Here is a 43,910-nt window from a genome sequence, read left to right as displayed (position 1 = left end):
CCGCACAATTAGCTCCATCAAGCGTCACATGGGTTCCAATCATAAGGAGAAGATTGAAGACAAAGAGTATTCTCCACAAGAAATCTCCGCAATGATTCTGCAAAAGCTGAAGGCTGATGCGGAAGCATATTTGGGTCAGACAGTAACCCAAGCTGTTATCACTGTACCAGCTTATTTCAATGACAGTTTCCCGGCCACCGCCTTCGCGTCGCGGCCCGCGCCGCGGGTCAGTCGCCCGTGTGGCGGTACCGGGCCCAGAGCGGCAGCCCGTACCAGCAGACCAGGTACCAGACCAGGACGGCGAGGACGAGCCACGGCACATAGGCGTCGTGGGTGGCGGCGCGCAGCACCAGCAGCAGGGCCGAGGTCATCGTCGCCAGCAGCAGCACGAGCCCGACGAAGGTGAGCCGGGAGGCCCAGCGCACGGCCTGCGGCTTGATGCGGCGGCCCGAGACGATCCGGTGGAAGGAGACCGGGCCGATCAGCGCCCCGGTCGCGCAGGCGCCGAGCACCACCGTGACGATGTAGATCGTGTGGTCGGTCGTCCCGAGCCGCTGGTAGTGCGGGGTGAAGACGACGGTCAGCAGGAAGCCGAAGAGGATCTGCACGCCCGTCTGGGCGACCCGCACCTCCTGGATGAGCTCGCCCCACTTCCGGTCGGCGCGCTCGTCCTCGGTCTCGTCGCGCCCGTCCGCCGGGCCGGTCCGTCCGTCCGCGTCGTCACTGGACACGGCACCCTCCCACTGCTCGATCGTGCACCTCATGGCTGACTTACCATCGGCCGCCCCGTCGCGCGCGGCGTGCCCCCGGCACGACGAGGACGGCGACCGGCACGGTCGCCGTCCCGCACGCGGTCCGGCCGTCCCCGAACAGGGGCGGCCGGACCGGGGTGCTCACCGCCGCGACCGGCTCCGCGACAGCAGGCTCACTCCGACGGCCGCGAGGCCGATCTGTATCAGCCACTCGATCCAGTCGACGCCGTCGGTGTCGGCGACGCCGAACCCCTGGGCGATCGCGCTGCCGATGAAGGCCGCCACGATGCCGACGACGATCGTCCACAGCACCCCGATCGGCTGCCGACCCGGCGCCACCAGACGCCCCAGCACACCGATGATCAGACCGATCACGATGGCACTGATGATGCTCGAGATCTCCATCTCCACCTCAACCCCAACCTCGTCCGGCCGCCCGGCCGGAAGTGTGTTCGCACCACGCGGATACCCCCGGCCGGGGACTCCACGCAGCCGCGTGCCGCCGTGCGCCGGGTGTGTTCCGGCCGCGACGGGGCACCCGGGGGACCGGAAGGCAATCGGGGCAGGGAGGCAGGAGTGGGGACGAGGGTGGATACGGGCGCGGTACGGCCCGGGACGCAGGGGAGAAAGGCGATCCGCGCCGGGGCGCGGGCGGGTCTGGCGGCACGTGGGGTCATCTACGCCCTGCTCGGGGTGCTCGCGCTGCAGGTCGCCTTCGACGGGTCCTCGGAACAGGCCGACCGGGGCGGCGCGGTCGCCCGGCTCGCGGCGCAGCCCTTCGGCGGGTTCCTGGTCTGGGCCCTGGCGGTGGGGTTCGCCGGGATGACGCTGTGGCGGTTGTCGGAGGCGGCGTTCGGTGCGGCGGGACCGGACGGGGACAAGGCCGGCAAGCGCCTGATGTCCGCGGCTCGGGCGGTGTTCTACGCCTTCGTGACGTACTCCGTGGTGACCTTCGCGGTGGACGGCTCGTCCGCGGGCGGTTCGAGCGACAAGGCATCCAAGGACGTCACCGCGCGCGCCCTGGACTGGCCCATGGGCCGCTGGCTGGTGGGCGCGGCGGGGCTGGCGCTCGCGGGAGCCGGGGTGTGGATCGCGGTGCGGGCCCTGCTGCGCCGCTTCCGCAAGCACCTGCGGACCGGCGCGATGTCGGCGCGGACCCGCCGGGTGGTCGACTTCCTCGGGGTGGCCGGAGGGGCCAGCCGGGGCGTGGTGTTCGCCGCCGCGGGCTGCTTCGTCGTCGTCGCGGCGGTGCGTTTCGACCCGGACCGGGCGAAGGGACTGGACGACACGCTGCGGACGTTCCAGGACACCCCCGCCGGGCCGTGGCTGCTGGCGGTGATCGCGGCGGGACTGGCCCTGTTCGGGGTGTTCTCCTGGGCGATGGCCCGTTGGCGGAGGGTCTGAGCCGCGCCGGGCGCCCGGATCAGCGGCCCGGCAGCTTCACCACCGTCACGAAGAAGTCGTCGATCTGCCGGACCACGTCGATGAAGCGGTCGAAGTCGACCGGCTTGGTCACGTACGCGTTGGCGTGCAGCTTGTAGCTGCGCAGGATGTCCTCCTCCGCCTCCGAGGTGGTGAGGACGACGACCGGGATGGTGCACAGGTCGGCGTCGGCCTTGATCGCGGCGAGCACCTGACGGCCGTCGAAGCGCGGCAGGTTGAGGTCGAGGAGGATCAGCCCGGGGCGCGGTGCGCCGGCGTGGTCCCCACGCCGGTGGAGGAAGTCGAGGGCCTCCTCGCCGTCCCGTACGACGTGCAGGACGTTGCGGACCTTGTTCTCCTGGAACGCCTCGCGGGTCATCAGCTCGTCGCCGGGGTCGTCCTCGACGAGCAGCACGATGATCGGTTCCGGTTCCTGCAGGTTCACTCGGACCCTTCCTCCGGTGCGGGTTCCCGCACGGCGGCCGCCGGCAGGGTGAAGCTGATGCGGGTGCCCTCGGGCCGCCCGGGGTCGAGCCGGATCCGGCCGCCGTGGTACTCGACGATCTTCTTGCACAGCGCGAGCCCGATGCCCGTGCCGCCGTAGCTGTCCCGGCTGTGCAGGCGCTGGAAGATGACGAAGATCTTGTCGGCGAACTCCGCGGGCACGCCGATTCCGTTGTCGGTGACCGAGAAGCGCAGCATGCCGTCGCCGTCCGAGCGCCCGGGCCCGTCCGGCGCCACCGGCCCGTCCAGGGTGATGGTCACCCGCGGCGGACGGTGCTCCGCGCGGAACTTGACCGCGTTGCCGACCAGGTTCTGCCAGAGCATGGTCAGCAGGGTCGGGTCGCCCACGGTGGCGGGCAGCACGGGCGGGCGCTCGACCACGGCGCCCGACTCCTCGATCGCGACGGACAGGTTGCCCAGTGCGCGGTCCAGCGGCTCGTCGAGCGCGACCGGGACGCTGGCGTCACCCAGCCGCCCGACCCGGGAGAAGGTCAGCAGGTCGTTGATGAGCACCTGCATGCGCTTGGCGCCGTCGACGGCGAAGGCGATGTACTGGGTGCCGCGTTCGTCGAGGCTGCCGCCGTAGCGCTTCTCCAGCAGCTGGCAGAAGGACGCGACCTTGCGCAGCGGTTCCTGCAGGTCGTGGGAGGCGACGTAGGCGAACTGCTCCAGCTCCGCGTTGGAGCGGCGCAGTTCCTCGGCCTGCAGCTCGCGCAGCTCCCCCTCGTGGCGCAGCTGTTCCTCCTTGCGCCGCGACTCCCCCAGTTCGGTGACGATGCGCAGCCGCATCCCCTCCACCGCGGCGCCCACGGCGTGCAGGTCCGCGGGGCCGTGGGACGGGATGCGGCGGTCGTACTCGCCGCCCGACACGTCCTGCACGGCTTCGCGGAGCCGGTTCAGCGGGCGGACGACCATCAGCCGCACCAGGACGGCGAGCGCGACCGCGGTGAGGAAGAAGGCCACCACCATGAACCCGAAGACCCGGTCGCGCAGGGTACGGGCGTCCGCCAGCTGCCGCGTGCCCGCCGCGCGTTCGGCGTCCAGCCGGCGGGCCTGCGTCCCGGACAGGGCCCGGACCCGGTCGAAGGCCTCCTTGCCCCGGCGGGTGGTGGCCGCGTCGGGGGTGGCGGCGCCGAGGGCCTCGGTGCGGTCGACGACCTGCCGGGCGTACCGCCGCCGCCAGTCGGCGGCGGCCTGCCGCAGCGCCTCCAGGTCGCGTACGAGCTCGGGGTGGCCGTCCAGCAGGGTGCGCATGCGGCGCGCGGCGTCCTCCTCGACGGCCCGGCCGCGGGTGTAGGGCGCCAGGAAGTCCGGGTCCCCGGTGATGGCGTAGCCGCGGACCCCGGTCTCCTGGTCCACCAGGGCGGTCTGCAACCGGTAGGCCTCCACCCGCGCGGGCGAGACCCGGTCGATGAGGTGGTCCGAGACCTGCGCCGTGCGCCGCAGCTGGGTGAGGCCGACGCCCGCGGCCACGGTCATGAACACCCCCAGAGCGGCGAGGACCAGCACGATCCAGCCCTGGACGGTCAGCCGTGCGCGGGCGCCCGTCACGGCGAGGCGCTCCAGGTGAGGTGGACCACGGCCAGGTCGTCGTCCAGGCCGCCGTGGTCGGCGGCCAGCGCCTCGGCGCGCGCGATCAGGGTGTCGACGAACTCCGAGGCGGGCAGCGTGGCGTGCTGCCTGGCCAGGGCGAGCAGGCCCTCCTCACCGAGCCGTCCCTGGTCGGTGCGGCCCTCGAACAGGCCGTCCGTGAAGAGCATCAGCGACTGGCCGGGGCGCAGTTCGAGCCGGCCCTCGGGCCACTCCCCCGCGCCGGGCACCACGCCCAGGGCGGGCCCGCGGGGCGGCTCGGTGTACTCGACGGTGCCGTCCGGGGTCAGGTTGAGCAGTCCGTGGTGGCCCGCGCGCCACACGCGTGCGGTACGGCGGTCGGGGGCGAGGGTGAGGATGGTGGCGGTGGCGAAGATCTCGGGGGCGGCGCGTTCGGCCACCAGCACCTGCTCCAGCAGGGCGAGTTGCCGGGCGCCCTCGACTCCGGTCAGCACCAGGGTGCGCCAGGCGATGCGCAGTCCGACGCCGAGCGCGGCCTCGTCGGGCCCGTGCCCGGACACGTCCCCGATGAGGGTGTGGACGACGCCCTCATCGGTCTCCACGACGTCGTAGAAGTCGCCGCCGAGCAGGGAGTCGGCCCGGCCGGGTCGGTAACGGGGCGTGACGGTGACGTCCTTGGTGCGCAGCATGGGCAGCGGGAGCAGTCCGCGCTCCAGGCGCGCGTTCTCCTGGGCCCGCATCTGGCTGGCCCGCAGGGCGACGGCCGCGCGTTCGGCCTGCTTGCGTTCGACCGCGTAGCGCAGCGCGCGGCCGAGGAGTTCGCCCTCGACGCGTCCCTTGACCAGGTAGTCCTGGGCACCGGCGGAGAGCGCGGCCAGGCCGGTCCGTTCCTCGGCGAGACCGGTGAGCACGACGACGGCGGCGCGGTCGGTGAGCGACAGGGCGTGACCGAGGACGTCGAGGCCCTGGCCGTCGGGCAGGTGCAGGTCCAGCAGGACGCAGTCGGCGGGGCGCGCGGCCAGTTCGGTGCCGGCCTCGGCCAGCGTGCGCACCCAGCGCAGTTCGACGGGCACCCCGCTGTCGGCGACCAGTTCCTCCACGAGCAGCGCGTCCCCCGCGTCGTCCTCGACGAGGAGGACCGAGAGCCGGCCGCGCCGGCCGTCGCCCTGTCTGGGGATGACACCCTCGGGGGGCGTCAGCGTGTTGCCTTCCACATCGTCTCCCCACACCTGCGGTGCCCCGGGTGGGGCGATGGGATCGTACGCGAACGGCACCCTGGCCGGGTGCCCTTTGGGACAGTGCCGATCATCCTTGATCATTGCCGTTTGGCAACAGTAGTCGAACGCAACAATTGCACGAACGGCGACCCGTCGGCCAACCGCCCCCCGGCGCCGGATGCGCGCCGGCGAGCACGGCCGGACGGCTACGCGGTGTTACTGCGGTCCCCCGGGAGCGGCCGTACGGCACCGAGCCCCGTCGTCTCGGCGGCGGAACGGAACGCGGTCAGCCCCTCCAGCAACGCGCGCCGGGCCCGTTCGGGCATCGCCGCCACGACCGTCGCCAGTTCCTGCTCGCGGCGTTCCCGCAGCTGGGCGAGGAAGGCGGCACCGCGCGGCGTGAGCCACAGGCACACCTCCCGGCGCGAGGTGGGGCTGGTGTCCCGGGTCAGGTACCCCACCGCCTGCAGCCGGTCGCAGAGCCGGCTCACCGCGGGCGGCCCGGCGCCCAGGGCGTCGCACAGCGTCCGCAGGTTGATCCCCTCGTTGCCCTCCAGCGCGAACAGCACGCGCAGCTGCGAGGGCGGCACGGGAGGGTCGCCCGCGTCACGGCCGCGGCCCCACAGCACCTCGAGCGCCTCGACCACGGACGACGCCGCGGCCACGGCGGCGTCCCGCTGCGATCCGGCGGTTGCGGGCAAGTGAACCTCCTCACGGCGTGCCGCCGGCGGGACACCGCCGGCGAGCGGGTAGACGAAGACAGGACAGGGCGCGCCACACGACGCGCCACCACGCTAACCGACCCGCCCACGCACCCAGAAGGACCGTCGCACCCCGGTGAACCGACACGCCCCGCTCGCCGCCGAACGCGCCCTGCGCGCGGCACCCCCGCACGCCCTGCCCGCCATCCTCGAGGACGTCCTGCGCACCCACTGCGCGGCCCGCTCCGTGGAGATCCTGCTCGCCGACTACGGCCTGGCGGTGCTCCAGCCGGTCTCCGCACCCGAGCCCGCGGAGGCCGCCGTACCCCTCGCGGGAACACCCGAGGGCCGGGCCTTCGGCGCCCAGGAACCGTTCACCGAGCCGGCGGGGGACGGCGGCGTGCGCGTCCACCTGCCGGTGAGCGTGCGCGGCGACCGGATCGGCGTGCTCAGCGTGGCCCTCCCCGGTGAACCCGCCGCGGAGGAGGTGCGCGAGCTCGCGGAGGTCGCCGAGATCCTCGGCCACCACCTCCTCGTCGCCGACCGGGACACCGACCGCTACCTGCGCGCCCGCCGCCGGGACCGGCTCACCCTCGCCGCGGAGGTGCAGTGGGAGCTGCTGCCCGGACGGGCCTGCGCCCGCCCCGAGTACGCGCTCGGAGCCCAGCTGGAGCCCGCCTACGACATCCACGGCGACAACTTCGACTGGTCGGCCTCCGAGCGGGACCTCACGCTGAGCGTCACCAACGGCATGGGCCAGGGCATCGAGGCGGCCCTGCTGACCAGCCTCACCGTGAACGCGCTGCGCAACGCCCGGCGGGCCGGCGTCCCCCTCGCCGACCAGGCGATGCTCGCGGACCAGGCCGTCTACGCCCGGCACCGCGGCGATCGGTACGTCTCGGTCCTGCTGATGCGCTTCGACCTCGTGACCGGTGCGGCCGAGGTGGTCGAGGCCGGATCGCCGCGCGTGTACCGGCTGCGCGGCTCGGCGGTGGACAGGATCGAATTCGAGGCACAGTCGCCCCTGGGCATGTTCGAGGACACCCCCTACGTGCCGCAGCCCTTCGAGGTGCGTTCCGGAGACCGGCTCCTGGTGGTCAGCGACGGCGTGTACGCGACCGCCGCACCCGGCGGTGAGACCTACGGCGAACGGGCGCTGGCCCGCGCGGCCCTGGCCACCCGGCTGCTCCCGGCCGCGGACGTCCCGCGGGCGATCCTGGGCGAACTGCCGGGTCACCGCGTCCTGCCGGAGGCCGAGGACGACGCGCTGGTGGTGTGCCTCGACTGGCAGTGAACCGCTGGGAGGAGCTTGCCTGGTGACGGGCGATGGGGAAGACTCTTGCCGAAGGGCAACTGTTTGCCCAGCCAACCTTCGTCCAGGTACGAGAGGGTGACCGGAGCGAGCCCGACGGTCCCACACGGCCCCGGCCTTGCTCCTACCGCATTGTGACGTCTCTCCCGCCTCCGCGCTCATCTGTGGCTCGCGAGCAGGGGTCAGGCACCTCCGCTCGGATCGGGCAACGGGTGCTGCGCGCGCTGATCGAGTCCCTGACCGAGACCGCCGTCGTGGTGTGCGACCGCGCCGGGGTGATACGTGCCGTGAACGCCGTGATCACCTCCTGGGCGCCGCAGGTGGTGGCCGGCCGGCCGCTCGCCGGGACCGCTCCCTCGTGGCTGACGGCCGCGGACGCCTCCGGTGCGCCCGCCGCCCACGGCTGCGTGGGGAGCCGGCAGGTGACGGCACGCCGCGCCGACCTCCCGGGCGGCCACCACGCCTGGTATCTCACCGACGTGACGGACGCCCGCAGCACCGACCGCGAACTGCGGCTGGCCCACGGGCGAACGGAGTTCCTGGCCGAGGCGTCCGCCCGCCTGCTCTCCTCGCTCAACCCGCGCAAGTGCGTGGCCGCCACGGCCGAACTGGCCGCCTCCCGGCTCGCCGACGCCGCGGTGGTCATCACCCCGCCCGACCGGCGGCGGCTGCGGCTGACCCGGGCCGTCGCGGGGCGCCCCGGCGTGGAGGAGTCCTCCCTGGCCGCCGACCCCGCCGAGGTGCCGGGGCTGGCGGAGGCGCTGGCCGGGTTCCCCCCGGTGCCGTCCCGCTGGATCGATCCCGCGCGGGCGCCGCAGTGGCTGCTCCCGGAGGACTTCGGCGTCCCGGTGTCGCTGCTGGTGACCCCGCTCCCGGGCAACGGGGTCCCGGCGGGCGCGCTCGTCCTGATGCGCCGTCTCGGCGGGCCGTTCACGACCGAGGAGGAGACCTTCGCCCGGATCTTCGCCGCCCGGGCCGGCGCCGCGATCTCCGCCTCCGTCCTCTACACCGAACAGGCGCGCAGCGCCGCCGTGCTCCAGGAGGACCTGCTGCCGCCGCGGCTCAAGCCCATCAGGGGCACCGAGGTCGCGGGCTCCTACCGGCCGTCCCGCGAGACGCTGCGCATCGGCGGGGACTTCTACGACGCCTACCCGGCGGAGGAGTCCGACGGCGAGAGCACGGTGGTGCTGGGGGACGTGTGCGGCAAGGGCCTGGAGGCCGCCGTCCTCACCGGCAAGATCCGCAACACGCTCAGCGCCCTGCGGCTGGTCGAGACCGACCATGTCCGACTGCTGACGCTGCTCAACCACGCGCTGCTCAACACCGCCCACGCGCGCTTCGCCACGATGGTGCTGGCGGGCGTGACCCCGCTCGGCCACGGCCAGGTGCGGCTGCGGCTGACCGCGGGCGGGCATCCGGCGCCGCTCATCCTGCGGGCCTCCGGGGAGGTGGAGGAGGCCGACACCACCGGCACGCTGATCGGGGCCGTGCCCGACGTACGGGCCACGACCTTCACCACGGTGCTGCAGCCCGGGGAGAGCTGCCTGCTCTACTCGGACGGCGTCACCGAGGCCCGCGGCGGGGTGACGGGCCGTGAGTTCTTCGGCTCGGAGCGGCTGAAGACGACCGTGGCCGGCTGCGTCGGCATGCCGGTGGAGGCCCTCGTCGAGCACGTGGAGATGCGCACCACCGAGTGGCTCGCCGACCGTCCCCACGACGACATCGCGCTGGTCGGCGTGGCCGCCCCGCGCGGCACCCATTTGAGTGCGGTGAACGGCCACGGACCGGGCAGGTTCACTGGATGAGCACCGTGAGCACCCGGGCGGCGGCCCCCGGTCCGGCGGAGGACCGGGCCGACGCCCTGTTCGCCGCCATCGCGGGCGGGGACGAGTACGCGGCCGTGGCCGTGGTGGAGGCCGCCGTCGGCGACGGCCTGCGGCCGGAGCGGATCCTGCACGAGGTCATCGCACCCGCGCAGCGGCGGATCGGCAGGGAGTGGGCGGCCGGCCGGATCACCGTCGGCCAGGAGCACGCGGCGACCGCGATCAGCGAGCGCGCCGTCGCCGCCCTGACCGGAGCCCCGCCGGACCGGCGGGGCTCTCCCCCGGTGGGCCGCGTGGTGGTCGCCTGCGTGGACGGCGAGTGGCACACCATGCCCGCGCGGCTGGTCGCCGAGACGCTGCGGCTGCGCGGCTGGCACGTCGACTTCCTGGGCGCCCACGTCCCGGCCCAGCACCTGGTGGCGCACCTGCACACGACCGGCCCCGACGCCGTGGCGCTGAGCTCGTCGCTCACCGTACGGCTGCCCAAGGCGCACGCCACGATCACCGCGTGCCAGGCGGCGGGCGTGGCGGTGCTCGCGGGCGGCCGCGGCTTCGGGCGCGACGGCCGCTACGCGCTCCAACTCGGCGCGGACGCCTGGGCGGCGTCGGCCCCGGACGCCGCCGACCGGCTGGCCCGGGCCTGGCCGCCGCGGGTGCGGCGGCCGCACGAGACCCTCACCCACCTCGCCGACGACGAGTACACCCTGGTGGCGCGGGCCAGATCCCGGCTCGTCGCCGAGACCTTGGAGGCGCTCCCCGGGGTCCTCCCGGCGAGCCGCTCGTACACCCGGCGCCAACTCGACCACACCGCCGAGGACCTGGGCCACATCGCCGACCACCTGGCGGCGGCCCTGTACGTCGACGACGCCGAACTCTTCGGCGACTTCCTCGTCTGGACCGCGCGGATCCTCGCGGCCCGCGGCGTTCCCGCGACCGCGCTGACCGTGAGCCTGCGGCTCATGGCCACGACCCTGCGCGACTTCCCCCGGGCGCTCGCGCTCCTCGAGTCGGGCGTCTCCACGATCCGGCGAACGGAGGGGACGACCGCACCGGAGCGGCCGGCGAAGACCGCATGACGCACCCGCATCTGCCACCCCTGCACATGACGACCGACCGCTCCCGCACGGGCAGCGTCGTCCTCCACCTCTCCGGGGACCTCGACCACGAGACCGCGCCGGACCTGCTGGACGCCGTGACGGACGAACTCTCCCCCGGCGGCCCGCCCGCGGAACTGGTCCTCGACCTGTCCGGGGTCGCCGTGTGCGACTCCTCGGGCCTGTCCGCACTGATCGTCGTCCTGCGCAGGACGACGGCCGCGGGCACGGCCCTGCGGCTGACCTCGCTGCCGCCCCAGTTGCTGCGGGTCATCAAGGTCACGGGCCTCGCGCAGCACTTCGCGGGCGCGCTCGACACCGGCCCCGGCTCCCGCCGCCCCGCGGAATCCTGAGGCCCGCGGCCAACGCCCCGGCGTACGGAGGTCGAGCGCGGGTGCCGCAGCGACCTTCACGCGCCGTCGAGCACGGCGCGCGGCACGAGTTCAACGGCCTCCCGGGATCACCCCGGCAATCCGCCCGTGGATCGTGCCGACGACACGCGGGCGGAGAAGGCACCGGTCGCCCGGGCCGCGTGAGCGGCCCCCGGCTGCGCACCGTGACCGGTCATACTGGTGGCATGACCAGCGCGGCGAGGCAGAGAGCGAGATCCGGCGCATGACGCAGTCCCCCGCCCGGCAGACCGCGCCGGGGGCCGAGGAGCCGCGCCTGACGGTGGACGAGCTCGCGGCACGGTCCGGTACGACGGTCCGCACGATCCGCTTCTACAGTGCCAAGGGCCTGCTGCCGCCGCCGGAACTGGGCACCCGCCGCGTCGGTCTGTACGGGCCGGACCACCTGGCCCGGCTGGCGCTGATCGAGGAGCTGCAGCGGCAGGGGCTCACGCTGGCCGCGATCGGCCGCTACCTGGACCAGCTGCCCGCCGACATCACCCCCGAGGACCTCGCACTGCACCGGGCGCTGGTGGCGACGTGGATGCCGGACGCCGCGGAGGAACTGCCCCGGGACCGGCTCGAGCAGCGCGCGGGCCGACCGCTGAGCGGCCCCGACCTGGACCGGCTGGCGGCCATGGGCGTCCTGCACCCCACAGCGGATCCCGGTGTGCTGCTGGTGAACCCGGCGCTGCTGCACCTGGGCGTGCGCCTGCTGGACGTGCCGATCCCGCTGGAGACGCTGCTCGCCACCCGGGAGATCGTGCTGAAGCACGCGCGCGCGGTCGCCCACGAGCTGCACCGGCTCTTCCAGCAGGAGGTGTGGCAGCCGTACGTGGCGGGGCGCCCCGCGCCGGAGGACCGGGCCCGGATGCGCAGGCTCACCGACGACCTGCAGCCGATGGTCGTCCAGGCCCTGGTCACCGCCTTCCAGCGGTCGCTCGCCGAGGAGCTGCGGGCCACGGCCGCCGGGCTCGGCGACCGGGGGCGCGGCGAGGACTGACACGGCGGTGCCGCGGTCCCCCGGCGCGGGGGACCGCGGCACCGGTCGGTCGGGTCAGCCGTCGGTGAAGGTCTCGCCGCGTTCGGCCTTGCGCACCAGCAGCTCCGGTGCCGCGAAGCGCTCGCCGTAGGCGGCCCTCAGCTCCTCGGCGCGGGCGAGGAAGCCGGCCGGGCCGCCGGGGTAGCCGTTGACGTACTGCAGGACGCCGCCGGTCCAGGCGGGGAAGCCGATGCCCATGATGGAGCCGATGTTGGCGTCGGCGACGGAGGTGAGGACGTTCTCCTCGAGGCAGCGGACGGTGTCCAGGGCCTCGGCGAAGAGCATGCGCTCCTTGAGGTCCTCGAAGGGGACGGCCGCCGCCTCCGGCTTGGTGAAGTGCTCGCGCAGCCCCGGCCACAGGCCGGCCCGCTTGCCCTCCGCGTAGTCGTAGAAGCCGGCGCCGCCGCTGCGCCCGGTGCGGCCGAACTCCTCGACCATGCGGTCGATGACGGCGTCGGCCGGGTGCGGCCGCCAGCTGCCGCCGGCCTCCTCCACCGCGCGGCGCGCCTCCTCGCGGATCTTTCGTGGCAGCGTCAGCGTCAGCTCGTCCATCAGGGAGAGCACCTTGGCCGGGTAGCCTGCCTGGGCGGCGGCCTGCTCCACGGTGGCGGGGTCGACGCCCTCGCCGACCATCGCCACGCCCTCGTTGATGAAGTGCCCGATGACGCGCGAGGTGAAGAAGCCGCGCGAGTCGTTGACGACGATCGGGGTCTTGCGGATCTGCCGGACCAGGTCGAAGGCTCGGGCGACCGCCTCGTCGCCGCTGCGGGCGCCCTTGATGATCTCGACCAGCGGCATCTTGTCGACCGGCGAGAAGAAGTGCAGGCCGATGAAGTCCTCGCGGCGCTGCACGCCCTCCGCCAGGACCGTGATGGGCAGGGTGGAGGTGTTGGAGCACAGCAGGGCGTCGGGGGCGACGACGCCCTCGATCTCCTGGAATACCTTGTGCTTCAGGGCCGGGTCCTCGAAGACCGCCTCGATGACGGCGTCGCAGCCCGCCAGGTCCTGGGGGTCGGCGGTGGGGTGGATCCGGGCGAGCAACTCGTCCCGCTGCTCCGGGGTGGTGCGGCCCCTGGCCAGGGCCTTGTCGAGGAGTCCGGCGGAGTACGCCTTGCCGCGCTCGGCGGCCTCGGCGCTGACGTCCTTCAGGACGACCTCGATGCCCGCCTTGGCGCAGGAGTAGGCGATGCCCGCCCCCATCATGCCGGCGCCGAGGACGGCCACCTTGGAGACGGTCCGGGCCGGGACGTCCTTGGGGCGGCTGGCGCCGGAGTTGACGGCCTGCATGTCGAAGAAGAACGCCTGGATCATGTTCTTGGCGATCGGGCCGGTGACCAGCTCGGTGAAGTAGCGGGCCTCGATGGCGAAGGCGGTGCCGACGTCGACCTGGGCGCTCTCCACGGCGGTGGCGAGGATGTTGCGCTGCGCCGGGTAGGGCGCGCCGGCGAGCTGCTTGCGCAGGTTGGCCGGGAAGGCGGGCAGGTTGGCCGCGAACGCGGGGGTGCTGGGGGTGCCGCCGGGGATGCGGTAGCCCTTGGCGTCCCAGGGCTGTGCCGACTCGGGGTGGGCGTCGATGAAGGCGCGCGCCTTGGCGAGCATGTCGTCGTGGTCGGTGGCGACCTCGTGGACCAGCCCGTTCTCCAGTGCGCGCCGCGGGTCGTACTGGTTGCCCTGCAGCAGCACCTTCAGCAGGGCGTCGGTGATGCCGAGCAGCCGCACCGTGCGGACGACCCCGCCGCCGCCGGGGAGCAGGCCGAGGGTGGCCTCGGGCAGGCCGATCCTCGAGCCGCGCGCGTCGAGCGCGACGCGGTGGTGGCAGGCGAGCGCGATCTCGTAACCACCGCCGAGGGCAGCGCCGTTGATCGCGGCGACCACGGGCTTGCCGAGGGTCTCGATGCGGCGCAGGTCGCGCTTCATGCCCATGCCGGCCTCGAAGATCTGCGGGGCGTCCTCGGGACCCGCCTTGATCATGTCCTTGAGGTCGCCGCCGGCGAAGAAGGTCTTCTTGGCGGAGGTGACGATGACGCCGCGGACGGAGTCGCGTTCCGCCTCCAGGCGGTCGGCGACGGCCCGCAGGGATTCCCTGAAGGCCTGGTTCATGGTGTTCGCGGACTGCTTCGGGTCGTCGAGGACGAGGGTGACGACCCCGGTCTCGTCCTGTTCCCAGCGGATGGTGGTGTTCGTCGGAAGAGCGGTCATGTTCGGTCGGCTCCGTAGCGGGGTGAAGCGGGACGGGAACGATCGGCTGGGTCGGTCAGAGGCGCTCGACGACGGTGGCGATGCCCATGCCGCCGCCGACGCACAGCGTGGCGAGTCCGTACCGCTGGTCGCGGCGCTCCAGTTCGTCGACGAGGGTGCCCAGGATCATGGCGCCGGTCGCCCCGAGGGGGTGGCCGAGCGCGATGGCGCCGCCGTTGACGTTGACCTTGTCGTGGCTCAGGCCCATCTCGCGCATGAAGCGCAGGACGACGGCGGCGAAGGCCTCGTTGATCTCGACGAGGTCGATGTCGTCGACGGTCAGCCCGGCCTTGGCGAGCGCCTTGCGGCAGGCGGGGGCGGGGCCGGTGAGCATGATGGTGGGGTCCGAACCGGAGACCGCGGCGGAGACGATGCGGGCGCGCGGGGTCAGGCCGAAGCGCTCGCCGGTCTCGCGGTTGCCGATGGCGACCAGGGCGGCGCCGTCCACGATGCCGGAGGAGTTGCCCGCGTGGTGGACGTGGTCGATCCTCTCGATCCAGTGGTACTTCTGCAGCGCGACGGCGTCGAAGCCCCCCGCCTCGCCGATCGTGGCGAAGGACGGCTTGAGCCCGGCCAGGCTCTCCGCGGTGGTGCCGGGCCGGATGTGCTCGTCGCGGTCGAGGACGACCAGGCCGTTGCGGTCGAGGACGGGGACGACGGAGCGGTCGAAGCGGCCCTCCTTCCACGCCTCGACGGCGCGGGCCTGCGACTCTGCGGCGTAGGAGTCCACGTCGTGGCGGCTGAATCCCTCGATGGTTGCGATGAGGTCGGCGCCGACGCCCTGGGGCACGAAGCCCGTGGTGTAGCTGGTCATCGGGTCCATCGCCCAGGCGCCGCCGTCGGAGCCCATGGCGACGCGGGACATCGACTCGACGCCGCCGGCGAGCACCAGGTCCTCCCAGCCGGAACGGACCTTGGCGGCGGCCATGTTGACGGCCTCCAGGCCGGAGGCGCAGAAGCGGTTCTCCTGGACGCCCGCCACGGTTTCGGGCAGCCCGGCCGCGATGGCGGCGGTCTTGGCGATGTCGGAGCCCTGGTCCCCGATCGGGGTGACGACACCGAGCACGATGTCGTCGATCGCGGCCGGGTCCAGGCCCGGCAGGCGGCGGCGGAGTTCGTCGATGAGCCCGGTGACGAGGTCGATGGGCTTGGTGCCGTGCAGGGAGCCGTTGGCCTTGCCGCGCCCGCGCGGGGTGCGGATGGCCTCGTAGACGTAGGCGTCGGTGCTCAACGTCGGGTGCCTTTCGATGAGGGTGCCGGTGTGGGTGACGGGCAGGGGTGAGGGTGGGGTCGGGGTGGATCAGCCGAGCAGCGAACGGCCGATGATCTCCTTCATGATCTCCGTGGTGCCGCCGTAGATGGTCTGGATGCGCCCGTCGGTGAAGGCCCTGGCGATCGGGAACTCGCTCATGTAGCCGTAGCCTCCGTGCAGTTGCAGGCAGCGGTCGGTGACCCGCTTCTGCAGTTCCGTCGCCCACCATTTGGCCATCGACGCGTGCACCGCGTCGAGGCGGCCCGCCGAGTGCTCGCCGACACAGCGGTCGACGAAGGTGCGGGTGACGGCGCACTCGGTGGCCATCTCGGCGATCTCGAACCGTATGTGCTGGAGCCGGGCGAGCGGCCGGCCGAAGGCCTCGCGCTCCTTGACGTAGGTGGTGGTGAGGTCCAGCAGGTGCTCGGCGGCGGCCGCCGCGGCCACGGCGATGGTGAGCCGCTCCTGGGCGAGGTTGGCCATGAGGTGGAAGAAGGCCTGGTTCTCGGCGCCGAGCAGGTTCTCCTTGGGCACCCGTACGCCGTGGAAGAAGAGTTCGGCGGTGTCCTGGGCCTTCTGGCCGATCTTGTCGAGGTTGCGGCCGCGCTCGAAGCCGGGCATGCCGCGTTCCACCACGAGCAGGCTCAGCCCGCGCGCGCCGCCTTCGGGGGTGGTGCGGGCGACGACCACCACGAGGTCGGCGAGGATCCCGTTGGAGATGAAGGTCTTGGAGCCGTCGAGGACCCAGGCGTCGCCTTCGTCGGTGGCGGTGGTGCGGATGCCCTGCAGATCGGAGCCGGCGCCGGGCTCGGTCATGGCGATGGCCGTGATGGTCTCGCCGCTGCAGAACCCCGGCAGCCAGCGCCGCTTCTGCTCCTCGGTGGCGAGCCCCGTCAGGTACGGGCCGACGATGTCGTTGTGCAGGCCGAGGGCGAGCCCGTGGGCCCCGGCGCGGGCGAACTCCTCGGCCAGCACGACCGCGTGGCGGAAGTCCTCGCTGCCCCCGCCCCCGTACTCCTCGGGCACCGCGTGGCCCAGCAGGCCCTGGCGGCCGGCGGCGAGCCAGGCCGCCCGGTCCACGATGCCGGCCTTCTCCCAGCGCTCGTGGTGCGGCAGCACCTCCTTGGCGAGGAACGCCCTGACGGTCTCCCGGAACGCCTCGTGCTCGGCCGTGAAGAGGTCGCGCCGCATGCTGGTGCCTGCCTTCCGCCGGTGGCCCGGCTACGGGAGCCGGTCGCCGGCCCGCTCGACGAGGGTGGTGGTGGGCGTCGCGGCACCGGGGCCGGACGCCGGCAGGTCCCAGTCGCGGGCGACCTCCGCGGTGTGCGCGCCGGGCAGGGCGGGCGGCCGCCGCAGCGCGCCGGGGGTGGCGGAGAAGCGCGGGGCCGGGGCGGGCTGGACGATCCCGCCGGGGCCGGCGAAGGTGCCGCGGGCGGCCAGGTGGGGGTGGGCGGCGGCCTCGGTCAGCGACAGCACGGGCGACGTGCAGGCGTCGCTGCCCTCGAAGACCTCCGTCCACTCCTGGCGGGTACGGGACTTGAAGCGGGCCGCGATCACGGCGCGCAGTTCGTCCCAGCGTCCGAGGTCGCCCCGGTCCGGCGCGTCCCCGGGCAGGCCCAGCAGCCGGGCGAACTCGGCGTAGAAGGCGGGTTCCAGGGCGCCGACGGCCATCCATCCGCCGTCGGCGGTCTCGTACACGGCGTAGTAGGGGCAGCCGCCGTCCAGCAGGTTCGCGCCGCGCCGGTCCTGCCAGCCGCCGGCGGCGACCATGCCGCGGATCATCGCGCCCAGGTGGGCGACGCCGTCGACGACGGCCGCGTCGACGACCTGTCCGGTGCCGGTGGCGCGGGCGTGGTGCAGTGCGGCGAGCACCCCGGTGACCAGGTAGAGGGAGCCGCCGGCGTAGTCGCCGAGCAGGTTGGCCGGGATCGCGGGCGGTCCGTCGCCGGGACCGATCATCCCGAGGGCCCCGGCGACGGCGATGTAGCCGATGTCGTGTCCGGCGCGCGGCGCGAGCGGCCCGTCCTGGCCCCAGCCGGTCATGCGGCCGTAGACGAGGCGGGGGTTGCGGGCGTGGCACTCGGCGGGCCCGACGCCCAGGCGCTCGGCGACCCCGGGGCGGTTGCCCTCCAGCAGGACGTCGGCGCGGGCCGCGAGGTCCAGGACCAGCCGGACGCCCTCCTCGCTCTTGAGGTCGGCGACCACGGAGCGCTTGTTGCGGTTGGTGACGTCGTGCGCCGGGTCGACGCCGAGCCGGGAACCGCCGGGCCGGTCGACGCGGACGACGTCGGCGCCGAGGTCGCCGAGGAGCATGGCGGCGAACGGGGCCGGGCCGATCCCGGCCAGCTCCACCACGCGCACACCGGCGAGCGGCCCGCCCGCGGAGGACCCCTCCCCCGGTCGCGTTCGCGCCTCGGTCATCGGCGGCCTCCGGCTTCGCGACGAGCATGACAGTATTGCTGTAACACTGGCGATGCTATGGATGCGCGATGCCGTTGACAAGGGCCGCCGCCCTGCCGGGCCGCGGTTCGTGTGAGGATCACCGCCATGGAGGAGGCACAGTGGCAGAGGTGACGGACGCAGGCCCGCCGGACGACGCCGTCCGGGTGAGGGAGCTCTGGCAGGGCCTCGGCCTGCCGGGGATCGTGGACGTGCACACGCACTTCATGCCGGACCGGGTGCTGGCCAAGGTCTGGGCGTACTTCGACTCCGCCGGCCCGCTCACGGGCCGGCCGTGGCCGATCGCGTACCGCACCGACGAGGACGAGCGGGTGGCCACGCTGCGGGCGTTCGGGGTGCGCGCCTTCACCTCGATGCTCTACCCGCACAAGCCGGCGATGGCCGCCTGGCTGAACGCCTGGGCCGCGGACTTCGCCGCCCGGACGCCCGACTGCCTGCACACGGCCACCTTCTTCCCGGAGCCGGAGGCCGCCGCCTACACCCGCCGGGCGGTCGAGGCGGGCGCCCGGGTCTTCAAGTGCCACGTCCAGGTCGGGGCCTTCGACCCCAACGACCCACTGCTCGATCCCGTCTGGGGCCTGCTCGCCGAGACCGGCGTCCCGGTCGTCACCCACTGCGGGTCGGGGCCCGTCCCCGGCCGCCACACCGGTCCCGGGCCGATCGCCCGGCTGCTGGCCCGGCACCCCCGGCTGCGGCTGGTCGTCGCCCACATGGGCATGCCCGAGTACGGGGCGTTCCTGGACCTCGCCGAGCGGTACGAAGGGGTGCACCTGGACACGACGATGGCGTTCACGGACTTCAGCGAGGCCGATGCGCCCTTCCCTCCCCCGGAGCGCAAGCGGCTGGCCGACCTCGGCGAACGCGTGCTGTTCGGCAGCGACTTCCCCAACATCCCGTACGCGTACCTGCACGCCCTGCAGGCGCTGACGCGGCTGGAGCTGGGCGACGCGTGGACGCGGGGCGTGCTGCACGGCAACGCCGTCCGGCTCTTCGGGATCCCGCGGTGACGCCGCCCGTACGGCCGGGCGGGCCCGAAGCGATCACCACGCCGCGACTGGTGCTCGAACCGCTGCGGGTGGATCACGCGGAGGAGATGGCCGCCGTGCTCGCCGACCCCGGGCTCCACGAGTTCACCGGCGGCACCCCGTACGACGTGCCGGGCCTGCGCGCCCGCTACACCCGCCTGGTCGCCGGCTCCGGGGACCCCGCCGTGTCCTGGTGGAACTGGGTGGTGCGGCTGCGCGCGGAGGACCGCCTCGCGGGCACCGTGCAGGCGACGGTGGCCCGGGACACCCCGGACGGCACGGTCGCGGAGGTCGCCTGGGTGATCGGCACCGACTGGCAGGGCCGCGGCATCGCCTCCGAGGCGGCGGCCGCCCTCGTCGCCCGGCTCGCCGCGCTCCCCGTGGACCGCGTCATCGCCCACGTCCACCCCGGGCACCGGGCCTCGCGTTCCGTCGCCGCGGCCGCGGGCCTGGCCCCCACGTCCGTCGTCGTGGACGGCGAGACCCGCTGGCAGCGCGACGTCACCCCGCGATCCGACGCGACACGGGGCTGACCCGCCCGGCGGGTGCTGCCGGGCCTCGGGCGCCCCGTGCGGCACTCCGGAGGTGCGGGCGCCCACGCGCACGACGGTGACGGCGTTCGTGAGGGCGCACAGGAGGCGGGCGCGGCGCCGGGACGGCTGAGACAGCAGGGTGCCGGTCACGGCCGTGCCCGCACGCCGGTGCGCCCCGGGCGCCTCGGGCAGGCCCGTCGGGAGCGGGCGAACGGGCTCCCCGCTCACCGCCGCGGTCCGGAGCGACGACACGGGCGGGCTGCCACGCACGCCGTTGCAGCCGTCGGCCGCCGGCGTGATGAAGGATGTCCCCGCCCGGAACATCCCGCTACGTCCCGCCGCACGCCACCGGAGGTATCCCGCATGGCGCCACGTCCGCACTGGCTCTTCGGCGACCAACTGGGGCCGCACTTCCTCGACCCCGGCGTCCCGGTGGTGATGATCGAGGCACGCTCGGCGTTCGCCCGGCGCCGCTCGCACCGCGCCAAGGCCCATCTCCTGCTGTCCGCGATGCGGCACCGGGTGGCGGAACTCGGCGACCGCGTGCGCTACGTACGGGCCGGGACCTACCGCGAGGGGCTGCGCGAGGCGGTCGGCGACTCACCCGTGACCGTGTGCCGGCCGAGCTCGCGGGCCGCGCTGCGACTGGTGGAGTCGCTGGACCGGGTCGAGGTCCTGCCGGACCGCGGATTCCTGGTGTCGCGCGGGGACTTCGCCGGCTGGCTGGAGGGCCGCGGCGGCCGGCACCTGTTGCTGGAGGACTTCTACCGCTGGGTGCGCCGCTCCCACGACCTGCTGATGGACGGCGGTGAACCGGCCGGCGGCCGCTGGAACCTGGACCACGACAACCGGGAGCCGCCGCCGCGCGGCCGGGACGGCCTCGGGGTGCCGCCGCCCTGGCGCCCCCACGAGGACGAGATCGACGAGGAGGTCCGGCACGACCTGGACCGCTGGGAGCGCGAGGGGCTGGTCCGCTTCGTGGGACGCGACGGCCCCCGGCTGTTCCCCGCGACCCGGCGCGAGGCGCTGTCGGCGCTGCGCTCCTTCGTCGCGCACCGGCTGCCGGAGTTCGGGCGGTACGAGGACGCGATGCTCGCCGGGGACCCGGTGATGAGCCACAGCCTGCTCTCCGCCCCCCTGAACCTGGGGCTCCTGCACCCCGCCGAGTGCGTCGAGCGGGCGCTGCGCTCCGGCGACGCCCCGCTGAACAGCGTGGAGGGCTTCGTCCGGCAGGTCGCCGGATGGCGGGAGTACGTACAGCAGTTGTACTGGCACTTCGGCGCGGACTACCGGCACCGCAACGAACTGCGCCACCACGCGCGGCTGCCGCGCTGGTTCCTGGAACTGGACGCGGACGCGGTGCGGGCGCGCTGCCTGTCGACGGTGCTGGCCCAGGTCCGCGACACGGGGTGGACCCACCACATCCCCCGGTTGATGGTGCTGGGCAGCCACGCCCTCCAACGCGGCTGGGACCCGGCGGAGTTGACGGACTGGTTCCACCGCTGCTTCGTCGACGGCCACGACTGGGTGATGGCACCGAACGTGGTCGGGATGTCCCAGTACGCGGACGGCGGACTGATGACCACCAAGCCGTACACCTCGGCGGGCGCCTACATCCACCGCATGAGCGACCTGTGCGACGGCTGCGCCTTCCGGCCCGCCGAGCGGACGGGCGAGCGCGCCTGCCCGTACACGACGGGCTACTGGGCCTTCGTGCACCGGCACCGGGACCTGCTCGCCGCCAACCACCGTACGGCGAGGGCGGTTCGGGGGCTGGAGCGGCTGGGGAACCTGCCCGAGGTGCTGGCCCTGGAGGAGGAGCGCGGACGACGAGCTCCGTGACGGTGCGCAACCTCGGCCGTGCAGGGGGTACGCGAACACCGGTGCCCCCTGGCGCCACCTACGAAAGAGAGTCACTTCGTCACTCTGCGTAGCGAACTCAATGCACTTCAAGCACGTATAGTTACCTGCGTCACACCAGTAACAGGGAACGGTTCAGGGGCCCATGTGAGTCTCATACGTAGGGCCGCAGTTGGGCACTGGAGCTGGTTGCTGCCCGACGCGCAGGAGAAGTGAGGAGAAGCCATGCGACCGTTCGCGCTGATTCATGCCCGGCCGGCCACACCCGAAACATTTGTCGCGCCCTACACCTACGATTCCGCCCTGCAGCTGAACGTGCTCCCCGACGGACGCCCCGTCATCACCGACCGCGCGCTGCTGCTCGCCACGGCCGCCACCGTCTCCACCGCCGGTTCCAAGACGCACTTCGACGACTGAGCACCACGGACCCCATGACCGTCCTGATCCTCACCTCCCCCGAGGACGTGACAGCCGACCTGGTGGTGGCGGCGCTGCACGACCGCGGAACGCCGGTGGTCCGCCTGGACCCTGCGGACCTGCCCGGCGAGGTCTCCATGTCCGCCGAGTACGTACGCGGTGACGTACGCGGGTACCTGTCGGTCCAGGAGCGCATGGTGAGCATGGACAGCGTGCGCTCCGTCTGGATCCGAAGACCCGGCACACCCGGCGCCGGCGCGGCGGAGCAGTCCGCGTGGCTGACCGCCGAGGCCGGCGGAGCGCTGTACGGGGCGCTGCGCTGCGTGCGGGCCCGGTGGATGAACCACCCGGCCGCCGCGGCGCAGGCCCGTTACAAGCCGTGGCAGTTGTTCACCGCGCACCACTCGGGGTTCGCGGTCCCCGCCACGCTCATCACCACCTTCCCGCAGGCGGCACGGGAGTTCGCCGAGCAGCATCCGCAGCTGGTGGTCAAGTCGGTCTCCGGCACGCACCCGGGCGATCCGCCGATGGCCCTGCCGACCACGCTGGTCGCCCCGGACGCCGACTTCTCCGCGGTCGCGGCCGGGCCGACACTGCTGCAGCAGTACATACCCAAGGCCGCCGACATCCGCCTCACCTGCGTGGGGACGGAGCTGTTCGCGGCCCGCAAGAAGTCCGCTCCCGGCCAGGTCGACGGCAGGTTCGGCGGCCCCGAGGACGCCGACTGGGAGCCCGTGGAGCCGCCGGTGCGCATCGCGCGCTCGGTGCGGGAGTACATGGCCGCGGCCGGACTCGCCTACGGCGCCTTCGACTTCGCCGAAGACGCCGAGGGGACCTGGTGGTTCCTGGAGTGCAACCAGGGCGGTCAGTTCGGCTTCGTCGAGCTGGCGACGGGGCAGCCCATCACCGCGGCCATCGCCGGCTGGCTGACCGGCTGATCAACCTTCAGGACTCCCGCACGCCCCACGGGGCGCCGTAGGAGGTCAGCAGGTCGAGGAAGGGGCGCGGGGCGAAGGCCTCGGGGCCGAGGACACCGCTGCCCGCCCAGGTACCGGCGGCCATCAGCTCCAGGGCCACCACGGGGTTGACCGCGGTCTGCCAGACGACGGCCTGTGAGCCGTACTCGCGCATCGACCACTGGTTGTCGACGACGTGGTACAGGTACACCTCGCGCGCCCGGCCGTCCTTCGTGCCCTTCACCCACGTACCGGCGCAGGTCTTGCCGTGCATGCGCTCGCCCAGCTCCGCCGGGTCGGGCAGGCACGCGGCCACGACGTCCCGCGGGCTGACCCGGGCCGCGCCCAGGTCGCTCTGCACCACGACGGGAGCGGTGCGGTCCAGACCGAGCTGGTGGAGGGTCCTGAGGGTGCCGATGAACTCCTCCCCCAGGCCGTACTTGAAGGTCACGCGCCCCGCGTCGACCCAGCGCGGCATCAGCAGCACCTCCTCGTGCTCGACGTTCACGCAGCTGACGGGCCCGATGCCCTCGGGGAAGTCGAAGACCTCGGGCTCGCTGAAGGGCGGGGTGGTGAACCAGCCGCGGCCGGCCTCGTAGACCACCGGCGGGTTGAGGCACTCCTCGATGGTGGTCCAGATGCTGAACGACGGTGCGAACTCGTAGCCGTCGACGGTGAGGTTCGCGCCGTCCCGCACCCCGATCTCCTCGATCGCGTCGAAGAGTTCGTCGGCGGCGTAGCGGGCGAAGACGTCCGACAGGCCCGGCTCCACGCCCATGCCGACCAGGGCCAGCCGTCCGGCCTTCTGCCACTCGGCGGCCCGCTCGAACTGGGCGTCGCCGAGTTTGACCCCGCACTCCTCGTACGGGCGCTCCGGGTGCGGGCGGGACAGCGACATCGCCATGTCGAGGTAGTCGGCGCCGGCGGCGAGGGCGGCGCCGAACAGGGGCATCACGAAGCGCGGGTCGGTGGCGTTGAGGAGGACGTCGCAGCGCCGCTCGGTGAGCAGCGCGGTGACCGCGGCCTCGTCGGAGGCGTCGACGCGGGCGGCGGAGAACCGGCCGGTCCCGTCGTCCACGGCCGCCACGGCGGCCTCGGCACGGGCCAGGTCCCGGTCGGCGACGACCATGGCCTCGAAGAACGAGCGACGGGCGGCGATCCGGGTGATCGCGGTACCCACCCCGCCGGCTCCCACAAGCAGTACACGCATGGCTGACAAGTCTCCGTTCCGAGGCGGAGGCGCCTCTGCCCAGGGATGAAACGCCGCCCCGCGACGTATGGTCAATGGCGTTGGCATAAGGTCCGCACGACGGGAAGGGAGGGTCTCGTGCCCAAGAAGGTCGTCCAGGAGGCGGCACGCCGGCGCCGGCGCCCCACCAGGAACGGGGCGGTGCTCTCGCACCGGCTGATCGTCGACACCGCGCTGCGCATGCTGCACGAGCACGGCTCCGCCGGGCTCACCGTGCGGCGGCTGGGCACCGCGCTCGGCGCCGACCCGAGCACGCTGTACCGCTACTTCCGCGGCATGGACGACCTCACCCTGGCCATCGCGGACGACCTGATGGGCCGGGCGATGGAGGGATGGGGGCCCACCGGGCGGTCCGCCGGCGACTGGCGTGCCGACCTGCGTGACCTGGGGCTGCGCATCCACACGGCGTACCTCGCCCACCCGCAGGCGGCGGTGCTCACCGCCAGCCGGGTCTCCGGCCGCGCCCACGAGACCGCGGCCGACGAAGCGGTCCTGGGCATCCTGCGCACCGCCGGGTTCCCCGACCCGGCCGCGGTCGCGATCTACCAGGCCTTCATCGACCAGGCCCTGGCCTTCGCCGCGCTGGACGCGGCGACCCTGGCCCTCCCCGAGGCCGCCCGGGCCGCCGACCGGGACGTGTGGCGGGAGACGTACGCGCGCCTCCCGGCACGGACCCACCCGCACATCGCGGCCACCGCCGGCCTGCTGGTCGCCCGAATGAACCGCAGCGCCTATCCCACCGCCCTCGACATGCTCCTCGACAGCGCCGCGGCCCGGCTGGCGGCGTCGCGCGAGGCATGAGGGCTCACCCCCCGTTCACATCCGGTCCGCATACTGGAGGGCCGGACCCCCTGTGACCTGCGCGGGTCCCGGCAGGACGAGCGAGTGGGGTTGGTAGGACGTGCGGGTGCTGGTCGTGGAGGACGAGGAGATGCTCGCGGACGCGATAGCCGAGGGACTGCGGCAGGAAGCGTTCGCGGTCGACGTCGTCCACGACGGCGAGGCGGCCCTGGAGCGCCTGTCGGTCAACGAGTACGACGTGATGGTCCTCGACCGAGACCTGCCGAGGCTGCACGGGGACGAGGTGTGCCGGCGCACCGTCGCCGACGCGGCGGAGGTGCGGATCCTGATGCTGACCGTCTCCACGACGGTCGCCGAGCGCGTGGCCGGGCTGCGCCTCGGCGCGGACGACTACCTGGTCAAGCCGTTCGCGTTCGCCGAGCTGGTGGCCCGGATCCGGGCCCTGGGGCGCCGGGTGCGTCCGCCGGCCCCGCCGGTGCTGGAACGCGCGGGCATCCGGCTCGACCCGCACCTGCGCGAGACCCACCGCGACGGCCGTTCCGTCCCGCTCTCCCGCAAGGAGTTCGCGGTGCTGGAGGAACTGCTGCGCGCCCAGGGCGGGCCGGTCTCGGCCGAGTCCCTGCTGGAGCGGGTCTGGGACGAGAACATCGACCCGTTCACCACGATCGTCCGGGTCACCATCCGGGGCCTGCGGCGCAAGCTGGGCGATCCCGGGGTCGTGGAGACCGTCACGGGCGTGGGGTACCGGGTCCGATGAACACCGTGACCGGCACGCCGCCCCGCCGCATCTGGCGGGGAAGCCTGCGCGTGCAGCTGACCGCCGTGTTCGGCCTGCTGTTCTTCGTCGCCGCCACGGCCGTGCTCGCCGGATCGCTGATCCTGGTGCGCAACAGCATGCGCTACAGCCTCGACCTCGCCTTCGACCCGCGCGCGTTCCCCGTCCCGAACGAGATGACGAAGGCCGGCATCGTTGCCTCGATGGAGAGGAACCTGCTGACCAAGGGCGGGGTCACCGTCCTGGTGGTGGGCGTGCTCGCGACGACGGCCGGGTGGCTGGCCGCCGGGCGGCTGCTGCGCCCGCTCCACCGGATCGCCTCCACCACCGAGCGCATCGCGGGCCGTACCCTGCACCGCCGCATCGCGCTGGAGATGCCGCCCGGCGAGGTGAAGCGGCTGGCCGACTCCTTCGACCGCATGCTGGACCGGCTGGACGGCGCCTTCGCCGGGCGGGAACGTTTCATCGCCAACGCGGCGCACGAGCTGAAGACGCCCCTGGTGATCAACCGCACCCTGGTCGAGGTCGCCATGAACCGGCCCGGCGCGCCGCCCGAGCTGCTGCACCTGGGCGAGACCCTGCTGGCGGTCAACGACCGCCACGAGCGGCTGATCGACGCCCTGCTCACCCTCGCCCGCGCCGAGGACGCGCTGACCGACCGCGTCCCGCTCGACCTGGCCGACGTGTGCGACGCCGTCGTGGCCACGGCCGGACCGGAGGCCGAGCGGCAGCGGGTGCGGCTGGAGACCGGGCTCGTCCCGGCACCGTCGATCGGCGACCCGATCCTGCTGGAGCAGCTGGTGCGCAACCTCGTCGACAACGCCGTCCGCCACAACGAGCCCGGCGGACTGGTCCGGGTCACCACCGCCCACGACCGGCGCGGGCCGCGCGTGGTCGTCGCCAACACCGGTGCCCGGATCTCGGCGCACGAGATCCCGGTGCTCTTCGAGCCCTTCCGCCGGCTCACCGACCGCGTGGGTTCCGCGCGCGGCAGCGGCCTCGGCCTGTCGATCGTCCGGGCCGTGGCGCAGGCCCACGGAGGTGACGTGACGGCGGAACCGCGTCCCGGGGGCGGGCTGACGGTCACCGTCGCATTGCCCGCCCGGCATGACCACGCAAGTGTGAGAGGAGCGTGAGGTCCGGCGCCCACCGCCGGATCACACGCAGCAGTATGGAGTGCGACGTATGAAACACCCCCGGACGAACCGACGCCCCGCCGTGAAGCCCTGGTGGCGCGTGACGGTCCCCCGCCTCACGGTCCTGGCGGTCCTCGCGGTCTGCGCCGTGGTGCTGTGCACGGTGATGACCGGGCAGAACGCCCGTGAGCGGGCGGTGCCCGCGGTCTCCGGGCACGCACCGGCCGCCCCCGCCGTGCCGTCTCCGGCGCCCACGCCGTCCACCGGCGCCACGTCGAAGCCGACACCGAAGCCGATCCGGGTGCCGGAGCACGGTGACGGCAGGTTCACCGAGGCCCCCGGCACCTCGCGGACCATCGGGCACGGCACTCCGCTGCGGTACGGCGTGGAGGTCGAGGACGGCACGGGGTTCACCGCGGCCTCGGTGGCCGCGGAGGTCGACCGCATACTCGCCGACAAGCGCGGCTGGACCAGGGCCGGCGCCGCGTTCCGGCGCGTCGACGCGCCGCCCTACGACTTCCTCGTGCGCCTGGCCACCCCGGACACCACGGACGCCCTGTGCGGGATGTACGGCCTGGACACCGGCGGCGAGGTGAACTGCAGCGGCGGCAAGGACGTCGTGGTCAACCTCAAGCGCTGGGTGCTGCTGAGCCCGTACTACAAGGGCCGCCCGGCGGAGTACCGCGCGCTGATCATCAACCACGAGGTCGGCCACCGCCTCGGCCGCGGCCACCGCGGCTGCCCCGGCCCCGGACGCCCCGCACCGGCGATGATGCAGCAGATCAAGGGCCTCCACGGCTGCACCCCGAACGCCTGGCCGTACGACCGTCACGGCCGCGCGGTCACCGGCCCCGCGGTCCCCTGACCACCAGGCCGCCGGAGGGTCCGCCTCGTCCCGCCCGGTGGCGCCGACGGGGCACCGCGCCCGCGGGGCGCCGTCGTCCACGATCGCCCAACGGATCGTCCCCTCCGGCCCGGTGTGCCGCCCCGCCCCGGCACCGGCCGGCCCCGCGCGGCGACCGCGACCCGTGCTTCGACGACCTCGAGGAACTGCGCTGGACCGAGCAGGTCGTCAAGGAGACGCTGCGGCTCCACCCTCCCGTGTGGCTGATGACCGGCATCGCCAAGGCGGACTCCGTGCTCGGCGGGCGGCCGGTCCCCGAGGGGACGGTGCTGTGGTCCAGCCAGTGGAGCGCGCACCGCGACGCTCGCTGGTTCCCTGCGCCCGGGCGGTTCCGGCCCGAGCGGTGGGAGGGCGAGGAGGCCGCCGCGATGCCGGACCACGCCTGGTTCCCCTTCGGCGGCGGCGCGCGGGCCTGCCTGGGCGCCCGCTTCGCGATGGTGGAGGCGGTGCTGGTGCCGGCCACGCTCGCCCGGCGCTTCCACGTCGACGTCGGCCCCGGAGAGATCCCGCCCCGCCCGGGCCCGACCCTGCAGCCGGGCCGGGAGGTGAGCGCGACGCTGCGCGCCGTCCGAGCGGACGGCCCCGCCCGCCCGGGTAGGGTCGGCACGATGGCACCGGAACCGGACGGGCTGTTCCCTCTCGACGACGTCCTGCCCCCGCGGCACGCGGCGGCGGAGGGCGCGTCCTTCCGCGACTCCCCCGCCGCCGCACGACTGCTGGACGTCCGTACCGTGTACGCCGAGCCGGAAGCGGCCGCCTCCCCGCGGGGGCGGGAGATCCTCGCCCGCTTCCGGGACGCCGAGGTGGTCGAGGTGCCGTCGCACTGGCGCATCCCGGGCCTGCACGGCAACGAGGGCAACGCCGCGCGCTGGGTGCGGGTGAAGACGCGGACCCTCGTCCTCGGGGTGAAGAAGACGCTGACCGTCCGCCCCAACGGGCGTTCCGCCGACTGGATCGCGCCCGGCGCCTCCAACGGCTGCGCGATGGCCTGCGCCTACTGCTACGTGCCGCGCCGCAAGGGCTACGCCAACCCGGTCACCACCTTCACCAACATCGACCGGATCGTCGGGCGCGTCGCACGGCACGTCGCCGAGCAGGGCCGCAAGCCCGCGCCCAACCAGTGCGACCCGCGGGCGTGGGTGTACGACGTCGGCGAGAACGGCGACTGCTCGGTGGACGCCCTGATCAGCGACAACACCGCCGACCTCGTGTCGGCCTTCCGGCGGTGGCCCACGGCGAAGGCGTCGTTCGCGACCAAGTTCGTCAACCCCGACCTGCTGGGTCTCGACCCCCGCGGACGTACGAGGATCCGCTTCTCGCTGATGCCTCCCGAGGACTCCCGGCTGCTGGACATCAGGACCAGCCCGGTGCCCGAACGGATGGCCGCCGCGGGCGACTTCCTCGAGGCCGGGTACGAGGTGCACTTCAACCTGTCGCCGGTCGTCGTGCGCCCCGGCTGGCAGGAGGCGTGGGCGGAGCTGTTCCGGCAGCTGGACGACGTCCTTCCGGCGGTGGTGAAGGCCCAGGCCGCGGCCGAGGTGATCATGCTCACCCACAACGCCGGGCTGCACGAGGTGAACCTGGGCTGGCACCCCCGGGCCGAGGAACTGCTGTGGCGCCCCGCGCTGCAGGAACCCAAGCGTTCGCAGAACGGGGACCTCAACGTGCGCTACCGCGCCGCGGACAAGGCGGCCTCCGTACGCCGGCTGCTGGGGCTCGCCGCCGAGCACGCGCCGTGGCTCCGCATTCGCTACGCCTTCTGAGGGCCGTCCGCCCGGAGTTCCCGTCCGCGGCGTGATACAGGCCACGTACGAAACCGTTTCGTTTCGATTGGCTCCGAGCCTATGCTCTGACGAGTACGAAACCGTTTCGTTCAGGACGGAGAGGGTCCATGCCCGCACCGGTCACCGCCCGCCGCGGCAGCCGCCTCACCCCGCAACGCGAGGCCGCGGTCTACGCGAGCACGCTCGACCTGCTCCGCGAGGTCGGCTACGAGGCCCTGACCATGGACGCCGTCGCGGCCCGTGGCCACTGCAGCAAGGCCACCCTGTACCGCCAGTGGGGCGGCAAGGCCGAGCTGGTCGCCAGGGCCCTGCGGCACGGGAAGCCGGCCGGCGCAGGGGACGTGGACACCGGGAGCCTCCGCGGCGACCTTCGTGCCCTGCTGACCCTCGAGGACGACCGGCAGCTGGAGCGCAACTGCGCCCTCATGCGCGGTCTGGCCATGGCCATGCACGGCAACCCCGACCTGATGCACGCCCTGCGCGAGGTCATGGTCCAGCCCGAACGCTCGGGCCTGGACGCGCTGCTGCGGCGTGCCGTCGACCGCGGCGAGATCAGCGCGGACAACCCGGCGCTCCCCTACCTCGTGCAGATGCTGCTGGGCGCCTTCGTCACGCGGCACGTGCTCGAGGGCCTGCCTCCCACCCGGACCTACCTGCTGGCCTTCCTCGACGCGGTGATCCTGCCCGCGCTCGGCCTCCGTCCCGGGCCCGCCCCCGTTCCCGCCCCCGTTCCCGCCGCAGCTCCTGCCGCCGCGTCCGCTCCCTGACGGCGCCCCTCCTCCACCCTCCGAACCCGACAGGGAGTACGCCCCCGTGGCCACATTCCTCTACCGGACCGGCCGGTTCGCCTTCCGGCGACGGCACTTCGTCGTCCTGATCTGGGTGGCGCTGCTCGCCCTCGCCGGCGTCGGCGCCGCCAACGCGCCCGCCGCGGGCAGTTCCTCCTTCTCCGTGCCCGGCACCGAATCCCAGAAGGCCTTCGACCTCCTCGACCAGCGCTTCCCCGGCACCGGCTCCGACGGCGCGACCGCCCGCGTGGTCCTCAAGGCGCCGGCCGGCGAGAAGATGACGGACGGCGCCGGCAAGAAGACCGTCCGGAAGCTCGTGGGCGAGCTGAGGCGGGGCGCCGAGGTCGTCTCCGTCGACGACCCGTACACGGCGAAGGCCGTGAGCAAGGACCGGACCATCGCCTACGTCCGCGTGGCCTACGAGGTCCCCGGCATGGAGCTGCGGGACTCCTCCCGCGAGGCACTGGAGACCGCCGCGGAACACGCCCGCGACAGCGGGCTGACCGTGGAGATCGGCGGCGACGCGCTCCAGACGGCACCCGAAACCGGTGCCACCGAGGTGATCGGCATCGCCGTCGCCGCGGTCGTCCTGGTGATCACCTTCGGTTCGCTGGTGTCCGCCGGACTGCCCCTGGTCACGGCGCTGGTCGGCGTCGGGATCGGCGTCAGCTCCATCACCGCGCTCGCGAGCGCCCTCGACCTGGGCTCCACCACCTCGATCCTGGCGATGATGATCGGCCTGGCCGTGGGCATCGACTACGCCCTGTTCATCGTGTCCCGCTTCCGCGCCGAACTCGCCGAGGGGCGGCGGGGCGAGGAGGCGGCCGGGCGCGCCGTCGGCACCGCCGGCTCGGCCGTGGTCTTCGCCGGGCTGACCGTCGTGATCGCGCTGGTGGGTCTGTCGGTCGTCAACATCCCGATGCTGACGAAGATGGGCGTCGCCGCCGCCGGCACGGTCGTCATCGCCGTCCTCATCGCCCTCACCCTGGTGCCCGCGCTCATCGGCTTCGCCGGCCGGCGCGTCCGCCCGGCGGACGCCGGGGGCCTGTTCCGCCGCCGTGACAGGAACGCCCACCACGCCCACCGCAGGCCCCCCGCCGAGCGGCCCAACATGGGTACCCGCTGGGCCCGGTTCGTCATCCGGCGTCCCGTCGCCGTCCTGCTGGTCTGCGTCGCGGCGCTCGGCGCGGTGGCCGTGCCGGCCGCGTCGATCGAGCTCGGCCTCGGCGACGACGGATCCCAGCCCGCCTCGACGACCCAGCGCCGGGCGTACGACCTGCTGTCCGAGGGCTTCGGCCCCGGCTTCAACGGGCCGCTCGTCGTGGTCGCCGACGTCAAGGGGGCCGACGACCCCCGGGGCGCGGTCCGCGAGACCACCGCGGACATCAAGGCGCTGGACGACGTGGCCGCCGTGACCCCGGCGACGTTCAACAAGGCCGGGGACACCGCGATCATCAACGTGGTGCCCGCGTCCAAGCCGAGCAGCACCGAGACCGAGGACCTGGTCGAGGCGATCCGCGGCACGGGCGACGGGATCACCGAACGCACGGGCGCCAAGGTCTCCGTCACCGGCACCACGGCGATGAACATCGACACCTCGCAGAAGCTCACCGACGCGCTGCTGCCCTATCTGGCGCTCGTCGTCGGCCTCGCCTTCGTGCTGCTGATCGTCGTGTTCCGCTCGGTGCTCGTGCCGCTGAAGGCCGCCCTCGGCTTCCTGCTCTCGGTGACGGCGGCCCTCGGCGCGGTCGTCGCCGTCTTCCAGTGGGGGTGGCTGGCCTCCCTGCTGGGCGTGGAGCAGACCGGGCCGATCATGTCGATGATGCCGATCTTCCTGGTGGGCGTGGTCTTCGGCCTCGCCATGGACTACGAGGTCTTCCTCGTCACGCGGATCCGCGAGGCGCACGTCCACGGAGAGCGGCCCGGGCAGGCCATCGTCACCGGCTTCCGGCACGGTGCCCGGGTGGTCACCGCCGCCGCGGTCATCATGATCGCCGTCTTCGCCGGGTTCATCGGCTCCGGCGAGGCGATGATCAAGTCGATCGGGTTCGGTCTGGCGATCGCCGTCTTCTTCGACGCCTTCATCGTGCGCATGGCCATCGTCCCCGCGGTGCTGGCGCTGCTGGGCCGCCGGGCCTGGTGGCTGCCGTCCTGGCTGGACCGGATCCTGCCGAACGTCGACGTCGAGGGCGAGGGGCTGCGCCGCGCGGACCCGGCGGACGAGGCGAACCCGTCCGGTCCGGCGGCGGAGCCGGAGCCGGTCCGCGTCTGATCCCGCATACGTCCCGCCGCCGTCCCCGCCGTCCCCCGGCCCCGCCGCCCTCTGCGGCGGGGCCGGGGGCTGGGTAGCGTGGGGCGCGGGCCGTACGACCGCCGTACGGGCCGCGAAGGGACGGAACGCAGGTGCAGCAGGAATCGGCGGACTTCCCCGCTCTCGCCGCCTCCGGGGCGGGGGACCTGACGGCGCTGGACGAGCGACTGACCGGCTGCCGGGCCTGCCCGCGGCTGGTCGCCTGGCGGGAGGAGACCGCCCGGGTCCGGCGCCGCGCCTACGCCGGGTGGGAGTACTGGGCCCGTCCCGTGCCGGGCCTCGGCCCGCCGGACGCCGCGCTGGCCCTGGTCGGTCTGGCACCGGCCGCACACGGCGGGAACCGCACCGGCCGGATGTTCACCGGCGACCGCTCCGGCGACGTGCTGTTCGAGGCGCTGCACGCCGTCGGCCTCGCCTCCCAGCCCACCTCGACGGAACGCGGCGACGGCCTGGAGCTGTACGGGGTACGGGTGACCGCGCCCGTCCACTGCGCGCCGCCCGCCAACAAGCCCACCACGCAGGAGCGGCTGACCTGCCGCCCGTGGCTGGTGCGCGAACTGGAGCTGCTGAGACCCACGCTGCGCGCGGTCGTCGTCCTCGGCGCGTTCGGCTGGCAGGCGCTGCTGCCCGTGCTCGGCGGCGCCGGGTACCGGCTGCCGCGGCCGCTGCCCCGGTTCGGGCACGGCGTGCACGTGGAGCTGGCACCCCCCGCGGAAGGGGAGCAGCCGCTGCATCTGTACGGCTGCTACCACGTCAGCCAGCAGAACACCTTCACCGGGCGGCTCACCCCCGCCATGCTGCGCGAGGTCCTGGCGGCGGCCGGCGAGCGGGCCGGACTGCCCGTGACCCGCTGAGGCTCAGCCCGCTGCGCGCACGACCGCTCCGGCGACCACGGGCAGCGAGTCCGGGTGGTCCGTGAGGAACAGGTTGGGCTCGATGAGTTCCAGCTCCATCACGCGCGGGGTGCCGTCCTCGGCGTCGACCAGGTCCACCCGGGCGTAGAGCAGCTCCGGCCTGCCCGGCACGGCGGCCAAAGCCCGCTCCGCGGCGGCCAGTTCGGCCTCCGTCGGGGTCCAGGGACGCACGCCGGGGTGGGCGACCTTGCGCTGGTCGTATCGCGTGTCCGGGGACAGCACGGCGTTCTTGGCGATGGCGTGCAGGAAGCGGCCGCCGAGGAAGACCAGGGCGCGCTCGCCGGTGGTGTCGATCCGCGGCATGTAGGGCTGGACCATCGCGGTCAGACCCTCGTCGTGCATCCGCGACACGTGCGCCCGCGCCTCCTCGTGCTGCCCGGGGCGGTAGCGCGCGGCGTAGCGGGCGCCCGCGCCCGCCGCGGGCTTGACCACGAACTCGTGGTCGCCGGGCAGCCCGTCGGTGCCGCCGCCCGGCGGCAGGTAGCGGGTGGCGACCGCGGGCACGCCGCGGGAGGCCAGCTCGCCCAGGTAGCGCTTGTCGGAGTTCCAGCGCACGACCGAGGGCGGGTTGAGCAGGGTGGTGGCGGCACCGCAGCGGTCGGCCCAGGCCAGGAACTCCGCGGTGCGCCAGGTGTAGTCCCAGGTCGACCGTATGAGCGCCAGGTCGAACCCGGCCCAGTCGACGTCCGGGTCGTCCCAGTTCACGACCGTGGCCCCGGCGCCCGCGGCGACGACGGCGTCGCGCAGCAGGGGCAGGTCGCGGTCGACGGTGCCCTCCAGGAGGTGCGCGGTCGTCACCAGGGCGATCCTCGGCTTCGGCACGGGGGCTCCTCGGGGTCGGGCGGAGGTCTTGCCGTCCCGCAGGCTACCCGGGCGGAATCGCCGGTGGTCACGGGGCCCGCGCGCGCCGGCCGTGCACAATGGCGGCATGCCCAAGTCCCGCCCCGGCCGCCGTTCCGCCCCGCGCCCGCACTCCCGTCCCGTGCCGCACTCCCCCGGCGCGCCCTGCCCCTGCGGGCTGCCCGCCGCGTACGGCGACTGCTGCGGCCGCTACCACTCCGGCCACGCCGCCGCCCCCACCGCCGAGGCCCTGATGCGCTCCCGCTACAGCGCCTACGCGGTGCACGACGCGGCGTACGTGCTGCGCACCTGGCACCCGGAGACCCGGCCCGCGGAGCTGGACGTCGACCACCACCTGCGCTGGGAACGGCTGGAGATCCTCGCCACGACCGACGGCAGCGCCTTCCACAGCGAGGGCACCGTCGCCTTCCGTGCGCACTTCAGCCTGCGCGGCGAGCACGAGGCGATGGAGGAGAACAGCCGCTTCGTCCGCCACGACGGGGCGTGGGTCTACGTGGCGCCCCTGCCCTGAGGGGAAGGGACCTGGTTCGCGCCCGGTGCCTTCCCGCTCATCGCGGTCCCGCCCGGCCCCCGGGCGGACCGCCAAGGCCCCGGCTGTCGGAGTGACCGGCGACGCGGTGGAGGAACGGGTCCGGAAAGCAGGTGGCGGTGAGGCGCTGCAAAGCGTCGGCGCGTTCGGCCAGGGACGGTCTGCGCTCCGCGGGCACGGTGGCGATCAGACGTTGAAGCAGAGCGTTGAGACGGCGGGCGGTCTGCAGGCTCGACGAGCCGTACAGGAGGGTTTCGTCGAGCGCCACGGAGACGACGTCGGCCCATTGCGGAGCGGGGAGGTTGACGCGGGGGGTGCCGTGCCGATCGAGGAGCCAGACCGGGCCCAGCGTCCGGTCCGCGAGTTGCAGCAGGGCGTCCTCGACCTGGTCGAGTGCCTGAACAGCGGTGGTGGGGTCGTTGATGCCCGGTGACAGGGCCCGGACGGCGATGTCGGCGAGCAGGCGGAATCCGTACGCGGTGTCCTGCTCCAGGGCCCGGCTGGGGCCGACGCGGAAGCAGGCGAGGATCCGCCGGTCCAGGGAGGGGCCGGCGGCTGCTCCCTCCGGTTCGACGTGAGCCACGACATCGCCTGTGGTGATGCGGTCGCCCACGGCGTACTTGAGCCGGATACGGAGGTGCTTTCGGTCGGCGAGCCGGGTGATGCGTCCTTCGTCGATCGAGGTGATGACTGCCGGCCGGCCTCGATGCACGACGGAAAACCCGTTCGGGCGTGGCGCCGGCGGGGGAACCGAGCTGGTCTCGGCGGTTACGGGGTGGACCTGGCGCATGCTCACGCGGAGGCACTCGCCGACGGCACGGGACAGGCCGCCGCCGGTGACGGCGTGGCGCAGCGACGCCAGCAGATGCAGGACGACCACGGCGTCGAGGAGGACGAGCGCGACCGCCAGGGTCACGCTCAGGCGCGGGACGCTGTCACCTCGGATGTGGCTGAGCGTCACCAGCGCGTAGAGGGCCGTGCCGATCAGCAATCCGAACAGGACGAGGAAACGGCTGAAGCGCCCGAGGGCTGCCACGAGTCGTGAGGACATCGATTGGACGGTCTGTACGACGAGGGTGATCGCCGTGACGATGAAGCCCGCCAGCGTGATCATGCTGCCGGCGACGGCGCCGAGGGCCGCTTGTGCGGTGGAGGCGTCGAAGGTGAGACCGGGCGCCGGCAAGTGCTTCTCCCACAGCGGCAGGAACCACCCCAGCACCGCTCCTCCGGTGGCCAGCGTCAGCGCGGCACCCTGGCCGCGCAGGATGCCGGTGCGGTGCGTGCCCCGGCTCCGCTGCGGACGCCGTGCCGCTGCCCGGGGCGTCATGTGCGGATCACCGGCGCACCACGAGTCCCCGCAGCACCGGGCGCGGTGCTCGCGGACCGCGGCGAGCCGTGGGACAAGGCGGGCTGTGCACCGCGTGCGTGCCACCCGTTCACGGGCGGGCCTCCTCGTTCCTTGCCGCAGGGTCGCGGAGCTGCCGATCACCGGACGGTGCCGATCAGCGCACCGCCGCGCACGGCCTCCGCCGGCGTGCTGCCTACGGCGTCACGATCGCGAAGTCCGGGTCGGGTTCGGTGAGGTGCGCGAAGAGTTCGGCAAGTTTGCCGGCATCGCCCGATACCTGGATGCCGGCTCGGTCTGCCAGGTCGGTCGCCGGAATGGCCCCAAGGAGGACGGCGCGCAGATCGGCCTCCTCGAGGGTGATCTCCAGGTCGGGTTCGGCGGCGGCGGGGCCCTCACCGGTCACATGGGTCAGCACGCCGTTGCGGAGGCGCCAGGTGATGGGCTCCCCGCTGCGGACGTTCCAGCGGATGGTGATGTCCGCGTCCCAGCCGGCGGGGCCGTCGACGCGGATGGCGAGGGAGTCGAAGAGCTGGTCGAGGGAGAGCGCGGAGATCACGTCGGGGGACGCGGTGACGGTGGGGGTGCCGACCGGCCCGTGCCGTAGTTCGAGGGCGCCGGTGAGGTAGAAGTTGCGCCATGTGCCGTTCTCGCTGCCGTACCCGAGCTGGGTGAGGGCGTCCGCCTGCAGCTCGCGTGCTTCGGCGTTGCCCGGGTCGGCGAACAGCACGTGGCTGACGACCTGGGCCACCCAGCGGAAGTCGCCGTCCGCGTACGACCGGCGGGCACGCCGCAGAACCTCGTCGGCGCCGCCCATGAAGTCCACGTAGCGGACGGCGGCTTCGACGGGCGGATGTTCCCACAGGTGGGCGGGGTTGCCGTCGAACCAGCCCAGGTACCGCTGGTAGATGGCCTTGACGTTGTGGCTGACCGAGCCGTAGTAGCCGTGGGTGTGCCAGACGCGTTCCAGGGCCGGTGGAAGGTGCATCCGTTCGGCGATCTCCAGGGGCGTGAGTCCCTGGTTGATCATGCGCAGGGTCTGGTCGTGCAGGTACGCGTACAGGTCACGTTGCTCGGACAGGAAGGTCAGCACCCGTTCGCGGCCCCAGGTCGGCCAGTGGTGCGAGGCGAACGCGACGTCGGAGGAGGCGCCGAAGAGCTGGATGGTCCGGGTGAGGTACTGCGCCCACACGCGTGGGTCCCGGACCTCGGCGCCGCGCAGGGTGAGCAGGTTGTGGAGGTTGTGGGTGGCGTTCTCGGCCATGCAGAGCGCCGCGCGGCCGGGGAAGTGGATGTTCAGCTCGGCCGGCGCCTCGGTCTCGGGGGTGAGCTGGAACACCATGCGGATGCCGTCGACGGTGTGCGTCCGGCCGGTGTCCGTGATCTCGACGGTGGGCGGGATGAGACTCACCGTGCCCGTGGAGGTCGTCTGCCCCAGACCGGCCCCGAGCTGGCCGCGCGTCCCCTTGGGCAGCGCGGCACCGTACATATAGGCGGCGCGGCGCGCCATCGCCGTGCCCGCGTACACGTTCTCGCTGACGGCGTGGGCCAGGAAACCCTGGGGGGCGATGACGGGCAGGCCGGCGTCCACCTCTTCGGCTGTCACGACACCCTTCACCCCGCCGAAGTGGTCGACGTGGCTGTGGGTGTAGAGGACGCCCGTGACGGGGCGGTCGCCGCGGTGACGTCGATACAGGGCCAGGGCGGCCGCAGCGGTCTCGACGGACAGCAGGGGATCGATGACCAGGATGCCCCGCTCGCCCTCGACGACCGTCATGTTGGACAGGTCGAAGCCGCGCACCTGGTAGATCCCCTCGGCCACCTCGAACAGCCCGTGCCGGGCGACCAGGCCGCTCTGCCGCCACAGGCTCGGGTGAACGGTGTCCGGGCAGTCCCCGTCGAGGAACCGGTAGGCGTCCAGGGACCACACCGCGCGCCCGTCGCGGTCCGTGATCTCCCGCTGATCGGCGGTGCCGAGGAAGCCGCGGCCGATGTCCTCCAGATCGCGGCTGTCCTCGAACGGCAGAAGGGTTCGCGCGGCCTGGTTGGCGGCGACGATGGCCGGCTCGGGTCCCTTCAGCGCGGAATCGGCGGACATCGTGTTCTCCTTAGGGACCGGACCGGCAGCACACCGCTCGGGACAAGCCTCTGTCACCCTCCGTGAACGCCCGTGGGCGCGCCACCAGGGGTACTCCAGATGCACGACGCCGCCAGGGCCGGATGAAACGGATTCCTGAGCCCCGGCGATGACAGGTCGCCAGTCGGCCGCGCCACGGATGGCGTCCCCGCCGGATGATCCACCCGCCCGTCGCCGAGGGCTGCTCCCTCACCCTTCGGCAAGCAGCGACCGACACGCGGTGGTCCCGGCGCGGTCCCGGGTCCGTTGGCCGCGCTCGCCGCGCTCGCAGTCGCGGAGTTGACCGGCGGGGCGGTGCGGCCGCAGGCGCATCCCGTCGGTGCCCGTCACGACGCCGGGGAGCCCCCGGGACCGGGTCCACCCGGCCGCACCAGGCCCGTCTCGTAGGCGAGGACGACCGCCTGGGCCCGGTCGCGCAGCGCCAGCTTGGCGAAGATGCGGGCGACGTGCGACTTCACCGTCGCCTCGCTGAGCGTCAGTTCCGCGGCCAGTTCCAGGTTGGACAGGCCGCGGCCCAGCAGCGTGAGGACCTCCCGCTCACGGGGAGTCAGGGCGGCGAGGTCGGCGTGGACCGACGGCCCGTCCTGCGCCGCCGCCGGCCCGGAGGCGAAGCGCTCCACCAGCCGCCGCGTGATCGACGGTGCCAGCAGCGCGTCCCCGGTGTCGACGAGCCGTACGGCCGCCGCCAGGTGCTCGGGGGTGACGTCCTTGAGCAGGAAGCCGCTCGCCCCGGCCGACAGCGCCGTGTAGACGTAGCGGTCCAGGTCGAAGGTGGTCAGCATGAGCACCCGGCACCCGGGGTTCTGCTGCAGGATGCGGCGGGTGGCCTCCAGGCCGTCCATGGTGGGCATGCGGATGTCCATCAGCACGACGTCCGGCCGCAGCCGGCGTGCCTCGGCGACCGCCTCGGCGCCGTCCGCCGCTTCCCCCACCACCGTGATGCCGCGCGCGGTGAGGATGAGCCGGAAACCGGTCCTGATGAGGGTCTGGTCGTCGGCGATGAGCACGCGGGGGGCCGCCGCCCCGTCCGGCGCCGTCACGGCCGGTCCAGCGGGATGCGCGCCCTGACCCGGTAACCGCCGCCGAGCCGGCGCCGGGCGTCCAGGTCTCCCCCGTACACCGCGACCCGTTCGCGCAGGCCCAGCAACCCGCGCCCGGTGCCTTCCCGGCCGCGCGGCCGGGCCCCGGCCCCGCTCCCGGCTCCCGTCCCCGTCCCGGTTCCGTTGAGCACGCTGGGCCCGGTGTTGAGCACCTCGACGCGCAGCGCGCGCTCCGCGTACCGCACCGTCACCTCCGCCTTTCCGCCGTCGCCGTGCCGGAGCGCGTTGGTCAGCGCCTCCTGGACGATGCGGTACGCCGTCACGTCGATGCCCTGCGGCAGCGGGCGCGGTTCGCCGGAGACGCGCACCTCGACGGGCAGCCCGGCGAAGGAGACCCGGTCGACGAGCGCCCCCAGCCGGTCGAGGCCGGGCTGCGGGGCCAGCGCCCCGGCGCCGCCGTCGCCGGTCCCGCACGGACCCCGTTCCGCTCCCTCGCCGCCCTCGTCGTCCACCCCGCCCGGGGACGGCGCCAGCAGTCCCAGCATGTGCCGCAGATCGGTCATCGCGCCGCGCCCCGCGTCCTCGACCGAGCGGAGCGCCGCCGCGGCCTCGTCCGGCATGGTGCCTAGCACCTCTCGCGCGGCCCCTGCCTGGACCACCATCAGGCTGACGTTGTGACTGACGATGTCGTGCAACTCCCTTGCAATTCGGTCCCGTTCGGCCGCCACCGCGATGCGTGCCGCGCTCTCCCGCTCCCGCTCCAGCAGCCAGCCGCGCTCCCCCAGAGCGGACCGCCAGCGGCGCCGGGTGCGCAGCAGGGCCACCGCCAGGCACACGGCGGCCGCGCACGCCGCGCCCAGCGCCACGACCAGCCCGCCCGGCTCCCCATTCGCCACGGGTTCACCTTCGCAGACGGTCGACGCGGGCGCATCAGCCCCTGGATGCAGCGTCCTTGCATCCCCAGGATGAGGGCCCCCGCGATGTGCCGTCCGGGGAGGGATGCCCGGGCCGTCCCGTGCGCCTAGCGTCCTGTGCATGGTCACTGAGGACAGCAACGGGAAGACCGTCGTACGACTCGACGGCGTACGCAAGGAATACGGCGAGACGACCGCCCTCGACGGGGTCACGCTGGAGATCCGCGCCGGGGAGGCGGTCGCGGTGATGGGCCCCTCGGGGTGCGGCAAGTCCACCCTGCTCAACATGATCGCCGGCCTGGACCGGCCCACGGCCGGCACGGTGCTGGTGCACGGCGAGGACGTGGGGCGGTTGAGCGAGAGGGGCCTGGCCCTGTACCGGCGTCGCCGCATCGGCATGATCTTCCAGTTCTTCAACCTCGTCGACGACCTGTCCGCGCTGGACAACGTCGCGCTCGCCGCCCAGTTGACCGGCACCCCCGCCCGGGCGGCCCGGCGCCGCGCCATGGAGCTCTTCGAGGAACTCGGCATCGCGGACCGCGCCAACGCCTATCCGGCCGTGCTGAGCGGCGGTGAACGGCAACGCGTCGCCGTGGCACGCGCGTTGATGAACCGGCCCGCACTGCTGCTCGCCGACGAGCCGACCGGCGCCCTCGACAGCCGCGCGGGCGAGCAGGTGATGGACCTGCTCCTCGACCTCAACCAGATCGGCCAGACCCTCGTCCTGGTGACGCACGACGAGCATCTGGCCCGCCGCTGCGCCGGCCGTCTGGTCACCCTCGCCGACGGCCGGGTGACCGGGCAGCACGCCCTGGAGCCGTCCGCATGAGGGCGGTGTGGCGGGCCGCGCGGGCGGCCGTACGGAGGCGCAGGCTGCAGACCCTGGTCATCGCGCTGGTCACCCTGACCTCGACGGGGGCGATCGTGGTCGCGCTCGGGCTGGTCGACGCGGCCTCCGCGCCCTTCGACAGGGCCTTCGGCAGGCAGCACGGGCCCCATGTCGTCGCTGCGTTCGACCGGTCCAGGACCTCGGACGCCCAACTCGCCGGGGCGGCAGGGGAACCCGGCGTCGAGGCCGTTGCCGGACCGTTCCCGCGGGCCACGGTCGAGCTGCCGCGGGACGACGCGCAGTACGGGGTCTTCGGCGAGGTCACCGTCGTCGGACGGGCGGACCCGGGCGGGCCGGTGGACCGGCTCGACCTCTGGGCGGGCCGCTGGGCGACCGCGCCCGGCGAGGTGGTCCTGAACCGGCAGCCGGACTGGACCCCCGACGACCTGGGCAAGCGGATCCCGGTGCCCTCCGGCCCCACGCTCACCATCGTGGGCTTCGCCTTCGACCTGAGCCGCACCGCGGACGCCTGGGTGGCGCCCGCGCAGATCGACGCGCTGCACCCTGCCACCACGCAGATGCTGTTCCGCTTCTCCGACGCCTCGTCGGACTCCCGGCTCCGCGAGCGGATGGGGACGGTGACAGCGCGGCTCCCGCAGGGCGCGCTCGCCGGCTCCGAGTCGTACCTCACGCTCAAGCACCGGATCGGCGGTGCGGCACGGGCGTACGCGCCGTACCTCATGGCCTTCGGCATCCTCGGCATCGTCGTGTCGGTGCTGATCGTGGCCAACGTCGTCAGTGGTGCCGTGATCTCCGGCTTCCGGCACATCGGCATCCTCAAGGCGCTGGGCTTCACCCCGGGACAGGTGCTCGCCGTGTACCTGGTGATGGTGACCGCGCCCGCGGTCGTGGGCTGTGCCGTCGGCGTCGTCACCGGGAACCTGCTGGCCGCGCCCTTCTTCGAGTTCACGTTCACCGGGCCCGACGCGGGCGTGTTCCACGACAGCGTCGGCATCGCGCCGTGGGTGAACGTGCTCGCCCTGCTCGGCATGCCGGCCGTCTGCGCGCTCGCCGCGCTCGCCCCCTCGCTCCGCGCCCGCCGGCTCTCCGCGGCGCGGGCGATCAGCGCGGGCTCCGCCCCGCGGGCGGGCCGCGCCCTGGGTGTGCAGCGGCGCCTGGCCGGCAGCGGCCTGCCGCGCTCGGTGAGCCTCGGCGCGGGGCTGCCGTTCGCCCGGCCCGGCCGCAGCGCGCTCACGGTGGCCGCGGTGGTCCTGGGCGTGGCCACCGTGACGTTCGCGTCCGGCCTGGCCACGACGATGACCCGGTTCGGCAGCGCGGGCCGGGACGCGTTCCAGGTCACGGTGTACGCGAGCAACGTGCGGCACGGCGAGCTCGTCGAGCCGGAACATTCCGACCAGCAACTGCACTCCCTGCTGGCCTCGTTGCCCGGCGTCGAGGGGATCACCGCCCGGGGGGACGTGGAGGTGACGGTCGCCGGCTCCACCCGCGGGGCGATGCTCGAAGGGCGCCGCGGTGACGGCCCCGAGCTCGACAGCGTGCTCACCGAGGGCCGCTGGATGCGGCGGGCCGGAGAGGTCGTCGCGGGGACGGCCTGGCTCCGGCAGTCCGGCGTGCGCGTCGGCGACGAGGTGCAGCTGCGGAAGGGCGACCGGAGCGAGGAGGTGACCGTCGTCGGCGCGTTCATGGAGAGCAACGGCGAACTGCTGGCCGCCGACTGGCCGACGTTCACGGCCCTCGCCCCCGAGGAGAAGCCCATCGCGTACCACGTCAGGCTCCGCGACGGCACCGACCCGGCCGGCTACGCCCGCGCGGCCGCGGCCGCCGACCCCGGCGTCAGCCCGGCGGTCACGGGCCCGAACGCCATCACGCAGACCGTCGTCGGCTCCGCCTCGGTGCTCACCGCGATGCTGGCCGTCGTCGCCTCCCTCGGCGTCTTCAACACGGTCGTCCTCAACACCCGCGACCGGCGCCGGGACCTGGGCATGCTCAAGTCCATCGGCATGACCCCGCGCCAGGTCACGGTGATGATGACGACCTCGATGGCGGCCCTCGGCGTCCTCGGCTCCGCGCTCGGCGTGCCTCTCGGCATCTGGGGCTACGGGCAGGTCGTCCCGCGCATGGCGGACGCCGTCGACCTCACCCTCCCCCCGTACATGACGGACGTCTGGCACCCCGCGGCCCTGACCGCCCTCTCCCTCACCGGCATCGCCATCGCGGTCCTCGGCGCCTACCTCCCCGCCCGCCGAGCGGCCCGCCTGACGGTCGCCCAGGTGCTCCACAACGAATGACGGCGCGGACGCGGTTCGGCGCCCCGCCCACGGCGCCGGCGAACCTGAACCATGGTCAGGAGGTGGTCCGCGGGCGAGTAGTCGATCTTCCAGTCGGCGTAGACCGCGGAGAAGCCGTCCCCGACGCACCGCAGGCCCAGGGTGACCCAGCGGACCGACCCGTCGTCGCCGAGCGAGAACGCGACCGCGGCCTCGAACTCCTCGCCGCCGCACGGACAGCAGGCCGCACCGGGTGCGTCGTCCTCCCAGGACTCCTCGTTCCAGTACTCCTCGCTGTCGGCGATGAACGCGCGACGGCCGCAGCCGGCGCACTCCCGCTCCGCCGCGGAGTCGTTGGCGAGCACGAGGAACAGCCGTCCACCGCACCCATCGCACACCGAAACGGCGATCCTCACCGGGCGGCGGTCGTCGGCGCCCCGGAGCAACGCGGCGAGCTCCGCGGGGACGTCGTCCCCTACCTCGTCATCGGTGTGCACAGCCCCATCCTGCCGGACGCACCGAGCCCTCGGGGGAAACGCCGTCCGGCACGGCGCACGGGCCGGAGGACGTGCCGCCGCGGGCCCCGTACTTCCGCGGGGTGGGCCACTTCCCCCGGGGCGGGGTTCGCGGGATCCTGCGCGGGGACCGGACGGCGGTGGACCGGGGGGTGCCTCTATGTTCTTCGTCAAGCGAGGTGGGGGGTTCTGGGTTGGTAGAGGGTGCCGTCGCGGAGCATGGCGAACAGCACGCTGGTGCG

The 43,910-nt window shown here is 73.7% G+C and carries 39 protein-coding genes and 2 pseudogenes; 24 read left to right on the top strand and 17 right to left on the bottom strand.

Annotated features, from left to right (window positions below):
- Window positions 1-187, top strand: a pseudogene (locus ACFW3D_RS35110) (Hsp70 family protein); the annotation flags it as partial.
- Between the two features lie 40 nt (window positions 188-227).
- Here the strand turns inward: ACFW3D_RS35110 and ACFW3D_RS35105 are convergent.
- Complete coding sequence (locus ACFW3D_RS35105; RefSeq protein WP_500511428.1) at window positions 228-764, bottom strand: DUF6328 family protein; 537 nt, start codon at window positions 762-764, stop codon at window positions 228-230.
- A 129-nt stretch (window positions 765-893) separates the two neighbouring features.
- Window positions 894-1,157, bottom strand: coding sequence for a GlsB/YeaQ/YmgE family stress response membrane protein (locus tag ACFW3D_RS35100; RefSeq protein WP_500511426.1), 264 nt, complete (start codon window positions 1,155-1,157; stop codon window positions 894-896).
- Between the two features lie 171 nt (window positions 1,158-1,328).
- Between ACFW3D_RS35100 and ACFW3D_RS35095 the strand changes: the two genes are divergently transcribed.
- Window positions 1,329-2,156, top strand: coding sequence for a DUF1206 domain-containing protein (locus ACFW3D_RS35095; protein WP_500511424.1), 828 nt, complete (start codon window positions 1,329-1,331; stop codon window positions 2,154-2,156).
- 19 nt (window positions 2,157-2,175) lie between these two features.
- Here the strand turns inward: ACFW3D_RS35095 and ACFW3D_RS35090 are convergent, their stop codons facing one another.
- From ACFW3D_RS35090 to ACFW3D_RS35075, 4 genes are all read right to left on the bottom strand, one after another.
- Window positions 2,176-2,613, bottom strand: coding sequence for a response regulator (locus tag ACFW3D_RS35090; protein ID WP_500511432.1), 438 nt, complete (start codon window positions 2,611-2,613; stop codon window positions 2,176-2,178).
- A gap of 2 nt (window positions 2,614-2,615) precedes the next feature.
- On the bottom strand, window positions 2,616-4,229 hold the full coding sequence (locus ACFW3D_RS35085; protein ID WP_500511421.1) for a sensor histidine kinase: 1,614 nt from the start codon (window positions 4,227-4,229) through the stop codon (window positions 2,616-2,618).
- Complete coding sequence (locus ACFW3D_RS35080) at window positions 4,226-5,443, bottom strand: PP2C family protein-serine/threonine phosphatase (RefSeq protein WP_500511419.1); 1,218 nt, start codon at window positions 5,441-5,443, stop codon at window positions 4,226-4,228. Before ACFW3D_RS35080 ends, ACFW3D_RS35085 begins: the two co-directional genes overlap by 4 nt.
- Window positions 5,444-5,652: 209 nt before the next feature.
- Entirely contained in the window at window positions 5,653-6,147 is a 495-nt protein-coding gene (locus tag ACFW3D_RS35075; RefSeq protein ID WP_500511417.1) for a MarR family winged helix-turn-helix transcriptional regulator, read from the bottom strand.
- 136 nt (window positions 6,148-6,283) lie between these two features.
- Between ACFW3D_RS35075 and ACFW3D_RS35070 the strand changes: the two genes are divergently transcribed.
- The 5 genes from ACFW3D_RS35070 (at window position 6,284) to ACFW3D_RS35050 (ending at window position 11,768) form a co-directional block, all read left to right on the top strand.
- Entirely contained in the window at window positions 6,284-7,441 is a 1,158-nt protein-coding gene (locus tag ACFW3D_RS35070) for a PP2C family protein-serine/threonine phosphatase (RefSeq protein ID WP_500511415.1), read from the top strand.
- A gap of 230 nt (window positions 7,442-7,671) precedes the next feature.
- Complete coding sequence (locus ACFW3D_RS35065; protein WP_500511413.1) at window positions 7,672-9,264, top strand: PP2C family protein-serine/threonine phosphatase; 1,593 nt, start codon at window positions 7,672-7,674, stop codon at window positions 9,262-9,264.
- Window positions 9,261-10,358 (top strand): cobalamin B12-binding domain-containing protein, encoded by a 1,098-nt coding sequence (locus ACFW3D_RS35060; protein ID WP_500511411.1) that lies wholly within the window; start codon window positions 9,261-9,263, stop codon window positions 10,356-10,358. Before ACFW3D_RS35065 ends, ACFW3D_RS35060 begins: the two co-directional genes overlap by 4 nt.
- Window positions 10,355-10,729 (top strand): STAS domain-containing protein, encoded by a 375-nt coding sequence (locus ACFW3D_RS35055; RefSeq protein ID WP_500511409.1) that lies wholly within the window; start codon window positions 10,355-10,357, stop codon window positions 10,727-10,729. The genes ACFW3D_RS35060 and ACFW3D_RS35055 overlap by 4 nt, the downstream gene beginning before the upstream one ends.
- A 262-nt stretch (window positions 10,730-10,991) precedes the next feature.
- Window positions 10,992-11,768, top strand: coding sequence for a MerR family transcriptional regulator (locus ACFW3D_RS35050; RefSeq protein ID WP_500511407.1), 777 nt, complete (start codon window positions 10,992-10,994; stop codon window positions 11,766-11,768).
- Window positions 11,769-11,822: 54 nt separating this feature from the next.
- On the opposite strand, the gene ACFW3D_RS35045 is transcribed toward ACFW3D_RS35050, so the two are convergent.
- The 4 genes from ACFW3D_RS35045 to ACFW3D_RS35030 all read right to left on the bottom strand — a co-directional run bounded on the left by ACFW3D_RS35045 (window position 11,823) and on the right by ACFW3D_RS35030 (window position 17,718).
- Window positions 11,823-14,006, bottom strand: coding sequence for a 3-hydroxyacyl-CoA dehydrogenase NAD-binding domain-containing protein (locus ACFW3D_RS35045; RefSeq protein ID WP_500511405.1), 2,184 nt, complete (start codon window positions 14,004-14,006; stop codon window positions 11,823-11,825).
- Window positions 14,007-14,061: 55 nt separating this feature from the next.
- Window positions 14,062-15,276 carry an acetyl-CoA C-acetyltransferase gene (locus ACFW3D_RS35040; protein ID WP_500511403.1) on the bottom strand — a complete coding sequence of 405 codons (1,215 nt, stop codon included), beginning with the start codon at window positions 15,274-15,276 and terminating at the stop codon, window positions 14,062-14,064.
- A gap of 69 nt (window positions 15,277-15,345) precedes the next feature.
- The gene (locus ACFW3D_RS35035) at window positions 15,346-16,488 is read right to left on the bottom strand and encodes an acyl-CoA dehydrogenase family protein (RefSeq protein ID WP_500511401.1); all 1,143 of its coding nucleotides are present in this window, start codon (window positions 16,486-16,488) and stop codon (window positions 15,346-15,348) included.
- Between the two features lie 30 nt (window positions 16,489-16,518).
- Complete coding sequence (locus ACFW3D_RS35030; RefSeq protein ID WP_500511399.1) at window positions 16,519-17,718, bottom strand: CaiB/BaiF CoA transferase family protein; 1,200 nt, start codon at window positions 17,716-17,718, stop codon at window positions 16,519-16,521.
- 140 nt (window positions 17,719-17,858) lie between these two features.
- Between ACFW3D_RS35030 and ACFW3D_RS35025 the strand changes: the two genes are divergently transcribed.
- The 5 genes from ACFW3D_RS35025 (at window position 17,859) to tgmB (ending at window position 22,530) form a co-directional block, all read left to right on the top strand.
- On the top strand, window positions 17,859-18,764 hold the full coding sequence (locus ACFW3D_RS35025; protein ID WP_500511397.1) for an amidohydrolase family protein: 906 nt from the start codon (window positions 17,859-17,861) through the stop codon (window positions 18,762-18,764).
- Window positions 18,761-19,315 (top strand): GNAT family N-acetyltransferase, encoded by a 555-nt coding sequence (locus ACFW3D_RS35020; protein WP_500511395.1) that lies wholly within the window; start codon window positions 18,761-18,763, stop codon window positions 19,313-19,315. Before ACFW3D_RS35025 ends, ACFW3D_RS35020 begins: the two co-directional genes overlap by 4 nt.
- A gap of 363 nt (window positions 19,316-19,678) precedes the next feature.
- The gene (locus ACFW3D_RS35015) at window positions 19,679-21,157 is read left to right on the top strand and encodes a cryptochrome/photolyase family protein (protein WP_500511393.1); all 1,479 of its coding nucleotides are present in this window, start codon (window positions 19,679-19,681) and stop codon (window positions 21,155-21,157) included.
- 243 nt (window positions 21,158-21,400) lie between these two features.
- Window positions 21,401-21,592: a putative ATP-grasp-modified RiPP gene (tgmA, locus tag ACFW3D_RS35010; RefSeq protein WP_018562451.1), complete on the top strand. Its 192-nt coding sequence runs from the start codon at window positions 21,401-21,403 to the stop codon at window positions 21,590-21,592.
- A gap of 14 nt (window positions 21,593-21,606) precedes the next feature.
- On the top strand, window positions 21,607-22,530 hold the full coding sequence (tgmB, locus tag ACFW3D_RS35005; protein ID WP_500511391.1) for an ATP-grasp ribosomal peptide maturase: 924 nt from the start codon (window positions 21,607-21,609) through the stop codon (window positions 22,528-22,530).
- 7 nt (window positions 22,531-22,537) lie between these two features.
- Here the strand turns inward: tgmB and ACFW3D_RS35000 are convergent, their stop codons facing one another.
- Complete coding sequence (locus ACFW3D_RS35000; RefSeq protein ID WP_500511389.1) at window positions 22,538-23,758, bottom strand: saccharopine dehydrogenase family protein; 1,221 nt, start codon at window positions 23,756-23,758, stop codon at window positions 22,538-22,540.
- A gap of 117 nt (window positions 23,759-23,875) precedes the next feature.
- On the opposite strand from ACFW3D_RS35000, the gene ACFW3D_RS34995 reads away from it, so the two are divergent.
- From ACFW3D_RS34995 to ACFW3D_RS34955, 9 genes and pseudogenes are all read left to right on the top strand, one after another.
- Window positions 23,876-24,598: a TetR/AcrR family transcriptional regulator gene (locus tag ACFW3D_RS34995; protein ID WP_500511387.1), complete on the top strand. Its 723-nt coding sequence runs from the start codon at window positions 23,876-23,878 to the stop codon at window positions 24,596-24,598.
- A 100-nt stretch (window positions 24,599-24,698) separates the two neighbouring features.
- On the top strand, window positions 24,699-25,355 hold the full coding sequence (locus ACFW3D_RS34990; protein ID WP_500511385.1) for a response regulator transcription factor: 657 nt from the start codon (window positions 24,699-24,701) through the stop codon (window positions 25,353-25,355).
- On the top strand, window positions 25,352-26,509 hold the full coding sequence (locus ACFW3D_RS34985; protein WP_500511383.1) for a sensor histidine kinase: 1,158 nt from the start codon (window positions 25,352-25,354) through the stop codon (window positions 26,507-26,509). Before ACFW3D_RS34990 ends, ACFW3D_RS34985 begins: the two co-directional genes overlap by 4 nt.
- 49 nt (window positions 26,510-26,558) lie before the next feature.
- Complete coding sequence (locus tag ACFW3D_RS34980) at window positions 26,559-27,374, top strand: DUF3152 domain-containing protein (RefSeq protein ID WP_500511381.1); 816 nt, start codon at window positions 26,559-26,561, stop codon at window positions 27,372-27,374.
- Window positions 27,308-27,916 (top strand): annotated as a pseudogene (locus tag ACFW3D_RS34975) (cytochrome P450); the annotation flags it as partial. The gene ACFW3D_RS34980 and the pseudogene ACFW3D_RS34975, both read left to right, overlap by 67 nt.
- A 105-nt stretch (window positions 27,917-28,021) precedes the next feature.
- Window positions 28,022-29,176 (top strand): spore photoproduct lyase family protein, encoded by a 1,155-nt coding sequence (locus ACFW3D_RS34970; RefSeq protein WP_500511430.1) that lies wholly within the window; start codon window positions 28,022-28,024, stop codon window positions 29,174-29,176.
- A gap of 128 nt (window positions 29,177-29,304) precedes the next feature.
- Entirely contained in the window at window positions 29,305-29,964 is a 660-nt protein-coding gene (locus tag ACFW3D_RS34965) for a TetR/AcrR family transcriptional regulator (RefSeq protein WP_500511379.1), read from the top strand.
- Window positions 29,965-30,010: 46 nt separating this feature from the next.
- Window positions 30,011-32,257, top strand: coding sequence for an MMPL family transporter (locus ACFW3D_RS34960; RefSeq protein WP_500511377.1), 2,247 nt, complete (start codon window positions 30,011-30,013; stop codon window positions 32,255-32,257).
- Window positions 32,258-32,388: 131 nt separating this feature from the next.
- Window positions 32,389-33,150 (top strand): uracil-DNA glycosylase, encoded by a 762-nt coding sequence (locus ACFW3D_RS34955; protein ID WP_500511375.1) that lies wholly within the window; start codon window positions 32,389-32,391, stop codon window positions 33,148-33,150.
- 3 nt (window positions 33,151-33,153) lie between these two features.
- Here ACFW3D_RS34955 and ACFW3D_RS34950 read toward each other — a convergent pair whose 3' ends face one another.
- A complete protein-coding gene (locus ACFW3D_RS34950) occupies window positions 33,154-34,032 on the bottom strand; it encodes a DcsG N-terminal domain-containing protein (protein ID WP_500511373.1) in 879 nt (292 codons plus the stop codon).
- A gap of 106 nt (window positions 34,033-34,138) precedes the next feature.
- Between ACFW3D_RS34950 and ACFW3D_RS34945 the strand changes: the two genes are divergently transcribed.
- The gene (locus ACFW3D_RS34945) at window positions 34,139-34,582 is read left to right on the top strand and encodes a YchJ family protein (protein WP_500511371.1); all 444 of its coding nucleotides are present in this window, start codon (window positions 34,139-34,141) and stop codon (window positions 34,580-34,582) included.
- A gap of 37 nt (window positions 34,583-34,619) precedes the next feature.
- On the opposite strand, the gene ACFW3D_RS34940 is transcribed toward ACFW3D_RS34945, so the two are convergent.
- The 4 genes from ACFW3D_RS34940 to ACFW3D_RS34925 form a co-directional block, all read right to left on the bottom strand.
- Entirely contained in the window at window positions 34,620-35,927 is a 1,308-nt protein-coding gene (locus tag ACFW3D_RS34940) for a DUF2254 family protein (RefSeq protein ID WP_500511369.1), read from the bottom strand.
- A gap of 214 nt (window positions 35,928-36,141) precedes the next feature.
- Window positions 36,142-38,043: an alkyl/aryl-sulfatase gene (locus ACFW3D_RS34935; RefSeq protein WP_500511367.1), complete on the bottom strand. Its 1,902-nt coding sequence runs from the start codon at window positions 38,041-38,043 to the stop codon at window positions 36,142-36,144.
- A gap of 365 nt (window positions 38,044-38,408) precedes the next feature.
- Window positions 38,409-39,122, bottom strand: a complete 714-nt coding sequence (locus ACFW3D_RS34930) for a response regulator (RefSeq protein WP_500511365.1) — start codon at window positions 39,120-39,122, stop codon at window positions 38,409-38,411.
- Window positions 39,119-40,018 carry a sensor histidine kinase gene (locus ACFW3D_RS34925; protein ID WP_500511363.1) on the bottom strand — a complete coding sequence of 300 codons (900 nt, stop codon included), beginning with the start codon at window positions 40,016-40,018 and terminating at the stop codon, window positions 39,119-39,121. The genes ACFW3D_RS34930 and ACFW3D_RS34925 overlap by 4 nt, the downstream gene beginning before the upstream one ends.
- 139 nt (window positions 40,019-40,157) lie before the next feature.
- Here ACFW3D_RS34925 and ACFW3D_RS34920 point away from each other — a divergent pair, with 139 nt between their 5' ends.
- On the top strand, window positions 40,158-40,865 hold the full coding sequence (locus tag ACFW3D_RS34920; protein ID WP_500511361.1) for an ABC transporter ATP-binding protein: 708 nt from the start codon (window positions 40,158-40,160) through the stop codon (window positions 40,863-40,865).
- Complete coding sequence (locus tag ACFW3D_RS34915) at window positions 40,862-43,174, top strand: ABC transporter permease (RefSeq protein WP_500511359.1); 2,313 nt, start codon at window positions 40,862-40,864, stop codon at window positions 43,172-43,174. Before ACFW3D_RS34920 ends, ACFW3D_RS34915 begins: the two co-directional genes overlap by 4 nt.
- On the opposite strand, the gene ACFW3D_RS34910 is transcribed toward ACFW3D_RS34915, so the two are convergent.
- Entirely contained in the window at window positions 43,114-43,650 is a 537-nt protein-coding gene (locus ACFW3D_RS34910) for a hypothetical protein (protein WP_500511357.1), read from the bottom strand. The two genes, ACFW3D_RS34915 and ACFW3D_RS34910, sit on opposite strands and share 61 nt — an antisense overlap.
- Window positions 43,651-43,910 lie beyond the last annotated feature (260 nt).

The organism is Streptomyces sp. NPDC058864, from assembly GCF_042742985.1.
GTDB lineage: Bacteria > Actinomycetota > Actinomycetes > Streptomycetales > Streptomycetaceae > Actinacidiphila.
Note: the sequence above shows the minus strand (reverse complement) of the source record. Positions and strands in the feature narration are given on the sequence as shown.

Coding starts and splice junctions, on each gene's coding strand:
- tgmB (WP_500511391.1), top strand. CDS start 21,607: ATGACCGTCCTGATCCTCACCTCCCCCGAGGACGTGACAGCCGACCTG.
- ACFW3D_RS35105 (WP_500511428.1), bottom strand. CDS start 764: ATGAGGTGCACGATCGAGCAGTGGGAGGGTGCCGTGTCCAGTGACGAC.
- ACFW3D_RS35000 (WP_500511389.1), bottom strand. CDS start 23,758: ATGCGTGTACTGCTTGTGGGAGCCGGCGGGGTGGGTACCGCGATCACC.
- ACFW3D_RS35035 (WP_500511401.1), bottom strand. CDS start 16,488: ATGCGGCGCGACCTCTTCACGGCCGAGCACGAGGCGTTCCGGGAGACC.
- ACFW3D_RS35060 (WP_500511411.1), top strand. CDS start 9,261: ATGAGCACCGTGAGCACCCGGGCGGCGGCCCCCGGTCCGGCGGAGGAC.
- ACFW3D_RS34945 (WP_500511371.1), top strand. CDS start 34,139: ATGCCCAAGTCCCGCCCCGGCCGCCGTTCCGCCCCGCGCCCGCACTCC.
- ACFW3D_RS35050 (WP_500511407.1), top strand. CDS start 10,992: ATGACGCAGTCCCCCGCCCGGCAGACCGCGCCGGGGGCCGAGGAGCCG.
- ACFW3D_RS35055 (WP_500511409.1), top strand. CDS start 10,355: ATGACGCACCCGCATCTGCCACCCCTGCACATGACGACCGACCGCTCC.
- ACFW3D_RS34980 (WP_500511381.1), top strand. CDS start 26,559: ATGAAACACCCCCGGACGAACCGACGCCCCGCCGTGAAGCCCTGGTGG.
- ACFW3D_RS35030 (WP_500511399.1), bottom strand. CDS start 17,718: ATGACCGAGGCGCGAACGCGACCGGGGGAGGGGTCCTCCGCGGGCGGG.
- ACFW3D_RS35045 (WP_500511405.1), bottom strand. CDS start 14,006: ATGACCGCTCTTCCGACGAACACCACCATCCGCTGGGAACAGGACGAG.
- ACFW3D_RS34940 (WP_500511369.1), bottom strand. CDS start 35,927: ATGACGCCCCGGGCAGCGGCACGGCGTCCGCAGCGGAGCCGGGGCACG.
- ACFW3D_RS34985 (WP_500511383.1), top strand. CDS start 25,352: ATGAACACCGTGACCGGCACGCCGCCCCGCCGCATCTGGCGGGGAAGC.
- ACFW3D_RS34970 (WP_500511430.1), top strand. CDS start 28,022: ATGGCACCGGAACCGGACGGGCTGTTCCCTCTCGACGACGTCCTGCCC.
- ACFW3D_RS34965 (WP_500511379.1), top strand. CDS start 29,305: ATGCCCGCACCGGTCACCGCCCGCCGCGGCAGCCGCCTCACCCCGCAA.
- ACFW3D_RS34920 (WP_500511361.1), top strand. CDS start 40,158: ATGGTCACTGAGGACAGCAACGGGAAGACCGTCGTACGACTCGACGGC.
- tgmA (WP_018562451.1), top strand. CDS start 21,401: ATGCGACCGTTCGCGCTGATTCATGCCCGGCCGGCCACACCCGAAACA.
- ACFW3D_RS34915 (WP_500511359.1), top strand. CDS start 40,862: ATGAGGGCGGTGTGGCGGGCCGCGCGGGCGGCCGTACGGAGGCGCAGG.
- ACFW3D_RS35015 (WP_500511393.1), top strand. CDS start 19,679: ATGGCGCCACGTCCGCACTGGCTCTTCGGCGACCAACTGGGGCCGCAC.
- ACFW3D_RS35100 (WP_500511426.1), bottom strand. CDS start 1,157: ATGGAGATCTCGAGCATCATCAGTGCCATCGTGATCGGTCTGATCATC.
- ACFW3D_RS34935 (WP_500511367.1), bottom strand. CDS start 38,043: ATGTCCGCCGATTCCGCGCTGAAGGGACCCGAGCCGGCCATCGTCGCC.